The sequence below is a fragment of the Rhodobacter sp. TJ_12 genome, assembly GCF_020023995.1.
GTDB lineage: Bacteria > Pseudomonadota > Alphaproteobacteria > Rhodobacterales > Rhodobacteraceae > Rhodobacter.
The window spans coordinates 7,501-61,708 of sequence record NZ_NRRD01000022.1 but is presented as its reverse complement, the minus strand read 5'-3'; the positions used below and the strand labels follow the sequence as shown (position 1 = coordinate 61,708).

The 54,208-nt window shown below is 62.7% G+C and carries 54 protein-coding genes, 1 tRNA gene and 1 pseudogene (1 of these 56 cut by a window edge); 24 read left to right on the top strand and 32 right to left on the bottom strand.

What is annotated here, in order from left to right; translation table 11 throughout:
* The 3 genes and pseudogenes from CKO11_RS14455 to CKO11_RS14445 form a co-directional block, all read right to left on the bottom strand.
* Positions 1–530: pseudogene (locus CKO11_RS14455) on the bottom strand (OmpA family protein); the annotation flags it as partial.
* Positions 530–1,237, bottom strand: a complete 708-nt coding sequence (locus CKO11_RS14450) for a GNAT family N-acetyltransferase (RefSeq protein ID WP_223640237.1) — start codon at positions 1,235–1,237, stop codon at positions 530–532. The gene CKO11_RS14450 and the pseudogene CKO11_RS14455, both read right to left, overlap by 1 nt.
* Entirely contained in the window at positions 1,234–1,962 is a 729-nt protein-coding gene (locus tag CKO11_RS14445) for a competence/damage-inducible protein A (protein ID WP_223640234.1), read from the bottom strand. Before CKO11_RS14445 ends, CKO11_RS14450 begins: the two co-directional genes overlap by 4 nt.
* 115 nt (positions 1,963–2,077) lie before the next feature.
* On the opposite strand from CKO11_RS14445, the gene map reads away from it, so the two are divergent.
* Complete coding sequence (map, locus tag CKO11_RS14440; RefSeq protein WP_223640232.1) at positions 2,078–2,887, top strand: type I methionyl aminopeptidase; 810 nt, start codon at positions 2,078–2,080, stop codon at positions 2,885–2,887.
* Positions 2,888–2,953: 66 nt separating this feature from the next.
* On the opposite strand, the gene CKO11_RS14435 is transcribed toward map, so the two are convergent.
* The 8 genes from CKO11_RS14435 to CKO11_RS14400 form a co-directional block, all read right to left on the bottom strand.
* Positions 2,954–4,174, bottom strand: a complete 1,221-nt coding sequence (locus tag CKO11_RS14435) for a phenylacetate--CoA ligase family protein (RefSeq protein WP_223640231.1) — start codon at positions 4,172–4,174, stop codon at positions 2,954–2,956.
* A 92-nt stretch (positions 4,175–4,266) separates the two neighbouring features.
* The gene (locus CKO11_RS14430) at positions 4,267–5,094 is read right to left on the bottom strand and encodes an ABC transporter ATP-binding protein (protein WP_223640229.1); all 828 of its coding nucleotides are present in this window, start codon (positions 5,092–5,094) and stop codon (positions 4,267–4,269) included.
* Between the two features lie 60 nt (positions 5,095–5,154).
* Positions 5,155–6,441 (bottom strand): ABC transporter substrate-binding protein, encoded by a 1,287-nt coding sequence (locus tag CKO11_RS14425; protein ID WP_223640227.1) that lies wholly within the window; start codon positions 6,439–6,441, stop codon positions 5,155–5,157.
* A gap of 66 nt (positions 6,442–6,507) precedes the next feature.
* A complete protein-coding gene (locus CKO11_RS14420) occupies positions 6,508–7,584 on the bottom strand; it encodes a branched-chain amino acid ABC transporter permease (RefSeq protein WP_223640225.1) in 1,077 nt (358 codons plus the stop codon).
* A gap of 49 nt (positions 7,585–7,633) precedes the next feature.
* Entirely contained in the window at positions 7,634–7,819 is a 186-nt protein-coding gene (locus tag CKO11_RS14415) for a hypothetical protein (protein WP_223640223.1), read from the bottom strand.
* 165 nt (positions 7,820–7,984) lie between these two features.
* Positions 7,985–8,971: a branched-chain amino acid ABC transporter permease gene (locus CKO11_RS14410; RefSeq protein ID WP_223640221.1), complete on the bottom strand. Its 987-nt coding sequence runs from the start codon at positions 8,969–8,971 to the stop codon at positions 7,985–7,987.
* Positions 8,964–9,782: an ABC transporter ATP-binding protein gene (locus CKO11_RS14405; RefSeq protein ID WP_223640218.1), complete on the bottom strand. Its 819-nt coding sequence runs from the start codon at positions 9,780–9,782 to the stop codon at positions 8,964–8,966. The genes CKO11_RS14410 and CKO11_RS14405 overlap by 8 nt, the downstream gene beginning before the upstream one ends.
* On the bottom strand, positions 9,779–11,944 hold the full coding sequence (locus CKO11_RS14400; protein ID WP_223640216.1) for an AMP-binding protein: 2,166 nt from the start codon (positions 11,942–11,944) through the stop codon (positions 9,779–9,781). The genes CKO11_RS14405 and CKO11_RS14400 overlap by 4 nt, the downstream gene beginning before the upstream one ends.
* A gap of 192 nt (positions 11,945–12,136) precedes the next feature.
* On the opposite strand from CKO11_RS14400, the gene CKO11_RS14395 reads away from it, so the two are divergent.
* From CKO11_RS14395 to rnhA, 4 genes are all read left to right on the top strand, one after another.
* Positions 12,137–14,041: a PAS-domain containing protein gene (locus tag CKO11_RS14395; RefSeq protein ID WP_223640213.1), complete on the top strand. Its 1,905-nt coding sequence runs from the start codon at positions 12,137–12,139 to the stop codon at positions 14,039–14,041.
* Positions 14,038–14,766, top strand: coding sequence for a response regulator transcription factor (locus CKO11_RS14390; RefSeq protein ID WP_223640209.1), 729 nt, complete (start codon positions 14,038–14,040; stop codon positions 14,764–14,766). The genes CKO11_RS14395 and CKO11_RS14390 overlap by 4 nt, the downstream gene beginning before the upstream one ends.
* A 97-nt stretch (positions 14,767–14,863) precedes the next feature.
* Entirely contained in the window at positions 14,864–15,814 is a 951-nt protein-coding gene (gene ispH, locus CKO11_RS14385) for a 4-hydroxy-3-methylbut-2-enyl diphosphate reductase (RefSeq protein WP_223640248.1), read from the top strand.
* Positions 15,814–16,275: a ribonuclease HI gene (gene rnhA / locus CKO11_RS14380; RefSeq protein ID WP_223640206.1), complete on the top strand. Its 462-nt coding sequence runs from the start codon at positions 15,814–15,816 to the stop codon at positions 16,273–16,275. Before ispH ends, rnhA begins: the two co-directional genes overlap by 1 nt.
* On the opposite strand, the gene CKO11_RS14375 is transcribed toward rnhA, so the two are convergent.
* Both CKO11_RS14375 and CKO11_RS14370 read right to left on the bottom strand, forming a co-directional pair.
* Entirely contained in the window at positions 16,272–16,988 is a 717-nt protein-coding gene (locus tag CKO11_RS14375) for an LrgB family protein (RefSeq protein ID WP_223640204.1), read from the bottom strand. The genes rnhA and CKO11_RS14375 overlap by 4 nt on opposite strands.
* The gene (locus tag CKO11_RS14370) at positions 16,981–17,337 is read right to left on the bottom strand and encodes a CidA/LrgA family protein (protein ID WP_223640202.1); all 357 of its coding nucleotides are present in this window, start codon (positions 17,335–17,337) and stop codon (positions 16,981–16,983) included. The genes CKO11_RS14375 and CKO11_RS14370 overlap by 8 nt, the downstream gene beginning before the upstream one ends.
* A gap of 185 nt (positions 17,338–17,522) precedes the next feature.
* On the opposite strand from CKO11_RS14370, the gene smc reads away from it, so the two are divergent.
* The 5 genes from smc to CKO11_RS14345 are packed head-to-tail and all read left to right on the top strand — an operon-like array spanning position 17,523 to position 23,937.
* A complete protein-coding gene (smc, locus tag CKO11_RS14365; RefSeq protein WP_223640200.1) occupies positions 17,523–20,981 on the top strand; it encodes a chromosome segregation protein SMC in 3,459 nt (1,152 codons plus the stop codon).
* A 54-nt stretch (positions 20,982–21,035) separates the two neighbouring features.
* A complete protein-coding gene (locus CKO11_RS14360) occupies positions 21,036–21,500 on the top strand; it encodes a YbjN domain-containing protein (protein WP_223640198.1) in 465 nt (154 codons plus the stop codon).
* 12 nt (positions 21,501–21,512) lie between these two features.
* Entirely contained in the window at positions 21,513–21,974 is a 462-nt protein-coding gene (locus CKO11_RS14355) for a RidA family protein (RefSeq protein WP_223640196.1), read from the top strand.
* Positions 21,971–22,726 (top strand): glycerophosphodiester phosphodiesterase family protein, encoded by a 756-nt coding sequence (locus tag CKO11_RS14350; RefSeq protein ID WP_223640194.1) that lies wholly within the window; start codon positions 21,971–21,973, stop codon positions 22,724–22,726. The genes CKO11_RS14355 and CKO11_RS14350 overlap by 4 nt, the downstream gene beginning before the upstream one ends.
* 47 nt (positions 22,727–22,773) lie before the next feature.
* Positions 22,774–23,937 carry a GNAT family N-acetyltransferase gene (locus CKO11_RS14345; protein ID WP_223640192.1) on the top strand — a complete coding sequence of 388 codons (1,164 nt, stop codon included), beginning with the start codon at positions 22,774–22,776 and terminating at the stop codon, positions 23,935–23,937.
* A gap of 24 nt (positions 23,938–23,961) precedes the next feature.
* Here the strand turns inward: CKO11_RS14345 and CKO11_RS14340 are convergent, their stop codons facing one another.
* Positions 23,962–24,450, bottom strand: coding sequence for a peroxiredoxin (locus tag CKO11_RS14340; RefSeq protein ID WP_223640190.1), 489 nt, complete (start codon positions 24,448–24,450; stop codon positions 23,962–23,964).
* 76 nt (positions 24,451–24,526) lie between these two features.
* Here CKO11_RS14340 and CKO11_RS14335 point away from each other — a divergent pair, with 76 nt between their 5' ends.
* From CKO11_RS14335 to CKO11_RS14325, 3 genes are read left to right on the top strand one after another with little or no spacing between them, the layout of a single operon-like run.
* Positions 24,527–25,723 carry an NAD(P)/FAD-dependent oxidoreductase gene (locus CKO11_RS14335; RefSeq protein ID WP_223640187.1) on the top strand — a complete coding sequence of 399 codons (1,197 nt, stop codon included), beginning with the start codon at positions 24,527–24,529 and terminating at the stop codon, positions 25,721–25,723.
* A complete protein-coding gene (gene rsmD / locus CKO11_RS14330; protein WP_223640184.1) occupies positions 25,720–26,283 on the top strand; it encodes a 16S rRNA (guanine(966)-N(2))-methyltransferase RsmD in 564 nt (187 codons plus the stop codon). The genes CKO11_RS14335 and rsmD overlap by 4 nt, the downstream gene beginning before the upstream one ends.
* The gene (locus CKO11_RS14325) at positions 26,280–26,942 is read left to right on the top strand and encodes an HAD family hydrolase (protein ID WP_223640181.1); all 663 of its coding nucleotides are present in this window, start codon (positions 26,280–26,282) and stop codon (positions 26,940–26,942) included. Before rsmD ends, CKO11_RS14325 begins: the two co-directional genes overlap by 4 nt.
* Before the next feature lie 82 nt (positions 26,943–27,024).
* Here the strand turns inward: CKO11_RS14325 and ykgO are convergent, their stop codons facing one another.
* Complete coding sequence (gene ykgO / locus CKO11_RS14320; RefSeq protein WP_013069105.1) at positions 27,025–27,150, bottom strand: type B 50S ribosomal protein L36; 126 nt, start codon at positions 27,148–27,150, stop codon at positions 27,025–27,027.
* 64 nt (positions 27,151–27,214) lie between these two features.
* Positions 27,215–27,289, bottom strand: a tRNA-Val gene (locus CKO11_RS14315).
* A gap of 158 nt (positions 27,290–27,447) precedes the next feature.
* Here CKO11_RS14315 and CKO11_RS14310 point away from each other — a divergent pair.
* A complete protein-coding gene (locus tag CKO11_RS14310) occupies positions 27,448–28,317 on the top strand; it encodes an N-formylglutamate amidohydrolase (protein ID WP_223640178.1) in 870 nt (289 codons plus the stop codon).
* Between the two features lies 1 nt (position 28,318).
* Here the strand turns inward: CKO11_RS14310 and CKO11_RS14305 are convergent, their stop codons facing one another.
* Positions 28,319–29,596 (bottom strand): DNA polymerase IV, encoded by a 1,278-nt coding sequence (locus CKO11_RS14305; RefSeq protein ID WP_223640175.1) that lies wholly within the window; start codon positions 29,594–29,596, stop codon positions 28,319–28,321.
* A gap of 121 nt (positions 29,597–29,717) precedes the next feature.
* Positions 29,718–32,333: an ATP-dependent chaperone ClpB gene (gene clpB, locus CKO11_RS14300; RefSeq protein WP_223640173.1), complete on the bottom strand. Its 2,616-nt coding sequence runs from the start codon at positions 32,331–32,333 to the stop codon at positions 29,718–29,720.
* Between the two features lie 207 nt (positions 32,334–32,540).
* Between clpB and CKO11_RS14295 the strand changes: the two genes are divergently transcribed.
* Both CKO11_RS14295 and pyrF read left to right on the top strand, forming a co-directional pair.
* Positions 32,541–32,750, top strand: a complete 210-nt coding sequence (locus CKO11_RS14295; RefSeq protein WP_223640170.1) for a hypothetical protein — start codon at positions 32,541–32,543, stop codon at positions 32,748–32,750.
* 111 nt (positions 32,751–32,861) lie between these two features.
* Positions 32,862–33,566, top strand: coding sequence for an orotidine-5'-phosphate decarboxylase (pyrF, locus tag CKO11_RS14290; RefSeq protein ID WP_223640167.1), 705 nt, complete (start codon positions 32,862–32,864; stop codon positions 33,564–33,566).
* Positions 33,567–33,662: 96 nt separating this feature from the next.
* Here pyrF and CKO11_RS14285 read toward each other — a convergent pair whose 3' ends face one another.
* From CKO11_RS14285 to CKO11_RS14260, 6 genes are all read right to left on the bottom strand, one after another.
* Positions 33,663–33,818: a hypothetical protein gene (locus tag CKO11_RS14285; protein WP_223640164.1), complete on the bottom strand. Its 156-nt coding sequence runs from the start codon at positions 33,816–33,818 to the stop codon at positions 33,663–33,665.
* An 84-nt stretch (positions 33,819–33,902) separates the two neighbouring features.
* A complete protein-coding gene (locus tag CKO11_RS14280) occupies positions 33,903–34,175 on the bottom strand; it encodes an NfeD family protein (protein WP_223640161.1) in 273 nt (90 codons plus the stop codon).
* Positions 34,175–35,020, bottom strand: a complete 846-nt coding sequence (locus CKO11_RS14275) for an SPFH domain-containing protein (RefSeq protein ID WP_223640246.1) — start codon at positions 35,018–35,020, stop codon at positions 34,175–34,177. Before CKO11_RS14275 ends, CKO11_RS14280 begins: the two co-directional genes overlap by 1 nt.
* Positions 35,021–35,131: 111 nt before the next feature.
* The gene (locus CKO11_RS14270) at positions 35,132–35,386 is read right to left on the bottom strand and encodes a hypothetical protein (protein WP_223640158.1); all 255 of its coding nucleotides are present in this window, start codon (positions 35,384–35,386) and stop codon (positions 35,132–35,134) included.
* The gene (locus CKO11_RS14265; RefSeq protein ID WP_223640155.1) at positions 35,386–35,625 is read right to left on the bottom strand and encodes a GlsB/YeaQ/YmgE family stress response membrane protein; all 240 of its coding nucleotides are present in this window, start codon (positions 35,623–35,625) and stop codon (positions 35,386–35,388) included. The genes CKO11_RS14270 and CKO11_RS14265 overlap by 1 nt, the downstream gene beginning before the upstream one ends.
* Before the next feature lie 111 nt (positions 35,626–35,736).
* Positions 35,737–36,915, bottom strand: a complete 1,179-nt coding sequence (locus CKO11_RS14260; RefSeq protein WP_223640152.1) for a MalY/PatB family protein — start codon at positions 36,913–36,915, stop codon at positions 35,737–35,739.
* A gap of 202 nt (positions 36,916–37,117) precedes the next feature.
* On the opposite strand from CKO11_RS14260, the gene def (CKO11_RS14255) reads away from it, so the two are divergent.
* From def (CKO11_RS14255) to fmt, 3 genes are read left to right on the top strand one after another with little or no spacing between them, the layout of a single operon-like run.
* A complete protein-coding gene (def, locus tag CKO11_RS14255) occupies positions 37,118–37,657 on the top strand; it encodes a peptide deformylase (RefSeq protein WP_223640149.1) in 540 nt (179 codons plus the stop codon).
* Between the two features lies 1 nt (position 37,658).
* A complete protein-coding gene (gene def, locus CKO11_RS14250; RefSeq protein WP_223640145.1) occupies positions 37,659–38,168 on the top strand; it encodes a peptide deformylase in 510 nt (169 codons plus the stop codon).
* Complete coding sequence (fmt, locus tag CKO11_RS14245) at positions 38,168–39,061, top strand: methionyl-tRNA formyltransferase (RefSeq protein ID WP_223640142.1); 894 nt, start codon at positions 38,168–38,170, stop codon at positions 39,059–39,061. Before def (CKO11_RS14250) ends, fmt begins: the two co-directional genes overlap by 1 nt.
* Before the next feature lie 15 nt (positions 39,062–39,076).
* Here fmt and CKO11_RS14240 read toward each other — a convergent pair whose 3' ends face one another.
* Positions 39,077–39,445, bottom strand: a complete 369-nt coding sequence (locus CKO11_RS14240; protein ID WP_223640139.1) for a hypothetical protein — start codon at positions 39,443–39,445, stop codon at positions 39,077–39,079.
* Positions 39,446–39,632: 187 nt separating this feature from the next.
* Between CKO11_RS14240 and CKO11_RS14235 the strand changes: the two genes are divergently transcribed.
* Complete coding sequence (locus tag CKO11_RS14235) at positions 39,633–40,814, top strand: lytic murein transglycosylase (RefSeq protein WP_223640136.1); 1,182 nt, start codon at positions 39,633–39,635, stop codon at positions 40,812–40,814.
* Here CKO11_RS14235 and CKO11_RS14230 read toward each other — a convergent pair whose 3' ends face one another.
* Both CKO11_RS14230 and CKO11_RS14225 read right to left on the bottom strand, forming a co-directional pair.
* A complete protein-coding gene (locus CKO11_RS14230) occupies positions 40,815–42,137 on the bottom strand; it encodes an HlyD family type I secretion periplasmic adaptor subunit (RefSeq protein WP_223640243.1) in 1,323 nt (440 codons plus the stop codon). It lies immediately after the preceding gene.
* 113 nt (positions 42,138–42,250) lie between these two features.
* A complete protein-coding gene (locus CKO11_RS14225) occupies positions 42,251–43,987 on the bottom strand; it encodes a type I secretion system permease/ATPase (protein WP_223640133.1) in 1,737 nt (578 codons plus the stop codon).
* Positions 43,988–44,198: 211 nt separating this feature from the next.
* Here CKO11_RS14225 and CKO11_RS14220 point away from each other — a divergent pair, with 211 nt between their 5' ends.
* Both CKO11_RS14220 and CKO11_RS14215 read left to right on the top strand, forming a co-directional pair.
* Positions 44,199–44,945, top strand: a complete 747-nt coding sequence (locus CKO11_RS14220; protein ID WP_223640130.1) for a VacJ family lipoprotein — start codon at positions 44,199–44,201, stop codon at positions 44,943–44,945.
* Positions 44,935–45,540, top strand: coding sequence for a phospholipid-binding protein MlaC (locus CKO11_RS14215; RefSeq protein ID WP_223640126.1), 606 nt, complete (start codon positions 44,935–44,937; stop codon positions 45,538–45,540). Before CKO11_RS14220 ends, CKO11_RS14215 begins: the two co-directional genes overlap by 11 nt.
* Before the next feature lie 53 nt (positions 45,541–45,593).
* Here CKO11_RS14215 and CKO11_RS14210 read toward each other — a convergent pair whose 3' ends face one another.
* A complete protein-coding gene (locus tag CKO11_RS14210) occupies positions 45,594–47,840 on the bottom strand; it encodes a transglycosylase domain-containing protein (protein WP_223640122.1) in 2,247 nt (748 codons plus the stop codon).
* A 258-nt stretch (positions 47,841–48,098) separates the two neighbouring features.
* On the opposite strand from CKO11_RS14210, the gene CKO11_RS14205 reads away from it, so the two are divergent.
* Both CKO11_RS14205 and CKO11_RS14200 read left to right on the top strand, forming a co-directional pair.
* A complete protein-coding gene (locus tag CKO11_RS14205; protein WP_076484511.1) occupies positions 48,099–48,437 on the top strand; it encodes a P-II family nitrogen regulator in 339 nt (112 codons plus the stop codon).
* 24 nt (positions 48,438–48,461) lie between these two features.
* Positions 48,462–49,811 carry an ammonium transporter gene (locus CKO11_RS14200; RefSeq protein WP_223640119.1) on the top strand — a complete coding sequence of 450 codons (1,350 nt, stop codon included), beginning with the start codon at positions 48,462–48,464 and terminating at the stop codon, positions 49,809–49,811.
* A 76-nt stretch (positions 49,812–49,887) separates the two neighbouring features.
* Here CKO11_RS14200 and CKO11_RS14195 read toward each other — a convergent pair whose 3' ends face one another.
* From CKO11_RS14195 to CKO11_RS14180, 4 genes are all read right to left on the bottom strand, one after another.
* Positions 49,888–51,447 (bottom strand): DHA2 family efflux MFS transporter permease subunit, encoded by a 1,560-nt coding sequence (locus CKO11_RS14195; protein ID WP_223640117.1) that lies wholly within the window; start codon positions 51,445–51,447, stop codon positions 49,888–49,890.
* Between the two features lie 3 nt (positions 51,448–51,450).
* Positions 51,451–52,536, bottom strand: a complete 1,086-nt coding sequence (locus CKO11_RS14190; protein WP_223640115.1) for an HlyD family secretion protein — start codon at positions 52,534–52,536, stop codon at positions 51,451–51,453.
* The gene (locus tag CKO11_RS14185; RefSeq protein WP_223640113.1) at positions 52,526–52,984 is read right to left on the bottom strand and encodes a MarR family winged helix-turn-helix transcriptional regulator; all 459 of its coding nucleotides are present in this window, start codon (positions 52,982–52,984) and stop codon (positions 52,526–52,528) included. The genes CKO11_RS14190 and CKO11_RS14185 overlap by 11 nt, the downstream gene beginning before the upstream one ends.
* 123 nt (positions 52,985–53,107) lie before the next feature.
* Positions 53,108–54,208, bottom strand: the 3' portion of a protein-coding gene (locus tag CKO11_RS14180; protein WP_223640111.1) for an aromatic amino acid transaminase. Its footprint extends 81 nt past the window's final position; the window shows 1,101 of its 1,182 coding nt (coding positions 82–1,182); the start codon falls outside the window, past its right edge — the gene reads right to left on this strand; it ends in the stop codon at positions 53,108–53,110.

Genomic DNA, 54,208 nt, shown 5'->3' with positions numbered 1-54,208 from the left:
GGCGGAGGCGGGGCCAGAATATCTGCCGGGGCGGGGGCTGCGATTTCTTGTGCGGTGATCCGGGTCAGATGCACGAAGCCCGATTCGGACGACCGCGACACCGTCAGCGCCAGCCAGCCATCACCTTTGCGCGCAGCCAGATAGCGAAAATCCCCCAAATCGACGTGCATTTCGGGTTCGGGGATCAGATCAAGCGCATAGCGGAAATCAAACCCGCCACAGGCATCGGTTTCGCATTGATAAATCAGCGCATAGCCCGCGGCCTCGATCTGCGCGCGCAGCGGCGCGAAGATCTGCAAAGAGGTTTCTTGATTGCCGCGCAGCCGCCACGCCCGATCGGTGCGCAGCCCCTCCACCGTTTGGGTGGGCGGCGCCTGCGGGTTCCATGGCCCGATCCGCATATCATAAGAGGTGGCCGCCGCGGTGCGCTCGGCTGAAAGGGCAGCGCCCTGCGGCAGGCTGAGCGCAAACGGGGCCGCCAGCGCGGGCGCGGCCAGCCAGATCAATGGCAGGGCAAGCCAAACTTTCATCACGCCTCCTTGCGGCGGTAATGGTAGGTGCCGCTGTGCATCATTCCAAGCGCGCGATAAAGCGCATTGGCCGGTTCATTGGCGCGCGTCACGATAAGGGCCAGTGTCTCGGCCCCCTGTTGCGCCGCCCAACGGGTGGCTTCGGCCATCATCGCGCGGGCCAAGCCGTGGCGGCGGAACTCGGGCAGAACCGACAGCGCATGCACCATGGCGGTGCGGCCATGCATGGCAATGAACCCGGCCCCGGCAGCACGGTCTTGGGTGCGCCCCAGAACCACGGCTTTGGGCGCCGCCGCGCGCGCCATCACCGCTTGGCGTTCCGGGCCGATGCCGGTATCGGCCCAGATCTCACGCGCGATGGCAAGCGGCGGCCAATGCGCAAAGGCGGTCACGGGGGGCACCTCTTGCGGCAGTTGCGCCACCGGCGCGGTATAGATCACCACCGGGTCGAAAAGTTCGTATCCCCGTGAATCCAGCGCGGCATCCAAAGCCGCATCGCCGGGGCGCAGCATGAATTTTGGCTGTTGGCCAAGCGCGCGATGCGCGGCTTCGGCGGCGTCGAGATCGGCGGTTTCAAACGGCCCCTCAAGGCTGGCGCAACTGACCCGGGAGCCGCCGCCCAACCCTTCGCGGATCACGAAGCCCCCGGCCCGGCGCGTCGACGCCGCAGGCCATGTGGCCTCGATGACCGCGAAAAGATCGGTCATTGCCCCTCCGGAAACATCGCTTGCAAGGCGCGATAGGCCGCTTCTAGCGCCGGTTCATCGGTGGCGCGGGCGACCAGATTGGTGCCGTAGCGGCCATCGGTCACGAAAGGATAAGAACCAAAGGAGACCTGCGGATGATCGGTGGCCAATTGGCGCAATTCATCGGCAATTGCGGCTTCGGCCACCATCAATTGCCAATTGCGGCTGATGAGCGGCTGCCCGCCCGCAAGCCGGGGCACCAGCCCCGCCACCATCGCCTGAAAGATATTGGGCACGCCCGCCATGACGTGACAGTTTTCCACGCTGAAACCCGGCGCGCCGGACACGGGGTTGTCGATCAGGGTGGCCCCTTCGGGAATGCGCGCCATGCGCAGGCGGGCGTCGGTGAATTCGACCCCGCGCGCGGCGTAATGCGCGGCCAAGATCGCGCGGGCATCTTCGCGTACGCCGATTGTGCGGCCAAAGGCTTCGGCGACCGCATCGGCGGTGATATCGTCATGCGTGGGGCCGATCCCGCCCGAGGTGAACAGATGATCATGCGCCCCGGCCATCTCGCGCACAGCCGCGACAATGGTGGGGGCATCATCGGAGATCACCCGGATCTGGCGCAGGTCGATACCCTGTTGCACCAAGACACCGGCCAGATGGTGCGCGTTGCCCTCGCGGGTGCGTCCGGTCAGGATTTCATCGCCGATGATCAGGATGGCAGCGGTCGGATTTGGCATGTGGGGTCTCCTCGCGCATCGGTATAAGCGGCTGCGACGTTGCGGAAAAGCCCGGCTCTGGCCAAGCGGCACAATTGTGACTATCTAGGGGCGCAGCCAGCAGGAGACATGAGCAGTGACTGACGCCAAAGGACGCGTGACCAAAGACGGTATCCGGATTTACGAGGCGGCGGATTTCGAGGGAATGCAGGCGGCGGGGCATCTTGCGGCGCGCATTCTGGACGAGGTCGCGCCCTTGGTGGTGCCCGGGGTAACCACCGCCGTGCTGGACGATTTCGTGCGCAACCGGGTGGAAGAACTGGGGGCGACATCGGCCACGATCGGTTATCGCGGCTACAAGCATGCGTCGTGCATTTCGGTGAACCATGTCGTGTGTCACGGCATTCCCGGCCCCAAGATTCTCAAAGACGGTGACATCCTGAATATCGATGTGACTGTCATTTTGGATGGCTGGTTTGGCGATACCTCGCGGATGTATGTGGCGGGCAATCTGTCGCGTAAGGCAGAGCGGCTGATCCAAGTCACCCATGACGCGCTGATGATCGGGATCGAACAGGTCAAACCCGGCAATACCTTTGGCGATATTGGCTTTGCGATTCAGCATTATGTCGAGGGGCAGCGCATGAGCGTGGTGCGCGATTTCTGCGGCCATGGTCTGGGACGCGTGTTCCATGCCCCGCCGAATGTGCTGCATTACGGCCGCAAAGGCGCGGGTGCGGTGCTGGAAGAAGGCATGTTCTTCACCATCGAACCGATGGTGAACCTTGGTCGCGCTGACACCAAGGTTCTGTCGGATGATTGGACCGCCGTCACCCGGGACAAGTCGCTGTCGGCACAATTCGAGCATTCGGTGGGCGTGACTGCCGACGGCTGTGAAATCTTCACCTTGTCGCCGGGGGATCGGTTCCATCCCACTTGGGGGTGAGGGCGGTTCCATCCGCATCAAGCCGTATGGGCCGGGGCGATGGCGCCGGCTCAGGCGTATCGGGGCTCAATCGTATTTGCGCTGGTCGTCGATCACCTTGCCGTCATTGGGCAAGCTGCCCGGTGTGACCAGTTCGATCTTACCCTTGAGTTTCAGCGCTTCGACCACGCCGGCGGCGAAACGATCCTCTGCGTCGCTTTCGGTTTCGATCTGCACCGTCATTGCATCCATTTCCCCCTCGCGGCTTGCAATGACGCGGGCACGTTTGACCTCTGGATGGGCGGCGACGAAAGCCGCGACCTGTTCGGGGCGTACGAACATGCCCTTGATCTTGGTGGTTTGATCGGCACGGCCCATCCAGCCCTTAATGCGCATATTGGTGCGCCCGCACGGTGAGACGCCGGGCAAAACCGCGCTAAGATCGCCGGTGGCAAAACGAATAAGCGGATAGCCGGGGTTAAGCGAGGTCACGACCACTTCGCCCACCTCTCCGGGTGCCACAGGGTCACCGGTGCCGGGCCGGACGATTTCGACGATCACGCCCTCATCGACGATCATCCCCTCCATTGCCGGGCTTTCATAGGCGATATTGCCCAGATCGGCAGTGGCATAGCATTGCAGGCAGGCGATGCCGCGCTCGGTGTATTCGGCACGCAGGCTGGGGAAAAGCGCGCCGCCCCCCACCGCCGCGCGGGTGATGGCAAGGCGTTCGCCCATCTCTTCGGCCTTGTCTAAGATCACCTTGAGGTAATCGGGCGTGCCCGCATAGACCGTGGTGCCGACATCGACTGCCGCGCGCACCTGCAATTCGGTCTGCCCGGTGCCCGCGGGCAGCACGGTGGCCCCCACCGCCCGCGCGCCGGATTCAAAGATCATGCCCGCAGGCGTCAGGTGGTAGCCAAAGCAGTTTTGCACGATATCGCCTGTGCCCACGCCCGCCGCATGCAAGAAGCGCCCCATCCGCCACCAATCCGCCGTGGTATCGCCCGGCTCATAGATCGGGCCGGGGCTTTGAAAGATATGGGCAAAGGCATGCGCCGGTTTCGTGGTCATATTGCCAAAGGGACCGGCCGCCTTTTGCGCAGCGCCCAGATCGGATTTGCGCAGCACCGGCAATTGCGCCAGAGCCGCCATATCTGTGACCGCTGCGGCATCGACTGCACCCAGATGCGCGGCCAAACCCGGGGCGCTGAGCGCGCGCGCCACCGCCAGCGGCAAGGCCTGTGCCAGCGCGGCCATACGTGCATCGGCGGAGCGGGTTTCCAGATCGTCGTAATAGCGGCTCATGGGCTGGCCTTTCGCTGGGCAGAGTCGAAGCAGATGCGACGGGTGCCACGCGCCAAAATGCTGCGCAGCAATTTTTTATGTTCAAGGGGTTATCAGGCAAGCCACCGCTTGCGGCGACGGTAGCTGCGCACATCGCGAAAGCTTTTGCGGCCATCATCGGACATGCCCAGATAGAACTCTTTCACATCCGGGTTTTCGCGCAATTGCTTGGCGGGGCCGTCCATCACCACGCGGCCACTTTCCAAGATATAACCGTAATGCGCATAGCGCAGCGCGACGTTGGTGTTTTGCTCGGCCAGAAGGAAGGTCACGCCTTCGCCTTCGTTCACCGCTTTGACGATCTCAAAGATCTGTTCCACCAATTGCGGGGCAAGGCCCATCGAGGGCTCATCCAGCAAGATGGTTTCGGGGCGTGACATCAGCGCCCGGCCCATTGCCACCATCTGTTGCTCGCCGCCCGAGGTATAGCCCGCTTGGGATTTGCGGCGTTCTTTCAGGCGGGGGAAATAGCTATAGACCATTTCAAGGTCTTTCATCACCTCGGCGCGGCCATCCTTGCGGGTATAGGCCCCGGTCAGCAGGTTTTCTTCGACGGTCAGGTGTTCGAAACAATGCCGGCCTTCCATCACCTGAATGACGCCCTTGCGCACCAGATCGGCGGGGGACATGTCTTGCACCCGCTCGCCGCGATAGATGATCGCGCCTTTCGTCACCTCGCCCCGTTCAGAGCGCAACAGGTTCGAAATCGCCTTGAGCGTGGTCGTTTTGCCCGCGCCATTGCCGCCCAAAAGCGCGGTGATCCCCCCTTTGGGCACCGACAGGCTGACGCCTTTGAGAACCAAGATCACATGGTTATAGATTACCTCGATATTGTTCACTTCCAAAAGCGTATCGGCTTCGGTCTTGGCGGCGTCGAGCATGGCAGTCTCCCTGTGCGGTGCTCCCGGCCCGTAGGCCGGGGGCATTGGCGTGAGTGGGGCTTAGTTGCAGCGCGGTGTGATGCCCGATTCCGCCGCGAAGGCCGCCGAGTCTTCGGCAATCAGCGGGTCAAGAATCTCAGCATCGGATTCGATCCAATCCGAGACCGCGCTCCATTTCTTGGTGCTCGAATCCCATTGCAAGATCATCGCCGAACCGGGGCCGCCATGATCGGCGCAGCTTGCCTGAATTTCCTGCGCAAAGCCCGGCAGGCCAAGTTCGGTCAGCCGTTCTTGCGTGAGGTTGAGGTTTTCAAACCCGTCGCGCACCTCTGTGGGGGTGACCGACGCATGGCCCGCGATTTCCTGCGCGGTGCGGATCGCCTCAGAGATGATCATCGCCGCATACATGCCGCGCGAATACAGCACGTTGCCAAGGTTGTCGCCCGCGCCCGCCGCTTTGCCGGGGTCGAAGACATATTCCTTCAGGTCGGCATAGATCGGGAAGTCGTCGCCCACGCCGTGGAAGCTGATCGATTTGTAGCCCATCGCCTTGTCGCCCGCGGGGCCCACATCGTTTTCAGAGCCCGACCACCAGACGCCGATGAAGTTTTCCATCGGGAAGCGGATGTTGACGGCCTCTTGGATCGCAACTTGGTTCATCACGCCCCAGCCCCACATCAGCACGTAATCGGGCTTATCGCGGCGAATTTGCAGCCATTGCGATTTCTGTTCCTGCCCCGGCGGGTCGACGGGCAGCAATTTCAGCTCAAATCCGTGTTTCTTGGCCAATTCTTCCAGCGTGCGGATCGGCTCTTTGCCATAAGCCGAGTTGTGATAGACGAGCGCGATTTTTTTGCCCGCCAGATCGCCGCCGTTTTCATTCAGCAGGTATTTCACCGCGACCGAGGCCCCATCCCAATAGTTTGCCGGATAGTTGAAGACCCATTCAAAAACAGAGCCATTCGCCGCCGAGGTGCGCCCGTAGCCGGGGGTGTAGAGCACATGATTGTCGGCGGTGACTTTGGGGATAAGCTGATAGGTGATGCCGGTCGACAGCGGGTTATAGGCCAGCGCATCCATGCCCTTGGTGCTTTCATAGCACTCCACACCCTTTTCGGTGTTATAGGCGGTTTCGCATTCCGGCACGGCGACCATCTCACCACCGATGCCGCCATCCCGTTCGTTCAGAAGCGTGAAGTAATCGGCAAAGCCATCGGCATAGGGAATGCCATTGGCCGCATAAGATCCGGTGCGGTAGCTCAGGTTCGGCACCGTCAGATCGGCGAAGGCCGGGGCTGCGGTGGTCGCAAGGGCCGCAGCCGCAAGGGCAGCAAAGCTCTTTTTCATACGTTTGTCCTCCCAGTAACGCATTGTTTTTCTGTCAACCGGTTGCCCGGGTCGTCCACCGGCCCCTCAGTGCGGGAAGGGCCAGAGTCTCAGTTTTTCCTTGGCGATGCGCCACAGCTGGGCCAGCCCATGCGGCTCGACGATCAAGAAGATCACGATCAGGGCGCCAACGATCATCAGCTCCAGATGCGCGGCCACATCGGTGGGCCAGCCCAATGCGCCGACCAGCACGTTTTTCAAAAAGACGGGCAGCAGCACCAAAAACGCCGCCCCGGCGAACGAGCCAAAGATCGAGCCCAAGCCGCCGATGATCACCATGAAGAGCACAAGGAACGACTTGTTGATGCCGAAGGATTCGCCCACTTCCGCCGCGCCAAGATAGACCGAGAACAACAGCGCACCCGCGATGCCGATGAAGAAAGACGAGACAGCAAAGGCCGTCACTTTGGCTGAAAGCGGGTTCACGCCAATGATCTCGGCGGCGATATCCATGTCGCGAATGGCCATCCATTTACGCCCGACCGTGCCGCGCGTCAGGTTGCGCGCCATCAGCGCCACCAGTGTCAGGATCACAAGGCAGAACAGGTATTTCGCGACCGCCGAGGTTTGTGCACCGGTGATGTAGATGCCAAACATCGTGCGGTCGGGCGCGGTGATCTGGCCCGAGGCCGAATAGTTGTAAAACCACGGCACCTTGTTGAAGAGCCACACCAGAAAGAACTGTGCCGCAAGCGTGGCGACGGCCAGATAGAAGCCCTTGATCCGCAGGCTCGGCAGGCCAAAAAGCACGCCCACAAAGGCCGTCACCCCGCCGGCCAAAATGACATGGAAGAAGAACGGCACTTCGGGAAAGCCGGTCATCAGCTTGTAAACCGCATAGGCGCCGACCGCCATGAAGCCGCCGGTGCCAAGGCTGACCTGCCCGGCAAAGCCGACCAGAATGTTGAGCCCGATCGCGGCAATCGCATAGATCAGGAAGGGCACGAAGACAGCATTGGCCCAGTAGTCATCGATGAAAAAGGGCACCACGGCATAGGCGACGACCAGCGCCGCAATATAGCCCATCCGGTCCAAACGGATCGGAAAGGTCTGGCTGTCCGCCCGGTAGCTTGTCTTGAAATCACCTGCTTCGCGGTAAAACATCAGCCTCTCCCCCGTTTGGTTCCACGGGGAAGGGCCGATGCGCTCCCCGTCAGCAGCCGCGCTTGATCCGCATCCAGGACCAGATCCCGGCTCCGGCGCCCATGGCGGCAAACATGATGTTGATTGTTCTGAGCAGCGCCGGTTCCTCCGGCGGGGCGGCCAGAGCGATCCAGCCAAAGGTCAGCGCCGCCAGCCAGCCGATGGTGAAGGCGATGGAACAGGTTTTCAGCGTCATTGCGAAGAGGCCTCCCTACCTCTTGCGCAGCCACGGTAAGAGGCTGCGCGTGATGCAACCGTCCTTTCATGCGCGCCGCCTCTCCCTGACGGGGCGCAGGTTTGACAGGATGTCGCAGCCCAGCCCAGCAATCAACTAGTTTTTCAACTTGCGCGTGCAGCATTGTTACACCCTTTCGATGATCTTTTCGCCGAACAGGCCCTGTGGCCGGAACACGAGGAAGATCAGCGCCAGCACATAGGCGAACCAGTTCTCGGTCGCGCCACCGATCAGCGGGCCGACCCAGAATTCGAAAAGCTTTTCGCCCATGCCGATGATCAGCCCGCCGACAATGGCGCCGGGGATTGAGGTGAACCCCCCCAGCATCAGCACCGGCAGCGCCTTGAGCGCAATCAGGCTGAGCGAGAATTGCACCCCCGATTTCGTGCCCCACATGATCCCGGCGACAAGCGCGACGAACCCTGCAATCGACCAGACCAAGACCCAGATGAAGCGCAGCGAAATGCCCACCGACAGCGCCGCTTGGTGGTCATCGGCCACAGCCCGCAGCGCGCGGCCCTGTTTGGAATATTGGCTGAAGAGCGTCAGGGCCGCGACCAAAAGCACTGCGACAAGCGTGGCTACAAGATCAAGATTGTCGATAAAGAAGCCATAGCCGAACCAGTTGGCCGTTGTGGTTTCGATGGTTTCGTTGATGCCTTGCGGCAGGCCGACATCCAACGTCTTGATATCGGCGCCCCACATCACATCGCCAAAGCCCTCAAGGAAATAGGCCAGCCCGATGGTTGCCATGAACAAGATGATCGGGGCTTGGTTCACAAGGTGTTTGAGCACCAGTTTTTCGATGATGATCGCCATCAAGACCATCACCCCGGCGGTCAGCAAAATCGCCAAAAGCGCGGGCACTTGCCATGGGAAAGTTTCCAGATGGCCACCGGTGACGGCGTTGATCAGATGGGCGAAGGGCACCTGCCCCTTTTGAATGCCCACCAACGTCAGTGCCGCGAACAGCGCCAGCACCCCTTGGGCATAGTTGAACACGCCCGAGGATTTGTAGATCAGCACGAACCCCAGCGCGACGAGCGAATACATCACCCCCGTCATCAGGCCATTCAGCGCCGTTTCGGTGGCGTAAAGCAGCTGGTCACTCATGGGCCACCCCCAGATAGGCGTCAATCACGTCTTGGTTGTTGCGCACTTCGTCGGGGGGGCCGTCGCCGATCTTGCGGCCGTAATCCATCACCACCACGCGGTCGGACAGATCCATCACCACGCCCATATCGTGTTCGATCAAAACCGTGGTGGTGCCAAACTCATCATTCACATCCAGAATAAAGCGGCACATGTCCTCTTTCTCTTCGACATTCATGCCCGCCATCGGCTCATCAAGCAGCAAAATCTTTGGCTCCGCAGCCAGCGCGCGGGCCAGTTCGACACGCTTTTTCAAGCCATAGGGCAAACGGCCCACAGGGGTTTTGCGAATGTTCTGGATTTCAAGGAAGTCTATGATTTTTTCAACTTTTTCGCGATGCTCATCTTCTTCGGCAGCGGCTTTGCCCCACCACATCGCTTGGGTCAGCAGGCCCGATTTCATCAGCGTCAGCCGCCCGGTCATGATGTTGTCGAGCACCGACATGCCGTCGAAAAGCGCGATATTTTGGAACGTGCGGGCAATGCCAAGTCTCGCCACCTGATAGGGGCGCATCGCGGGGCGTTTTTGGCCGTGAAACCAAACCTCGCCCTCGGTCGGCACATAAAAGCCCGAGATCACGTTCAGCATCGAGCTTTTGCCCGCGCCGTTTGGCCCGATGATGGCGCGAATTTCGCCTTCGCGGATATCAAAAGAGATATCCTTGATCGCCACGACGCCGCCAAAGCGCAAGGTGATGTTTTTCAACTCCATCAGCACGCCGCCGATTTGGCGGCCATCGGGGGTTGTATAGCCTTCGACCATATCCTTCATGCGGCGGCCTCCCGGTTGGGCTGCGCTTCAGGCGCAACCGTGGCATCTTCAATGCGCAAAGTGGCCTTGATCGCCCCCTTGCGCCCGTCTTCGTAGGTGACCTCGGTCTCGGTGTAGATGCTGGTGGAGCCGTCATAGAGCGCACCAATCAGATCGGCGAATTTCTCGGCAATCACATTGCGGCGCACCTTGCGGGTGCGGGTCATTTCGCCGTCGTCGGCATCCAGTTCTTTGTGCAAAACCAAGAAGCGGTGAATCTGGCAGCCTGACAGCATCGGGTCTTGGGCGACGCTCGCGTTCACCTCGTCGATGTGTTCCCGGATCATCTCATAGACCCGCGGATGACCCGCCAATTCCTGATAGCTGGCATAGGCGATGTTGTTTCGCTCGGCCCAGTTGCCCACCGCCGTCAGGTCAATGTTGATAAAGGCGGTGCAGCGGTCGCGGTCCGCGCCAAAGACCACGGCCTCAAGGATGTTGGGGTAGAACTTGAGCTTGTTTTCTACGTATTTGGGCGCAAACAGCCGGCCATCAGCCATTTTGCCCACGTCTTTGGCGCGGTCGATGATGCGCAGATGCCCGGTGCCTTCTTCAAAGAAGCCCGCGTCACCCGTCGCCACCCAGCCTTCGGCATCTTTGGTCGAGGCCGTGCTTTCTGGGTTGTTGTAATATTCCACAAAGGTGCCGGGGCTGCGGTAGAATACCTCGCCATTGTCGGCAATTTTCACCTCGACCCCTGGGCTTGGCACGCCCACCGTATCGGCGCGCACCTGCCCATCGGGCTGTTGGGTGATAAAGACCGAGGCTTCGGTCTGCCCGTAAAGCTGTTTCAGGTTGATGCCGAGCGAGCGGTAAAACTCAAAAATCTCCGGCCCGATCGCCTCACCGGCGGTATAGGCCACGCGAATCCGGCTTAGCCCCAGCGTGTTTTTCAGCGGCGCGTAAATCGTCACATCGCCGGTGCGATAGTTGAAATAATCGCGCAGTGGTTGCGGGTAGATGTTGAGCAAAGGCCCTTTGGCCTTGAAAAATTTGCGATGTTCCATCGGATGGCGCAGCCGCACGAAGGCCAGCCGCACCGCGTTTTCGACCATCGTCTCGACCGCAAAGCCGATCCCCATCGAAAAGCGATAGGCCCAGCGCAGGCGACGGCGCAAGGTGGGTTTGGAGCGCTGCACCCGGTAGCGTGGCATCCCGTATTCTTCGCCCGTGCCCTTGGCGAATTCCATGAAATGCTTGAACAAGCCGTGCTTGAGATCGCCCGCATCTTCCATGCGGATCATCACATTGGTCAGCATGGTTTCAAAGATGCGCGGCGGCGCAAAGAAATAGGTCGGCCCGATCTCGCGCAGGTCGGTCATCATCGTTTCGGGGCTTTCGGGGCAATTCACGCAAAAGCCCGCCACCATCGCCTGACCGATGGAAAAGATGAAATCGCCCACCCACGCCATCGGCAGATAGGCCAGCACGTCTTCATCGGGGCCGAGGTGGTCGAAGGCGGCCGAGTTCTTGGCCGTTTCGATGATATTGCGGTTCGACAGCACCACGCCCTTGGGTTTGCCGGTGGTGCCCGAAGTGTAAAGCATCACGCAGGTGCTGTCGTAATTCAGCTCCGCCACGCGCTTTTCAATCTCGCCCTCATAGCGGAAATGACCCGCTTTGCCTTCTGCGATAATGTCTTCCAGCGCGTTCATCCGGGCGTGGTCGTATTTCCGCATGCCGCGCTTGTCAGTATACATCACATGTTGAATGTGGTGGATGCGGTCTTCGACCTCGACGACCTTGTCGACCTGTTCTTGATCGCCGCAGACCACGAACCGCGCGCCGCAATGGTCCAGCACATAGGCCATCTCTTCGGCAACCGCGTCTTGATAAAGCGGCACCGGCACTGCGCCGCACATTTGCGCCGCCACCATCGCCCAGTAATGCGCCGGCCGGTTGCGGCCGATGATGGCGATATGATCGCCCCGTTCCACGCCCAAGCTTAAAAAGCCCATCGCCATGGCCCGGATCTCATCGGCCGCCTCAGCCCAGGTCCAGCTTTGCCAGATGCCGAATTCCTTTTCGCGATAGGCGGGGCGGTTGCCAAGCCTTTCGACATTGTGCGCCAAAAGCGCAGGAATCGACTGCGCGGATCGCTCCGCGACACCATGATCTGCCATTTTTCCTCCCTCGCGCCGCTGAACCGGCGTCTGAAGCCCCGAACGATTCCTCCCAGAATTCGGGGCCATGGACGCAGATTTGGGGGCAAAGTTTTCCTGACTTTTACCCAATCCTTACGAATCCTTACTGCGCGCGCAGGGACTTTGCGGGGGCGGCGCAAGCTGCTAGCGATAGGCCGGGGAGGAGAGGGGATGAGCGAGGATGCACGCGCCCGGCTGACGCAGGCGGGGCTGAATCTGATCGGGCAAGCCCTGTCGATCTTTGACAGCGATTTGCGGCTTGCCGTGTCGAACCGGCAATATCAGGTGATGTTCGATTTACCCGAACATCTGACCCGCCCGGGCACGACCTTTGCCGATACGATCCGCTGGCTGGCGGAACGGGGCGAATATGGCGAGGTCGGCGAGATCGAGGCTTGGGTGGCCGCGCGGGTCGAACAGGCGCGGGTCTTTGCGCCGCATTACATGGAGCGCACGCGGGCGAACGGTCGCACCATCGCGGTGGAAGGCGCGCCGCTGGCCGAGGGCGGCTGGATCACGGTCTATACCGACATCACCGGGATCAAGCGCCAGGAATCGCTTTTGCGCGCCCGCTCGGCTGAACTGTCCGAACAGGTGTTGGAAAATGCCGAACAACTGGCGGCGGCGAACCGCGAATTGGCCGCCACCAACGCCGCGCTAGAAGAAGCGCAACGCGAATTAATGCAAACCGCAGCCCGCATCCGGCAGGTGACGGAAATGACCCCCGCGCATATCGCGCATATGGGGGCAGATTTCGTCTATACCTTTTCGAACCGCCGGCTCAGTGCCGTGATGCCCGGATCGCTGGATGCGCCCGAGGGGCGCCCGGCGGAAGAGGTGCTGGGCCCCGAAACCTTTCGCCGTATCCTGCCCGGCTTCACCAAAGCGCTGGCGGGCGAGGCCAATGTGCTGGAAATCACCCATGACCTGTCGGGGCGGCGCATCCGCATCGCGCTGACGCCCGACCGCGATGCCAAGGGGGCGGTCTGCGGGGTTTATATCCTGTCGACCGATGTGACCGAAGAAACACAGGCGCGCGCCGCGCTTGCCCAAACCGCCAAGCGCGAACTGGCGGCGCAAATCACCTCGGGCATGGCGCATGATTTCGCCAATCTTTTGACCATCATCATGGGGTTGCAGGGGCGCTTGATGCGCACCGATGGGATGCCGGGCGACGCATTGGGGGCGGTGCGGGCGACGCTGTCCGCAGCGCGGCGTGGGGGCACGCTTTTGGACCGGATCGCCGCGATTTCGGGCAAGCGCGCGCTGCGCCCACAGGCGGTGAACCTGCCCGCCTTGATTGCCGATCTGGTGACCATGGCGGCGCCGACGCTGGGCGCCCATGTCGCGGTGTCGATCGATATCGAAGGGCTGCAAACACCGATTTTGCTGGACCCCGGCCCGTTGCAAGACAGCCTGTTGAACCTGCTGTTGAACGCGCGCGATGCGATGGGGCCAAAGGGCGGGGCGATCCGCATTGCCGCGCATCCGGTGCAAGATACATGGATCGAGCTTTCTGTGACCGATACCGGACCCGGCTTCGGCTCCGAGGCGCTCAGCCGCGCGCTTGATCCGTTCTTTACCACCAAGGGGGGCGAAGGCTCCGGGCTCGGCCTATCGATGGTCTATGACCAGACCAAGCTTGCGGGCGGCACGGTGCGGGTGGAAAATTGCGAACCCGGCGCTTGCGTGACCTTGCGCCTGCCCTTGCGCCCGGTCGACACCGCGCTGGCGCCAATGCTGGTGCTTTTGGTGGAAGATGATGCTGATATCCGCGCCTCGGTCCGCGAAATGCTGCGCGATCTTGGGCATTCGGTGCTGGAGGCGGGCAGCGCCAGCGAGGCAGAGGCACTTTCAAGCCTGCCGGAACTGGGCATGGTGTTGTCTGACATCCAATTGCCGGGCGATTTGACTGGGGTTGATCTTGCGCATCGTCTGTCAGAACGCATCCCGATCGCCCTGATGACCTCTTTGCCGCCCGGGGACCGGCTGCGCGCCGAGGCCCCTTGCCCGGTGTTGCAAAAACCCTTCGTGGCGGCAGAGCTGGCCGCCTTGCTTGCCGGAGTGCGCCAATGACCGCCGCCAATCCCTTGAATGCCAATGCCCCGCATGTCGCGATCTTGGATGACGAGCCGGAAATCCGCCGGATGCTGGTCGATGCTTTGGACGAGGCGGGCTTTCGCACCACCGCCTATGGCCGCGCGACCGAGTTCGAGGCGGGTCTCAAGCGCGCCCAACCCGATGTTTGTCTGGTCGATCTGGGTCTGCCCGACCGGGACGGGTTGGCCGTGGTGCATCGGCTTGCGCTCGAATCGGGGGCTGCGATCATCATCATTTCGGGGCGCGCGCAGGTGCAAGACCGGGTGACAGGGCTGGAGTTGGGGGCCGATGATTACATCATCAAGCCCTTCGATCCGGCCGAGGTGGTGGCCCGCATTCGTGCGCGGCTGCGCAAAGCGCGGCCCGATGCCGCGCCCGCCGCGCAGGTGGCGCATTTCGCGGGCTGGAGGGCGGCTTTTGACCGTTATGTGTTGATCGATGCGACGGGGGCCGAGACGCCCTTTTCCCATGCCGAAGGGGAAGTTTTACGGTTGTTCTTGGACAGCCCGAACCGGCTGATCACCCGCGCGCAGATGCAAGAAACCTTGGGCGGCGCAGCGGGCGAAAGCTTTGATCGGGCGATGGATGTGCGCATTTCGCGATTGCGCACGAAACTTTGTGAAGACCCCAAGAACCCCCGTTTGATTAAAACGATCTATGGCGCGGGCTATATTTTCTTGGGCGATGTGCGGTGGGACTAGCCTGCGCGCCCGCCCCGCGCCCAATGGACGCCGCGACAGGGGCGCACTTTACGCCGGGGCCTTGGGCGATTAACTCTTGGGGGCAAAGACGGAGCGCATCATGAAACCTGCCCTTACCCTTTACCTTGCCGCCCCGCGCGGCTTTTGCGCGGGCGTGGACCGGGCCGTGAAGATCGTCGAGATGTCGCTCGAGAAATGGGGCGCGCCGGTCTATGTCCGCCACGAGATCGTGCACAACAAATACGTGGTCGATACGCTGCGCGACAAAGGCGCGGTTTTCGTCGAGGAACTCGATGAATGCCCGGTGGACCGCCCGGTGATCTTTTCCGCCCATGGTGTGCCGAAATCGGTGCCCGCCGAGGCCGAGCGGCGTAACATGATCTATGTCGATGCGACCTGCCCCTTGGTGAGCAAGGTCCATCTTGAAGCCGAGCGTCATGCAGAAGAGGGCTTGCAGATCGTGATGATCGGCCATGCGGGCCACCCCGAGGTGATCGGCACCATGGGGCAACTGCCGGAAGGTGAGGTGCTTTTGGTTGAAACCGTGGCGGATGTTGCCGCGCTGGACGTGCGCAACCCGGATAAACTCGCGTGGATCACGCAAACCACGTTGTCGGTGGATGACACCGCCGAGGTTGTGGCCGCGCTGAAAGCGCGCTTCCCCAACCTTGTGGGCCCCGGCAAAGATGACATCTGCTACGCCACCACCAACCGGCAAGCGGCGGTGAAAGCTGTCGCGCCGCAGGTCGAGGCGCTTTTGGTGATCGGCGCGCCGAATTCCTCGAACTCGAAACGCTTGGTCGAAGTGGGCCGCAACGCGGGCTGTGCGGTTTCGCACCTTGTCGAACGGGCAACGGACATTCCGTGGGAGTCGCTTTCGGGTCTCCAAAAGGTTGGGCTGACCGCCGGCGCCTCTGCACCCGATGCGCTGATCGAAGAGGTGTTGAACGCCTTCAAAGATCATTTCGATCTGACGGTCGAAACCGTTGAAACCGCGAAAGAGCGGATCGAATTCAAGACCCCGCGGATTTTCCGCCACGACGCCTAATGCCGGATCTTTTCGCTTGGACGGATGGCGCCTGCTCGGGCAACCCGGGGCCGGGGGGCTGGGGCGTGTTGATGCGCGCGATGGATGGCGCGACGGTGGTGAAAGAGCGCGAGCTTTCGGGCGGAGAGGCCGACACCACCAACAACCGCATGGAGTTGATGGCGGCGATTTCCGCGCTGGAGGCGCTGACACGCGACAGTGCGATCACCATCACGACGGACTCGGCCTATGTGAAAAACGGGGTCGAAAGCTGGATCCATGGCTGGAAGCGCAATGGTTGGCGCACGGCCGGCAAAAAGCCGGTGAAAAATGTCGATCTGTGGCAGCGGCTTGATGCGGCGCAGGCGCGCCACAGGGTGACGTGGAAATGGATCAAGGGCCATGCGGGCCATGCCGAAAACGAACGCGCCGATGAATTGGCGCGGATGGGCATGGCCCCTTACAAACCGCAATCCGCCTAAAGGAAGAGCCGCAGCACCAAGGGCGCCATGAAGGCGGTCAGCACTGCGTTCAGCCCCATGCCGATCGAAGCAAAGGCCCCCGCAGTATCGTGCACTTGAAAGGCGCGGGCGGTGCCGATCCCATGGGCGGCAACGCCGGTGGCAAAGCCGCGCGCGCGCCAGTCTTTCAGCCCCAGCGCATTGAGCATCGGCGTTACGAAAACCGCGCCGATCATGCCGGTCAGCAGCACCAAGGCGGCCGTCAGCGTTGGCAGGCCGCCCAAAGCCTCGGAAATGCCAATTGCCACCGGCGCGGTGGCCGATTTAGGCGCGAGCGTGGCCAGCAGCATGTCATCTGCACCCAGCAATTTGGCGATGGCCAGCGCCGAGGCAACAGCCGTGAACGACCCCGCCACCAGCGCCACCACAATGGGGACCAGCGCTTTGCGAATGGCCTTGAGGTTGGCTTGCAAGGGCACGGCGAGGCAGACCGTTGCCGGCCCCAGCATGAAGTGGACGAATTGCGCCCCCTCGAAATAGTCGCTGTAGGCGGTGCCGGTCGTGGTCAAAAGTACCGCGAGCAAGATCACCGCAATCATCACCGGATTGGCCAGCGGGTTGCGGCGGGACATCTGAAAAATGCGATCCCCCGCCCAGTAAGCGATCAGCGTTGCCGTTAGCCACAACAGCGGTTGCGAGGTCAGATAAGACCAGATCAGCCCGGCGTCAGTCATCAGAGACACTCCCCACAAGCTTGGCGACCCAGGTGAAGGTGACGGCGCCCACGACGATGGCCAGAAGTGTCGAGACGACAAGCGCCACCGCCAGCGCGGGCCCATGCGCGGCGATTGTGGGCATATGCGCCACCACGCCTACGCCGACGGGCACGAACAAAAGCGACAGATGCGCCAAAAGCCCCTGCGCCACCGGGCGGATCATCTCGCGCAGCCGCGCACTGACCGAAATCGCCACCACCATGCCAAGCATGCCCAAGACCGGCCCGGGCAGGGGCAGGTGCAACCCGCGCGAAATCACTTCGCCGAAAAGTTGAAAGAGCAGTATGATCGATAAGGCGGGAACCATGGCGCATCTCCGTCGTTTGGGCGCAAACAGCTATAGAGGGCCGTCCGGTAAGCACAAGGTAGCGCTATCTTGTGGATAAAAGGCGCGTCTTCCGGGTCACGCTCCTGTTCAACGGGAGGTGGCGTTGACAGGCCGTGCTTCAGCCCCGAAACTGCGCGCCCTGCGCCCCGGAATCGGACCTGATCTTGCGTTTCTCTCGCCTGCGCCTCAATGGCTTCAAAAGCTTCGTAGACCCGACCGATCTCGTCATCCATGACGGGCTGACCGGTGTTGTCGGGCCGAATGGCTGCGGCAAGTCGAACCTGCTGGAAGCCCTGCGTTGGGTGATGGGGGAAAACCGTCCCAGCGCGATGCGCGGCGGCGGGATGGAAGATGTGATCTTTGCCGGGGCGGCGACTCGCCCTGCGCGTCATTTCGCGGAAGTATCGCTCTCTATCGACAACAGCGAACGGTTGGCCCCCTCGGGCTTCAATGACAGCGACAGCCTAGAGATCGTGCGCCGGATCACCCGCGATGCGGGCTCGGCCTATAAGGTCAACACCAAGGATGTGCGCGCACGCGACGTGCAGATGCTGTTTGCCGATGCCTCCACCGGGGCGCACAGCCCGGCGCTGGTGCGGCAGGGGCAAATCTCGGAACTGATCAACGCCAAACCTAAGGCGCGGCGGCGGATCTTGGAAGAAGCGGCTGGGATTTCGGGTCTGTATCAGCGCCGTCACGAGGCGGAGTTGAAGCTCAACGGGGCGGAGCAGAACCTTGCCCGCGTCGATGATGTGCTGGAACAATTGGGCACCCAGCTTGCGGCTTTGGCCCGTCAGGCGCGGCAGGCCGCGCGCTACCGCGCGATTGGCGAGGACTTGCGCCGGGCCGAGGGATCGCTGCTTTATCGCCGTTGGCGCGAGGCCGATATGGCGCGGCTGGAAGCCGAGGATTTGGTGCGCACGGCGTTGATGGCTGCGGCGCAGGCCGAACTGGCGGCGCGGGCGGCGGCAAAGACCCGCGCTGAAAAAGACGCGGCGCTGCCGCCGCTGCGCGAAGAAGAGGCCGTGGCAGGCGCGATCTTGCAACGTTTGAGCCTGCAGCGCGATGCTTTGGGCGATGCCGAGGCGCAGGCGCAGGCGCGGATCGAGGGGCTGAAAAGCCGCATCGCGCAGCTTGACCGGGATATGGAGCGCGAGGCCGGGCTGAACCGTGATGCGGGGGAAACCATTGCCCGGCTGGAGTGGGAATTGGGGCAGCTTGCCAAGGCGGCAGAGGGGCATGACGACAAGCTGGAGGCGGCGGCGGAAGCCTCTGCCGAAGCCGCGGCGGTCTTGGCCGAGCGCGAAGCGCAATTGAGCGAGCGCACCGAGGATGTGGCGCGGCTTGCGGCGAAACATGGTTCGGCCAGCCGCCTTGTCAGCGATGGCCGTGCCACGGTCGCCAAGGCGGAGGCCGAGGCCGCGCGCGCCGAAGCTGCCGGGGCAGAGGCCGAAGCGGCCTTGGCCCGTGCCGAAGAGGTTTTTGCGGCGGCGCAAGAGGCTCAGGAAGAAGCGCAAGATCAGGCCGAAGCCGCAGAAGAGGCCTTGGCCGCAGCCGATGAGGCCCGCGCCGAGGTGCAGTCGCGCGAAAGCGCCGCCCGCGCCGCGTGGTCCGAGGCCGAGGGCGAGGCGGGCGCTTTGCGCGCCGAGGTGGCGGCGTTGGCGCGGCTTGTGGAACGCGAATCCGCCACCGGGCATCAACTGCTTGACCGGGTGACGGTGAAAAGCGGCTACGAGGCGGCCTTGGGCGCGGCCTTGGCCGATGATCTGCGCGCCCCCGAAATTGCGCCGGGGGCGGCGTCGGGCTGGGCGGTCCTGCCCGATTACGCGACCTTGCAATTGCTGCCTGCGGGGGTGGAGCCACTTTCGCGCCATGTCGAGGTGCCGGCCGTTTTGGCGCGCCGGATTGCGCAGATCGGTCTGGTGGCCGATGCTGCCGAAGGCGCGCGGCTGCAAGAAAAGCTGGCCCCCGGACAACGGCTGGTGTCGATGGAAGGGGATCTTTGGCGCTGGGATGGGTTTCGCGCCGGGGCCGAAGATGCGCCCACCGCTGCCGCCTTGCGCTTGCGCCAGTTGAACCGGCTTGTCGAACTCAAGCGCGACCTTGAAGATGCCGCCGCCCGGGCCGAGGGCGCGCGGCAGGCGCATGAGATGTTGGCCGCGCAACTGGCCGAAGCCTCTGCCCTTGATGCCCGCGCGCGCGAGGCCCGCCGCGCCGCCGATACCCGGCTGGCCGAGGCGGGCCGGGCATTGAGCCGGGCCGAGGCGGATCGCTCGATTTTGGGCGGCAAGCTGGAGGCAGCGCATCTGGCGGCCAAACGCTATGGGGATGAGGCGGGCACCGCGCGGCTGGCGCTGGCCGAGGCAGAGGCGCAACTGGCCGCCTTGCCCGATCTGGAGACCGCGCGCGGTGAGGTGGAGGCGATCAAGCTCACGGTCGAGGCCGCACGGGTCACAATGATGACGCGCCGCTCCGCGCATGACGAAATCCGCCGCGAAGGCGAGGCACGGCTGCGCCGCCGCCAAGAGGTGACGAAAGAAATCTCGGGCTGGAAGCACCGTCTGGAAACCGCCGAGAAACGCTCCGCCGAACTGGCTGCGCGGCGCGCGGAAGCGGTGGCCGATCTGGAAGAGGCAGCCGAAGTGCCCGAAGAACTGGCGGCCAAACGCGAAGAGTTGAACGCGGCGATCGAGGCCGCCGAAGACCGCCGGGCAACAGCGGCGGATCGGTTGACGGAAGCGGAAACCGCCGCGCGCGAGGCGCAGATGGCCGAACGCGACGCCGAGCGTGTGGCTGGCGAATCGCGCGAAGCCAAAGCGCGGGCTGAAGCGCGGCTGGACGGTGCGCGTGAAACGCTGGCCTTGGCGGCCGAACGGATCGAAGAAGCGACCGAGCTGACCCCGGCGGCGTTGCTTGAAACCCTTGATACGGACCCGGATCAAATGCCCGGTTCTGACCATCTGGAAACCGAGGTTGCGCGGCTGAAACGGGCGCGCGACGCGCTTGGCGCAGTCAACCTGCGCGCCGAGGAAGACGCGCGCGAGGTGCAGGAAGAACATGACACCTTGGCCAAGGAAAAGACCGATCTGGAAGAGGCGATCCGCAAGCTGCGCTCGGGCATTTCCGGGCTGAACAGAGAGGGGCGCGAACGGCTGCTGACGGCATATGAACAGGTCAATGAAAGCTTCCGCACCCTATTTACCCACCTGTTTGGTGGCGGGGCGGCCAGCCTGCAATTGGTGGAAAGCGATGATCCGCTGGAAGCGGGGCTGGAAATCATGTGCCAGCCGCCGGGCAAGAAGCTTTCGACGCTAAGCCTTTTGTCGGGGGGCGAACAGACGCTGACCGCGATGGCGCTGATCTTTGCGGTCTTCTTGGCCAACCCCGCGCCGATCTGTGTGTTGGATGAGGTCGACGCGCCTTTGGACGATGCGAATGTGACGCGGTTTTGCGACCTTTTGGATGAAATGACGCGCCGCACCGACACCCGGTTTTTGATCATCACCCACCATGCGGTGACGATGAGCCGGATGGACCGTCTTTTCGGAGTTACCATGCAAGAACAAGGGGTCAGCCAGCTTGTCTCGGTCGATCTGAAACGGGCCGAACAATTGGTCGCTTGATCTGGCCAAATGGAACCGGCCCCCCTAAGGTGCGCCAAAAGCATGGAGGTTCGCATGAAACGTTACACGTTCGTCGGGGCGGTTGCCCTTGCCGCGCTTGTCGGTGCCACCCCGGTTCAGTCGCAGGTCGTGGGCGACCCGGACGTGATCCGCAGCTTCATGGAATCTTACGGGCTTCAGGTGTCGCGCGACACCGACAATGCCGGTGATCCGCGCCTGTCCAGCCGGATTGAAGGCACGAATTTCAAAGTCTATTTCTACGGCTGCAACAAAGGGCGCTGCGACTCGATCCAGTTTTCGGCTGGGTTTGATCTGCGCGATCCGATGAGCGCGTGGAAGATCAATGAGTGGAACCGCAAAAAACGGTTCGGGAAAGCCTATCTTGATGATGAAGGCGATCCCTATGTTGAATATGACGTGAACTTGGATTTCGACGGATGCGGCGGGCGCAATTTCGATGACACCATCGATCTGTGGCGCGTGGTGCTGGGCGAATTCCGCGACTTTATCGACTGGTAAACTGAGGACAGCATGACATCGGCAATCGAGGCGCGTCTGAGCGCGCTCAACATCACCCTGCCCGACGCTCCGGCGCCGGCGGCCAATTACGTGCCCTTCGTGCGCACGGGCAACCAGCTTTTCGTCTCGGGGCAAATTTCGGCCGGGCCCGATGGGCTGATCACCGGCAAGCTTGGTGCCGATCTGGGCATTGAAGAGGGCGCTGCGGCGGCGCGGCGCTGCGGGCTGGCGCTGATGGCGCAGGCGCGTGCGGCGCTGGGCGATCTGGATAAGATCAAGCGCGTGGTGAAACTGGTCGGCTTTGTCAATTCGACCGCCGATTTCACCGACCAACCCAAGGTCGTGAACGGCTGTTCCGATCTGATGGTTGAAGTCTTCGGCGATGCCGGGCGGCATGCGCGCTCCGCCGTGTCCGCGGCGTCGCTGCCGATGGGCGTTGCGGTGGAAATCGAAGCGATCTTCGAGGTCGAATGATGGGTCTGCCCGGGGCGTTTTTCGCACGTCCGATTGCGCATCGGGCTTACCATGACCTTGCGGCGGGGCGGCCTGAAAACAGCCGTGCCGCCGTGCGCGCCGCCGTAGCGGCGGGCTATGGGATCGAGATTGACCTGCAACCCTCGGCCGATGGCGTGCCGATGGTGTTTCACGATTACGACCTGCGGCGGCTCACCGGCATTTCGGGCCGGGTGCGGGGGCTCAGTGCGCAAAACCTTGGCGACACCCCGCTTTTGGGCGGCGACGAGGGGATGCCGACGCTGGCCGAGGTGCTTGAGATCGTGGCCGGACAGGTGCCGTTGCTGATCGAGATCAAGGATCAAGACGGGGCGATGGGGCCGGCTGTCGGGGCGCTGGAGGCCGCCACGGCCGCTGTTTTGGCCGGCTATGCGGGGCCCGTGGCGGTGATGTCTTTTAACCCGCATGCGGTCGCGGCCTTTCATGCGGCGGCACCTGCGGTGCCGGTGGGGCTGACCACTTCAGGTTATCGTGCCGAGGGCTGGCCTTTGCTGCCTGCCGCAATCCGCGATCATCTGCGTGATATTCCAGATTATGACCGGGTGGGGGCCTGTTTCATTTCGCATGAGGCGGCGGATTTGGGCGCGGCGCGGGTGGCCGATCTGAAGGCGCGTGGGGCTGCGGTCTTTTGCTGGACCATCCGCAGCCCCGAGGCCGAGGCTGCGGCGCGCAAGGTCGCGCAAAATATCACCTTCGAGGGTTACGCGGCTTGACCGCACGCCCCGGCGCGCCATCCTTTGCGCATCGAGGGTGAGGCACGATGCGGGAAGAATTTGAAATAAGTATCCATGCGCAGGTTTCGCAGATCGCGCAAGCGGATTGGGATGCCTGTGCCTGCCCGGAAACCGCCGATGGCGGGCGGGCCTTGGACCCGTTCACCACGCACAGGTTTTTAGCCGCGCTGGAAGCCTCTGGCTCGGTGGGCGAGGGCACAGGCTGGCGCGCGCAGCATCTGGCGGCTTCGGTCGGCGGCAGGTTGGTGGCGGTTGCGCCGCTTTATCTTAAGACCCATTCGCAGGGCGAATATGTCTTCGATCATGCGTGGGCCGATGCCTATGAACGCGCGGGCGGGGCCTATTACCCCAAGCTGCAAGGGGCAGTGCCCTTCACCCCGGTGCCGGGGCGGCGGCTGTTGTGTCGCCCGGGGCTAGAAGAGGTCGGGCGCGCTGCACTGTTGCAGGGGCTGGGGCAGTTGACCGTGCAAAACGGTCTGTCGTCGGCGCATCTGACCTTTTGCAGTGCCGAAGAGGCCGAGGCGGCCGCAGCGCAGGGCTGGCTGCACCGCACGGGCCTGCAATTCCATTGGGAAAACCGCGGTTACGCCAGTTTCGACGATTTCCTGACCACGCTGGCCTCGCGCAAGCGCAAGGCGCTGCGCAAGGAACGGCAAAAGGCGCAGGCCTTTGGTGGCACGATCCGCGCGCTGACCGGGGCCGAGATTTCTGACCTGCATTGGGACGCGATGTGGGCCTTTTATCAAGATACGGGCGCGCGCAAATGGGGGCGCCCCTATCTGACCCGTGCCTTCTTTGATGCGCTGCATGACATGCGCGACGATATCTTGCTGATCGTGGCGGAGCGCGAGGGCCGCCCGGTGGCGGGCGCGCTTAATTTCATTGGCCGCGATGCGCTGTTTGGGCGCTATTGGGGCTGCGTCGAAGACCATGCCTTTTTGCATTTTGAACTGTGCTACCACCAAGCGACCGATTGGGCGATTGCCCAAGGGTTGGCGCGGGTCGAGGCGGGGGCGCAGGGCGAACACAAGCTGGCGCGGGGCTATTTGCCGGTCACCACCCATTCGGTGCATTTCATCGCACATCCCGGCTTGCGCCGCGCGGTGGCCGATTATCTCGAACAAGAACGCGCGGCGGTCGCCGAGGAAGTCTCGGATCTCGCCGAGATGGGGCCGTTCAAGGCGGGGTGACGCCCAAGCGCCCCCACCCAAGGGTTAGATTGCGGCCAAAAGCGCCTCGCCCGCCGAAGCTTCGCACACACCCGGATTTTCTTCGCGGTGCAGCACTTTCACGATGCCGTCTTCGACCAGCATCGCATAGCGCGCCGAGCGTTGGATCAGCCCGGCAGGTGGGGCGGTGAAATCCATCCCGATCGCGGTGGTGAAGGCGCTTTCGGCATCGGCCAGCATGGTGATGCCCGCCTCGGTCGCGCCGGTGCTTTCGCCCCAAGCGGCCATCACGAACGGGTCATTGACCGAGATGCAGATCACCTCATCCACGCCCTTGGCATCGAAAGCGGCCTTGGTGCGGATGAAGCTGGGCACATGGGCCGTGGTGCACACGCCGGTATAGGCGCCCGGCACCGCAAAGATCGCCACCTTGCGCCCGGCCAGTTTCGCGCCCAAGGCCACCGGTTCGGGGCCATCGGGCCCCATCTGCAGCAGCGTGGCGCCGGGAAGCGCGCTCCCAACCGTAATACTCATGTCGATCTCCCTTCGCATTGCTAAGCTTCGGGGGAACGATATAGGAGGGGCAAAGAAGCTGACCAGAGGAAGACCCATGAGCGGTATCGTGATCATCGGCGGGGGGCAGGCGGCGGCGGCGCTGGCGGCCAAGCTGCGGGGCGTGGGATATGCAGGTGCGGTGACGATTCTGGGGGCCGAACCGGTGGCGCCCTATCAGCGCCCGCCGCTGTCGAAAGGCTATCTTCTGGGGGATATGCCGCTGGAGCGGCTGACGCTGCGCGCGCCCGATTGGTATGATGCGAATGACGTGACCCTGCGCACCGGCGTGACGGTGACGGGGATCGATCGCGCCGCAAAAGCGGTGCTGATCGGGCAGGAGCGGGTGCCCTATGACCAGCTCGCGCTGTGCACGGGCGCGCCGCCGCGCCGCCTGCCAGCGGCGATGGGGGGCGACTTGGCGGGTGTTTATACCGTGCGCACCTTGGCCGATGTCGATGCCATGGCGGGGGAGTTTACGGCGGGCCGCAAGCTTGTGGTTGTGGGCGGCGGCTATATCGGGCTTGAGGCAGCGGCGGTGGCGTCCAAGCTGGGGCTGGCTGTCACTTTGGTCGAAGCCGCGCCGCGCATTCTGGGCCGGGTCGCCTGTGCGGAAACAGCCGATGCGATCCGCGATCTGCATCGGTCGCATGGCGTTGAAATTCTTGAGGGTATCGGGATCACGCAATTGACGGGCGCGGATCGTGTGGGCGGCGTGGAATTGGCCGATGGCAGGGTGCTGGAGGCTGATTTCGTCATCACCGGGATTGGTGTGACCCCTGCAACCGACCTGGCCGCAGCGGCGGGCCTTACGGTTGCAAACGGGGTCGCTGTCGATGCGGAGGGGCGAACCTCTGACCCGGCGATTTGGGCGGCCGGCGATTGCGCGGCCTTTCCGGGGACAAATGGCCCGATGCGGCTCGAATCGGTCGGCAATGCGATTGATATGGGGGAGTTGGTCGCGGAAAACATGCTGGGCGCGGGCAAAGCCTATGTGCCCAAGCCGTGGTTCTGGTCGGACCAATTCGACGCCAAACTGCAAATCGCCGGTCTGGGCACGGGCTACGACCAGATCGTGACCAATACGGCTGAGGGGCAGTCCTTTTGGTATTTCCGCGACGGGCGGCTGATTGCGGTGGATGCGCTGAATGCGCCGCGTGCTTACATGGTTGGCAAGAGGGTGATCGAAGCGGGCAAGCCCGTCACGCCCGAACAGGTCGCGGCGGCCACCGATCTAAAGGTCTTGATGAAATGAGAATCATTGGCGGCGAGCGACGTGGCCTGAAACTGACCGATGTGGGCGCGGGCGATGCGAGTGCGCATTTACGCCCCACCACCGACCGGGTGCGCGAAAGCATCTTCAATCTGCTGATCAACGGCACGCACGGCAACCCGATCCCGGGCGCGCGGGTATTGGACCTGTTCGCGGGCACCGGGGCGCTGGGGCTCGAAGCGTTGTCGCGTGGGGCGGCGCGTGTCGCCTTTGTGGATGAGGGCACTGCCGCGCGGGTGTTGCTGCGCAAGAATGTGGAGCTGATGCGCGCGATGGGCGTGACCGATATCTGGCGGCGCGATGCCACCAATATGGGGCCGTGCCGGGGCGCGGGCTATGACCTCATTTTTCTTGATCCGCCCTATGGGATGGGGCTCGGGGAAAAGGCGCTTGCCTCGTGCCTTGCCAACGGTTGGATCGGGGCGGGGGCAACCGTCGTGTGGGAAGAAAACACCGCGCCGATTGTGCCCGAACCGCTCGAACAGATCGACCAGCGCCGCTATGGCGATACTCTTGTCACCCTTGCCCGGATGCCCGCATGACCATCAAAGCCGTTCTGTTCGATTGTGATGGGGTGCTTGTTGACAGCGAACCCGCCACCTTTGCCGCGCTTCAGGTGGAACTGGCCGCACATGGGTTGGATTTGACCATGGAAGAGATGGAGCAGCGCTTCATCGGTGGCACGATGGAAAAGCTGCGCCAGACCGCCAATGAGATGGGGGCAGGCCTGCCGCCCGAATGGGTCGGCGCGTTTTATGAAAAACTTTATGCCCAATTGCGCGCGGGCACCCCCAAGATGCCGGGTATCGAGGCCTTGCTTGACCGGTTGGATGCGGCGGGGATTTCCTATGCCGTAGGGTCGAACGGGCATAGCCGCAAGATGGAAGCGAGCTTGGGCCAGCACCCCCGGCTTTGGGCCCGGCTTGAGGGGCGGCTTTTCTCGGGTCAGGAACTGGGCTGCCCGAAACCCGATCCGGGGCTTTATCTGCATGCGGCGGCGTTCTTGAACGTTTCGCCCACCGACTGCGTCGTCGTGGAAGACAGCGCCACCGGGGCACGCTCTGCGATTGGCGCGGGCATGCGCTGCTTTGGCTTGGTGCCGCCGCATGGTTCAGACCATGCGCGCGAAACGCTGCGCGCCGTGGGCGCAGAGTTGATTGCGGATCTGGGGGAGATTCCGGCGCTGATTGGGCTTGGCTGATCGGCGTCTTTGGCTGCCGAACAAATTAAAAGGCCGCTGGGTTGCCCCTGCGGCCTTTTGAATTCCTGCTCGAAGCGACGCCTCAGCCTTGACGGGCTTTGAAGCGCTTCTGCGTCTTGTTGATCACGTAGACGCGGCCTTTACGGCGCACGATCTGGCAATCGCGATGACGCTGCTTGAGCGAGCGGAGCGAGTTGCGGACCTTCATCGGCCTTCTCCTGTTCGCGGCGACGTGCGCCTTGAAAAGCAAATGCCCCCGAAGGGGCGGTGAATGGTGGGCGGTACTGGGATCGAACCAGTGACCCCTACGATGTCAACGTAGTGCTCTACCGCTGAGCTAACCGCCCGAAAACCTGCTGCTGCCCGCCTGACCCTTCCCCGGAAAGAAAAGGACGCGGGCGGAACCGCGTCGGTCTGCGGGTCTATAGAAGGGTTCGCGGCGGCTTTCAAGAGCCTTTTGGCGTGAAAAGAAATTGGTGTAAGCTTATGGCCGCAAGGAGAGTTCATGCCCGAAGCCGCGCCATCGATTCTGCCCTATCGGCTTCACCTGCCCGAGGTTGTGACCTCGGGGGTGGTCTTTGCCTCGCCGCATTCAGGGCGATTCTACCCGCAGGATTTCGTGCGCGACTCGCAGTTGGACCTGTTGCGGCTACGATCTTCTGAAGATGCCTTTGTCGACAAGCTTCTGAGCGCTGTTCCGGGCCATGGGGGCACGCTGCTGGAGGCCCTATATCCACGTGCTTATGTGGATCTGAACCGGAGCGAAGACGAGCTGGACCCCGCGCTGATCGAGGGGGTGGCGCGCGGCTCGGGCGGTTCGCGCGCGGCGATGGGGCTGGGGGTGATCCCGCGCGTTGTCGCGGGCGGGCGCGAAATTGGCCGGGGCAAGATGCCCCGCACTGCGGCACAATCTCGCATCCGCGCTGTTTGGCGCCCCTATCACGCCCGCTTGCAGGCCCTTCTTGAAGAACGGCGCGATCGATTCGGCCGCACGATTCTGTTTGATGTCCATTCCATGCCCAGCGAAGCGAGCACGCCGCGCCAGCGCTGCGCGGAAATTGTGCTGGGCGACCGGTTCGGCACCTCGGCCAGTGCCGAGACGATGGCGCGCGTCGAATCGGTGTTTCGCCGCGCCGGGTTGACCCTGGCGCGCAACTCCCCTTTTGCCGGGGCTTATATTGTGAGCCGCTACGGGCGCCCTGCCTCGGGAGTCGAGGTGGTGCAGATCGAGATTTCCCGAGCCCTTTATATGGATGAAGAGCAGATCGAACCCCTGCCACAGTTCGAATTGTTTGCAACGTTGATCGGCGCGATCACGGGCGAGTTGTCCGATCTGGTCCGGGCGGAGGACTCGGGCCAACTCGCCGCCGAATGATTTAGTCTTCTGGCGTGTGCTCCTGTGCGAGCCCGCGCCCCAGCCGGATCGCATCTGTGCCAAACCGCGCCCGAATCGCATCGGCGGCCCGTTCCGCCCCGGCGCGCCGTCCCGCCTGCGGGTCCAGCAGATCGCCCAGCGGGTCCTGTCCGAGTGCAGGGTGCAAATCGCTGTAGCCCGCCCCGATCAGCCGAAACGGCCCCGGTTCGGGCAGGGCGGCCAAAAGCGCACGGGTGGCGCGAAACAGCGTGTCGGCCAGTTGCGAAGGTTCATCGAGCCGGGTTTGCCGCGACAGCGCCGAAAAATCCGCCCGGCGCAGCTTCAAAACCGCAGTGCGTCCGGCCAGACCATGCGCCTTCATCCGGTCGGCGGATTTTTCGCACATGCTCCACAAGATATCCTCCAGCCGCTCGCGGTCGGCGATGTCGCGCGCGAAGGTGGTCTCATGCGAAATCGATTTGAGCCCGGCATCGGGGGTGATGGCGCGGTGATCAATGCCATGCGCCAGATCGTAAAGCCGCGCGCCGGTGGCCCCGAACCGCGATTCCAGTGCGCCTTTGCCCGCGCGGCGAATATCGGCCAGTGTGCGCAGCCCCGCGCGGGCCAGTGCCGCGCGTGTGGCCTCGCCAACACCCCATAGAACCGAGGCGGGCTTGTCGTGCAAAAACGCTTCCGTATCCGCGCGCCCAATCACCGAAAAGCCGCGCGGCTTATCTAAGTCCGAGGCGATCTTGGCCAGAAACTTGTTATGCGCGAGCCCCACCGAGGCGGTAACGCCGATCTCTTGCTCGATGTCGCGTACCAGCCGCGCGAGGCTCACCGCTGGCGGCGCATGGTGCAGCCGCCCCGTGCCGGTCAGGTCCAAAAACGCCTCATCCAGCGACAACGGCTCAACCAAGGGCGTCAGCGCGGTGAACTTTGCCCGAATCTGCGCCGAAACCTCGGCATAACGCTCCTTGCGCGGGGCGATCACCACCGCCTCGGGGCACAGCTTGCGGGCCTGAAACATTGGCATGGCCGAGCGCACCCCAGCAATCCGGGCAATGTAGCAGCAGGTGGTGACCACGCCCCGCGTGCCGCCGCCAACGATGATTGGCTTGCCCGCAAGGCTTGGATCATCGCGCTTTTCGACCGAGGCATAGAAACTGTCGCAATCGATATGCGCGATCGACAGCGTGAACAGTTCAGGATGCGACAGGATCCGCGGCCGCCCACAGCGGGGGCAGCGGGGCGGTCGCGTGTCAAAAGTGGCAAGGCAGTCGCGGCACAGGGCGGGCATGATGGCAGCACTTTAGCGGAACCCGTCGGCGCGCGGGAGAGGGCGCAGCCAAATCTGCGCCCTTCAATTTCGGCTAAAATATCCCGGGCGGAAGCGGGGGGCGGTGCCCCCCGCCAAAGGGTCAGTTTAGCACGCGATCTTCCGGCTGGATGCGCTGCGAGGCAGAGACGCGACCGCCCACCACCAGCCCATCGGGCCCGGCGGTAACTTTGACTTCGGCCCCGTCCTTGACCTCGCCAGCCAACAGCAGTTCGGCCAGCGGATCTTGCAGTGCGCGCTGGATTACCCGTTTGAGCGGGCGCGCGCCAAAGACCGGGTCATAGCCTTCATCGGCGAGCCATTTGAGCGCGGGTTCGTCCAACGCGAGTGCGATCTTGCGCCCGACCAGACGTTTTTCGAGCCGTTCAAGCTGGATCGTCACGATGCCGTCCATGTTCTCGCGGCTCAGCCGGTCAAAGATCACCATCTCATCAAGCCGGTTGAGGAATTCGGGGCGGAAATGGGCCCGCACCGCTTCCATCACTTCGGTCTTGGCCTGCGCGGCATCGCCGCCCTCGGGCAAGCGGCTTAGCGCTTGGCTGCCAAGGTTCGAGGTCAACACGATCAGCGTTTGCTTAAAGTCGACCGTGCGGCCCTGGCCATCGGTCAGAACCCCGTCATCCAGCACCTGCAACAGCACGTTGAAGACATCGGGATGGGCCTTTTCCACCTCGTCAAAGAGCACCACCTGATAGGGGCGCCGCCGCACGGCCTCAGTCAGAACCCCGCCTTCGTCATAGCCAACATAGCCCGGAGGCGCGCCGATGAGCCGCGCGACCGAGTGTTTCTCCATGAATTCCGACATGTCGATGCGCACCATCGCGCTGTCATCATCAAAGAGATAATTGGCCACGGCTTTGGTCAGTTCGGTTTTCCCCACGCCCGTCGGGCCAAGGAAGAGGAACGACCCAAGCGGGCGGTTTTCATCGTTTAGACCCGCACGCGCGCGGCGCACGGCATTGGCCACGGCGGTGATGGCGGCATCTTGCCCGATCACCCGCTTGTGGAGTTCTTCCTCCATCTTCAGCAGCTTCTCGCGCTCGCCCTCCAGCATTTTCGAGGTCGGGATGCCGGTCCAGCGTTCCACCACCTCTGCGATCTGCTCGGGGCGCACGGCTTCTTCCACCATCTTGGTTTCGGCTACCGTTTCCGCCTCGGCCAGAAGCTTTTCAAGCTCGGGGATGCGCCCATATTGCAGCTCACCCGCCTTGGCGAAATTGCCTTCGCGTTTGGCATGTTCAAGCTGCACCCGCGCTTGGTCGAGTTGCTCTTTGACCGAGCGCGAGGCTTCCAGCATGTCGCGTTCAGATTGCCACTTGGCCGTCATCGCGGCAGAGCGTTCCTGCACCTCGGCCAAGTCTTTTTCGAGCTTTTCAAGCCGGTCTTTCGAGGCCGCATCTTCTTCGCGCTTGAGCGCCTCGGCCTCGATCTGCATTTGCAAGATCTGCCGATCAAGCGCGTCAAGCTCTTCGGGTTTGCTATCCACTTCCATGCGCAACCGCGAAGAGGCTTCATCGACCAAGTCGATGGCCTTGTCGGGCAAGAACCGGTCGGTGATGTAGCGGTGCGAAAGCGTGGCCGCCGCAACCAAAGCCGAGTCGGAAATCCGCACCCCGTGGTGAAGCTCGTATTTTTCCTTGATGCCGCGCAGGATCGAGATCGTATCCTCGACCGTCGGTTCATTGACCGTCACCGGTTGGAACCGCCGCGCCAAGGCTGCGTCTTTCTCGACATATTTGCGGTATTCATCCAGCGTGGTGGCGCCCACGCAATGCAATTCGCCCCGCGCCAGCGCCGGTTTGATCAGGTTCGCGGCATCCATTGCCCCGTCCGATTTGCCCGCGCCCACAAGCACGTGCATTTCGTCGATGAACAGGATGATCTCGCCCGCCGCGGCCTCGATTTCCTTCAAGATCGCTTTGAGCCGCTCTTCGAACTCGCCACGGTATTTCGCGCCGGCAATCAGCGCTCCCATATCAAGCGCCAGCAGCCGTTTGTTGCGCAGGCTTTCGGGCACGTCGCCATCGATGATGCGCAGCGCCAAACCCTCGGCAATCGCGGTTTTCCCGACGCCGGGTTCGCCGATCAGCACCGGGTTGTTTTTGGTGCGGCGGCTCAGCACCTGCATGGTGCGGCGAATTTCATCATCGCGACCAATGATCGGGTCGATCTTGCCGTCTTCGGCAGCCTGCGTCAGGTCGCGGGCATATTTCTTCAACGCCTCATAGCCATCTTCGGCCGAGGCACTGTCGGCTGTGCGGCCCTTGCGAATATCGTTGATCGCGGTGTTGAGCTTTTGCGCCGTTACCGCGCCCGCATCGAGCGCGTCTTTCGCCTTGGTGTTGACCATGGCCAGCGCCATCAAAATGCGTTCCACCGGAACGAAGCTGTCGCCCGCTTTCTTGGCAAGTTTTTCGGCCTCGTCCAGCACGCGCACGAGGCTTTGCTCGACATAAACCTGCCCATCTCCGCCCGAAACCTTGGGCAGTTTCGAGACATAAACATCCACCGCCTCTTGCACGCGCTTGGGCTCTCCGCCCGCACGGCTGATCAGGTTGGCCGACAGCCCCTGATCGTCATCCATGAGCGCTTTCAGCAAATGCTCGGGCAGCACACGTTGGTGGCCTTCGCGCATCGCAATCGTTTGCGCGGCTTGCAGGAACCCGCGCGACCGTTCCGTGAACTTCTCCATGTTCATCGGTTCTCTCCTCTTTGAAGCCCCCGGCTCTTGCGGCGCCCGTCATGGCACGCCCCGGTTCCGGGTCTTGATCAAAAAGTGGTTGCGGCGCCCCCCCCGTTCAAGAGGCACGATCGGCAGGCAATCTTTTTTTCACCTTTGGCGCGCGTGGAAACCTTTTGCCAACCTTGTGCGTTGATGCTGGAGGCCGGAAATGGAGGTCCGACCATGAGCCACGCCACCGCCGTGCGCATTGCACAATTGATTTACAATGCCGCGCTTCGCCAGTTTGAGGCGGTCGTCGAGTTCTTTGCGCCCGGTATGCCGCAGCCCTTGCGGGTGCCAGTGCGTGTGCGGGCCCGCCCAGACATGGGGCATTCCCGTTTGGTGCATGTTCTCACGCGCGAGGCGCAGCGGCGCGGGATCGACCGGTTCTGATCTGACTGGGTTGGGATTCGCCGCCCTGACTTCGTTGACCGGAGATTTCCTTGACCGGATCGGGGATCGGGGGCAGAACCGCGCCGACTATCCTTTTCCCCGGAGATCGTGATGACCCTGCCCGCCGATGACCGCCTGATCGTAGCGATGGATGTGCCCAATGCGATTGCCGGGCTAGAGCTTGCGGCGACGCTGGGCGATTCCGTCAGTTTCTACAAGATCGGGCTTGGCATGTTGACGGGCGGCGGTTTGGCGCTGGCCAATGAGCTCAAATCCGAGCAGGGCAAGAAGATCTTCCTCGACATGAAATTGTTCGACATCGGTGCCACGGTTGAGGCGGCGGTGCGGGGCCTTGCGCAGTTCGATCTGGATTTTCTCACCGTGCATGGCGATCCCTATGTGGTCAAAGCCGCCAAGGAAGGTGCGGCGGGTAAACCGCTCAAGATCCTTGCTGTCACGATCCTGACCTCGCTCGACCGCGCCGATCTGGATGGCGCGTTGATCCGTGACGGCGATCTGGCCGATCTGGTGGTGGAACGTGCAGGCAATGCCTTTGCCGCCGGGGCCGATGGGGTGATTGCCAGCCCGCGCGAGGCGGCTCTGATCCGTGCTTTGCCCGAGGCCGTAGGCAAGCTGATTGTCACGCCCGGTGTTCGCCCCGCAGGCGCGGCGCTGGGCGATCAAAAGCGGGTGGAAACGCCGGCGGCGGCGCTAAGCGCTGGGGCCGACCATTTGGTGGTTGGTCGTCCGATTTGGCAGGCCGAAGATCCGCGCGCGGCGGCGCAGGCGATCTTGCAAGAAATCGCGGCGATCTGAGCCGAAACCAAGGGCCAGAAATAAAACAAGGGCTAGAAATACGCGCGGCGGCCCTTGGGCCGCCGTAATCCGCTATGCCGTCATTTGCGGCGGTGGTCAGTACCCGGTCGATGCCTCGGCGGCGCCGGCGCCGTGGCCCAGCCCCATCGGTTGCGCGACCGACAGCCAGACCACCAGCCCCACGAGACAAACGATCGTACTCGTGAGGAAGAACTTGAGGCCCTCGGCCTCGCGCGGGAAGTCGTCATACATGGCTGCGCTCCTCTCTATAGTGCGTCTCTACGCCGCATGCGGCGTTGCGTCCAGTCTCACATGCAGAAACTTGCAGTTTTCGGGTCAGTTTTCGTTGATATCGCGATCCCAGATGCGGGTTTGGCCTGGTCGAACCCCCGCAACCTTGCGCATCGCGAACCAAACGCCGAGCGCCGCTAGCGCCAACACCAAAATGGCCAGCGGAAGTGAGTCGCCCAAGAGCCCGATCCACAAAAGCCCGCCCACCAAAATTGCCCCGGCGGCGAAGCCCAGCAAGATGAAACCGGGCAGGACCATTTCCAGCGCGCCCAAAAACAAGCCCACCACAACCCAGATCCACGGATCTTTCCAAGACATCACGACCGCCCTTTCAAAAGCTTGAACGCCTCGCCAAAGGCCTCGACGGCAGAGGCAGGCAGGATCACGGTTTGCTTGCCCTCGCCCCCGGCGACCTGCGCCAGCGCCTCCACTTGTTTCAAGGCCACCTGATATTGCGCCGCCTCGATGCCGTTTTTGGCGATCGCTTCGGCGATAACCGTGGTGGCAAAGGCTTCGGCTTCGGCGGTGATGCGCTTGGCTTTGGCTTGCTGCTGGGCGGCGTAAAGGTCAGCATCGGCGGCCAGTTCAACGGCCCGTTTTTGGCCTTCGGCCTCGGTCACCTGTGCACGGCGGGCGCGTTCGGCATTGAGCTGTTGCAGCATCGCAGCGCGGGTCGCCTCGTCCAAATTCACATCCAGAATTTCGGCGCGGGTGACCTCGATCCCCCAGTCATCCACGACATTCGCCACGTTGTCGCGGATATGCGCGATCAAACCGGCACGGTTCGATTGCACCGTATCCAGTTCCATTTGTCCGATCTGCGACCGCACGATGCCCGCCACCGTGGTCGCAATCGCGGCATCGATATCGCGGATGCGGTAAACTGTGCGCTCTGGCTCGATCACCCGGTAAAAGACCGAGGTATCGACCTGCACCAGCACGTTGTCGGCTGTGATCGCATCTTGGCGGGAGGTGGGCAGTTGCCGCTCCAGCACCGAGACTTTATGCGCGACCTTGTCGAGGAAGGGGACAATGAAATTGATCCCCGGCCCCAGCACCGCGCGCAAGCGGCCAAAGCGTTCGACGACATGCTTTTCCGATTGCGGCACGATCCGCACGCCCAGAAAGATCGACAAAATCACAAAGGCGGCAAGCGCAAGCATTATCGCATTGCCCCCAATCAGGGACGGGTCGGGCAGCAAATTATCTGGGTTCAAAGCGTCATCTCCTTATGCCGCAAACCGGACAGGCGGATCATAGCAGGAAAAATGGCCTTACTGTGTCGGTTGTGTTGCCGGTTCTGCAGGCGCTGTTTCGGTCGGGGTGGCCAAGGCCGCTTCAGAGGGCAGGGCCAGTGGCAGATCCGCAGGGGCGCCATCATCGGGCAGTAGTTTGACCCCCACCAAAATCGCCACCACCACCACGGCCCAGCCACCGGGGCGCGACATCAGCCAAATACCGATCCCCAGAAGCGCCAGCCCCATCCGCAGCGACGCCATGCCCGCATAGCCGATCAACGGTCCCCACATCAGCGTTTCCCCCCATAGGTTTGCCACGCCCAGATCAACGCCATCGCGCCCAGAACCGCGCCGACCAGCCCGGCCATCAGCCCCATGACGGCAATCAACAGCCGCAGCACCAGCCCGCCGATCAGCGCCCCAAAAACGCCGATCGCGATGGTGGTGGGAATATCGGCATCGATCTTCATCAGCCGCGTGGCCAAAAAGCCCGCGGCAATCCCAATCAAAATAAAGCCGATGATGGGCATGGGCGGCTCCTTTGCTCGCCAGACCAAGACCCTTTCAATATGGGAAGGGGCGCAGGTAAAGAAAAGCCCCGGCGCGGGGGCCGGGGCAGGTTGCCGCTTCTGTGGCGGCGGTTATTGCAGATCGGCGAAGGCGGCGGCAAGGCGCTGTGCGGCCTCTTCCACCCGCGCGCGCGGCGAGGCGAGGTTGAAGCGCAGAAAGCTTTCGCCCCCCAGCCCGAAGGTCTTGCCGTGGTTCGCGGCAATTTTCGCGCCCTTTTCCACGCGGGCGATGAATTCCTCTGCTGCCATGCCGGTGCCGGAAAAATCCACCCATGCCAGATAGGTGGATTGCAGATCCATCGATTTCAGCCCCGGGATCGCGTTCACCGTCGCGTCAAACACCTTTCGGTTGCCGTCAAGATAGGCCACCAGCGCATCGACCCAAGCCGCGCCTTCGGGCGAATAGGCGGCGGTCGACATGGCCAGACCGAAGCTGTTGGCCGAAATCCCCATCGCGGCCATTGATGCCGCGAATTTTGCGCGCAGATCGGGGTCTGCGATGATCACATTGCCCGAATGCCCGCCCGCGATGTTGAAGGTCTTCGAGGTCGCCGTCATCATCACCACCGGCTGATCGGGTGCGGCCACGGTCATCGGAATGTGCTTGTGACCGGGCATCACAAGGTCATGGTGGATTTCATCCGATACCAGCACAAGGTTGTGACGCTTGGCAAAGGCGGCGGTGGCTTCCAATTCTGCCTTGGTCCAGACGCGGCCACCGGGGTTATGCGGCGAGCAAAGGATCAGCATCTTGGCAGAGCCATCCATCTGCGCATCCCACGCGTCAAAATCCATCTCATAGCGGCCCTCGACCTGCTTGAGCGGGCATTCCACGACCTTGCGCCCCGAGGCACGGATCACTCGGGCAAAGGCGTGATAGACTGGCGTCATCAGCACCACGCCATCGCCCGGCTGGGTGAAGGCGTTCAGACAAAGCGCGGTGCCGTTCACCAGGCCATGGGTGGTGAATATCCATTCGGGCTGCACCTGCCAGCCATGCCGGTTCTCCATCCACCACTGAATCGCGGCGTGATAGGCGCGGTTGTCGCCCCAATAGCCAAAGACGCCCTGAGATAGCATGGCTCGCAGCGCGTCGGACACCACTTGCGGCGGGCGGAAGTCCATATCCGCCACCCACATCGAGATCCCCTCTTGCGGCGCGACGCCATAGATTTCTTCCATGCAGTCCCATTTCACAGAATGGGTGCCGATGCGGTCGATGACTTCGTCGAAGTCGGGAAGGGTCGTCATGCCGGGCTCCTGAGGGTTGTCTTTTGGGGCGCTGTTCCAGATATGCCTGATAAACTGGTCTAGCGTTCTGGTGAAGATCGGAAAACTGGAACGTTATCCCATATTGGGGCGGATTTAGAGAACGGGGCTGCGCGCATAGGTCGCCGCCGCGCGCCGGGGCGTGCGTATTGCGCGCGCGCGGGCCATGGCTTAGATCAGTTCCATGACGCTGAAAACCATCCTTTTGCACCCCGACCCGCGGCTCAAGAAGCATTGCGATCCCGTCGCCACGATTGACGACGAGATCCGGCAATTGGCCGATGACATGCTTGAAACCATGTATGACGCCCCCGGCGTGGGCCTTGCGGGGCCGCAAGTGGGCGTTCTCAAGCGCATCTTCGTGATGGATTGCGCCAAGGATAAGCTGGGCATTCCCGAACCGATGGTGATGGTGAACCCGGAAATCACTTGGGTCTCCGAAGACAAGAACGTGCATGAAGAGGGCTGTCTGTCGCTGCCCGAGCAATATGCCGAGGTCACCCGCCCGAAAGAGGTGCGGATGAAATGGCTTGGCCTTGATGGCCAAATGCACGAAGAGCAGTTTGACAGCCTGTGGGCGACCTGCGCCCAGCATGAGCTGGATCACCTTGATGGCAAACTGTTCATTGACCATCTGGGCCCGCTGAAGCGGCAGATGATCACCCGCAAGCTGGAAAAGTGGAAGCGCGAGAAAGCCCGCGAAGCCAAGAGCAGCTGGAGCTGACATGGCGGTTCGCCCGTTTATCCGCTACGACGACAAGCGCCTGCACACGCCCGCCGAGCCCGTTGAGGCGATCACCGAAACGGTGCGGATGATCTGGGACGACATGATCGACACGATGGAAGCCATGCCCGGGCAGGGTGTGGGTTTGGCCGCGCCGCAAATCGGCATCATGTTGCGGCTGGCCGTCGTTGATGCGTCTGAGGCGCGCGGCCAAGTGGTGCGGATGGCAAACCCCGAGGTGCTGCATGCCTCGGTGCAATTGCGCAAGCATGAAGAGGGCAGCCCGAACCTGCCGGGCGTCTGGGCGCCGGTGGAGCGCCCGCGCGCGGTGACGGTGCGCTTCCTCAATGATCAAGGCGAGATGGAAGACCGCGATTTCGTCGGTCTTTGGGCCACCTCGGTGCAGCACCAAATCGACCACCTGAACGGCAAGACCTATGTCGACCACCTCAGCGCGCTTAAGCGCAAGATGCTGGTGGCGAAATCGGCCAAATACGCAAAGAAAGCCTGATGCGCGTCATTTTCATGGGAACGCCCGATTTTTCGGTCCCGGTGCTTGAGGCGCTGGCCAAGACCCATGAGGTTGTGGCCGTTTACACCCAGCCGCCGCGGCCCGCGGGGCGGGGCAAGGCGCTGCGCCCCTCGCCGGTGCAGGCAAAGGCAGAGGCTCTGGGGCTAGAGGTGCGCCACCCGGTCAATTTCAAAGCGGCCGAGGATCGCGCGGCCGTGGCCGCGCTGGGTGCGGATATCGCCGTGGTGGTGGCCTATGGGCTTTTGCTGCCGCAAGCGGTTCTGGATGGCCCGAAGCAAGGCTGTTTGAACATTCACGCGTCACTTTTGCCGCGCTGGCGCGGGGCGGCGCCGATCCACCGTGCGGTGATGGCGGGCGATGCCGAGACGGGCGTTTGCATCATGCAGATGGAAGCGGGGCTCGATACCGGGCCGGTGCTGCTGCGCGAATCGCTTGAAATCGGCGCGACCGAGACGACGGGCGAAGTGCATGACCGGCTGAGCGCCATGGGGGCGCGGTTGATTTTGGACGCCTTGGAGCGTTTGCCGGAGCTTACGCCCGAGGTGCAGCCCGAAGAGGGTGTCACCTATGCGTCCAAGATCGACAAAGCCGAGGCGCAGGTAGATTGGGCCCGGCCCGCGGCCGAGGTTGTGCGTCATATCAACGGCCTGTCGCCCTTTCCGGGCGCATGGTGCCTTGTGGGGGAAGAGCGGGTGAAGCTTTTGCGCGCCGAACTCGGCGCGGGCACCGCCGCTGCGGGAACGGTTTTGGACGGGTTTGAGATTGCCTGTGCATCAGGATCGGTGCGCGTGCTGCAAGCGCAGCGCGCGGGCAAAAAGCCGATGACGGCGGTCGAGGTGCTTAAGGGCTTGCGCTTGCCCGACCGCCTGTAATCTGGGGCAGGGCTGTCAGATCGGCGGCAGATAGCCCAAAGCCGCACCGTTTGCCCCGCCATCGCGCACGAAATCAAGCGCGGGGCCAAAGCGCACCGGCGTTTCGCGCTTGGTGGTGCAGATCAGCTCCGGCCCTTCGACCTCGGCTGCCATGATCAGCGCGGTGGCGACATGCTTGTCGCCTTCATAGAAATCGACATGGCCGCGCAGATGCGCCACATCTGATGCATCCAGCGAAAAACCGCCCGCCCAGCGGCGCAGCACGGGCCAGACCTTCCCAGCGGCATGCACGGAAAGGCGCGCAGGGCGACGGCTTTCCCTATGGCTCAGTTGATGGCTCACTTGGCGCAGGCCAGCGGCGACATCGTTCGGTAAGAACTCCATCTCTTTCTCCCAATAAGGGCGACCCCTCCCAAGGTGCTCCTACGCTAAGATTGTGACATCTTGTCTAACAATCAAGTTAATCGTTGGGTAAAGCGGCCCGCATTTTTGGGCCGGCGTCGCCCCCGTGCAACGGCGGTTGCCCGGACCGGCGCCTGCGGCTAGCTTGCTGAAAACGCCGGAGGATACGATGCGTTCTTTTCGACCTGTCCCTTTTCTTTATGCCCTTTGCCTGTCCGTGACGCTGCCGCTTGCCGCTCAGGCGCAATGCGGGGGGAGTTTTTCTGCCTTTGTCGCCGGGCTAAAAACCGAGGTGCAGCGTCACGGATTGTCGGCCGCACAGGCCGATGGCTTTTTTCGCGGGGTGCAGCAAAACGCGCGTGTGCTAAGGGCAGACCGGGCGCAGGGCGTGTTCCGGATGGACTTTCTGGATTTTCAGGCGCGGGTGATTTCGCAAAATCGCTTGACCACCGGCGCGCAGCGGGCGCGGAAATATGATGCGATCCTTGACCGGGTTGAACGCGATTACGGTGTGTCGCGCGGGGTGCTTTTGGCCTTTTGGGGGTTAGAGACCGATTTCGGCCAAGTGCAGGGCGATTTCAACACGCGCGACGCGCTGGTGACCTTGGCGCATGATTGCCGCCGCCCAGATCTGTTTCGCCCGCAGGTGATCGCGGCGGCGGAACTTTATAAGCGCGGGGATTTCGATCCGGCGCGCACCGTCGGGGCTTGGGCGGGTGAGGTCGGGCAGGTGCAGATGCTGCCCGATGACATCTTGCGCAACGGGGTCGATGGCGACGGCGACGGCCATGTGGACCTAAAGGGGTCGAGTGCCGATGCGCTGATGTCGGGGGCGAAGATGATCGCGGGCATGGGCTGGCGGCGCGGTGAGCCCTGGCTGCAAGAAGTCACCGTGCCCGCCGAGATGGATTGGTCGAAGACCGGCTTGAACCGCTCGCTTTCCACGGCGCAATGGGCGCGGATGGGGGTCACGCCGCGCTCGGGGGCCTTTGCCGGGGCGCAAGGCTCGGTGCTTTTGCCAATGGGCCGCAAGGGACCGGCCTTCATCGCCTATCCGAATTTCAAAGTGCTGTTCGAGTGGAACAAGAGCTTTGTCTATGTGACCACCGCGGCCTATTTCGCCACCCGGCTGGAGGGGGCGCCGCGGCTCAACCCGCAAGCGCCCGAACCGGGGCTGAGCGTGGCGCAGATGAAGACGCTGCAACAAAAACTGCGCGCGCAGGGCATGGATGTGGGGCCGATCGACGGGATCTTGGGGGCCAAGACCCGCGAAGCGGTGCAGACCGTGCAAAAGCGCCTTGGCCTGCCCGCAGATGCTTGGCCGACTGTGGCGCTTTTAAACCGGCTTTGATCACTCTTCGCGGAAGGCGCGGGTGAAGTAATCGGTGAACGGCTTGGTCAGATAGGCCAGCGGGCTGCGTTCGGCGGTGCGGATGAATGCATCTGCGGGCATGCCGGGCAGCAATTCGAGCGCGCCCAGCTTCGCCTGTTCTTCTGGGTCGATACGCACCTCCACCCGGAAATAGGTGGCCCGTGTCGCCTCATCCATTAGCGCATCGGCAGAGATTCGGCTGACCTGGCCGCGCAATTCGGGCGTGGTGCGGCTGGCAAAGGCCGGAAAGCGTAAGGTCACTGGCTGGCCTACGGTGATTTCATCGATATGGATCGGAGAGGCTTTGACCGCCACCACCAAGGGCCGGTCTTGCGGGATGATATAAAGCACCGGATCGGCGGCACGGATCACCGCGCGCGGCGTTGTCACGGCCAGCGCATAGACCCGCCCCGTGACAGGGGCGCGCAATTCAAGCCGGTCAATCTGTTCGGTCAGCGCGCGGCGCCGCTCTGCCAGTTCCAACTCCCGATAGCCAATGTTGCGCAATTCGGTTTCGGCATCCTCGCGGCGCTGCGAGGCAAGACGCAGCGCTTCTAGCTCCAATTCGGTGATCCGGCCTTCGGCCTGCGCCTTTTCGGCAATCAGCGCGCCGACCCGCCCGGCCAAGTTGGCCGCTTCGCGTTCAAGCGCCAGAACCCGGCTGGCTTGCGCCAGCCCCTTTTCCAAAAGGCCGCGCTGATCGGCCAATTCGCGTTCGATCAGGTCTTGCTGAGATTGCAGCGCGTCGCGTTGTGCTTCGATCCCCGCGATTTGCGCCTCGGTCTGTTCGCTGCGCTTGGCCACCTGCTCAAGCGACTTTTGCAGCGTTTCCAGCCGCGCGGTGAACAACCGGCTTTGGCCTTCGACCAGTTCGGCCACATCGGGGTTGCGCGCCGCTTCTTCCATCAATTCGGGGTCAAAGGAAATCTCCTGCGCGTCCACGCGCTCGGCCTCAAGCCGGCCGCGTCGGGCCAGAAGTTCGAAGAATTGCCCTTCGACGATGGCGCGTTCCGATTGGGCCAAATCGCCGTCGAGGCGGATCAGCAATTGCCCGGCGGTGACGGTATCGCCCTCTTGGACATCGATTTCCGCGACCACCCCTCCTTCGGGATGCTGCACCACCTGCCGGTTCTGATCGACCTCGACCTGCCCGCTGGCCACCACCGCGCCCGAGATCGACGAGAACACCGACCAAGCGCCGAAACCGCCCACCAAGACCGCAAGGGTCAGGAAACCAAGTATCAAGGCATTTCGCGGCGACAAGCCTGCAACGGCGGCAGGCGTTGCCGTATCGGGCGCCATTTGGGGGGGCGTGGCGGCTTTGGGCGGGGCCTTGTCGGGGCGGACGGGGATCGCCTTGCGCACCAGTTCCGCCGGTGTGGTTTGCGGGCCGTTGTCTTTGTTTTTCGGATCGGTCATGCCACACCTCCGGGGCCAGCTTGGCGGGTGATGTCGGCGGCATTTTGCACCATCGCCTTAAGCACCTCTTCGCGGGGGCCAAAGGCGCGCCGCACCCCATTATTGAGCACCAAAAGCGTTTCGCATTCTGCAATCGCTGCCGGACGGTGCGCCATGATCAGGACCGCGCCGCCCGCCGCTTTCATGCCGCGCACCGCGATATTGAGCGCTTGGCTCCCTTCATTGTCCAGATTGGCATTGGGTTCATCGAGCACCAAAAGCACCGGGTTGCCATAAAGCGCGCGCGCCAGTCCGACGCGCTGGATTTGCCCGCCGGACAAGCGGCCGCCCGCTTGGCTCACCTTGGTGTCATAGCCGTCGGGCAACTCAAGGATCAGCTTGTGCGCAGCGGCGCGTTTTGCGGCTTCGACCACCATTTCCGGGTCGGGAACCTCTGACAGTCGGGCGATGTTTTCCGCGATTGTGCCATCAAACAGCGTCACCCGTTGCGGCAGATAGCCAACCAATTGGCCCAACGCATCGGGGTCGTATTGATCCAGCGTCGCCCCATCCAGCCGCAGGCTTCCATTGGCGGGCCGCCACACGCCGCAGATCGCGCGGGCAAGGGTGGATTTTCCCGCGCCCGAAGGGCCGATCACACCAAGCGCTTGGCCGGGGGTGATTTGAAAGGAGACCGCGCGCAGCGATGGGCTTTGCGTGCCCGGCGGCACCACGGTAAGCGATTGGGCCTCCAAATGGGCGCGGGGGCGGGGCAGGGCAGTGCGCGCGGCTTCGCGCGGCATCGAGCTGAGCAACGCCGCCAGCCGCCCCCAGCCTTGGCGTGCGCGCACCACGATCGGCCAGCCGTTCACCGCCAGTTCGACCGGGGCGAGCGCGCGGCCCATCAGGATCGAGCCTGCGATCATCGCGCCGGGGGTCAGTTCGCCCTGCAAGACGATATAGGCGCCAAGCGCAAGGATGGCCGACTGCAAGAAAATCCGGAACGTCTTGGTGAAGGTGGCGAAGCCGCCGCCCAGATCGGTGGCGCCGAGCATCGCCTCGGCGGCCCGTGCGCGCGTGCCGCGCCAGCGCCGGAATGCGGCGGATCGCATGCCGAGCGCTTGGATCAATTCCGCTTCATCGCGCAATTGGTCCGACATGCGTTCCGACAGGATCTGTGCCCCGGTGGCGGTTTGCAGCGGGCGCGCGGTGACATACTGGTTAAGCACGGTCACCGCGATCAAAAAGGCCCCGCCGCACAGGGCCAATATGCCCAAAAGTGGATGGAAGATGAAAATCGCCGACAGGAAGATCGGCACCCACGGCAGGTCGAAAAGTGCCAAGAATACCGGGGCGGACAACAGCTTGTTGACCGAATCCAGATCGCGTAGCGCGGCAGTGGCCAGCGTATCATCTGGGGCCAGCGCATTGCGGCGCAGCGCGGCTTCGAACACGCGCGCTTCCAGTGTGGCTTGCACCCGCGCGCCAATCCGTGCCGTGACCCGCGCCCGGGCATGGTCCAAAAGCCCCATCGCGGTAAACAGGAATAAGACCAACAAGAAAAGCGCGGTCAGCGTTTCCACCGACCGCGCGCCCAGCACCCGATCATAGACCTGTAGCATAAACAACGGCCCGGTCAGCATCAGCAGGTTCACAAATACCGAAAACAGCCCAACCGCCCAGAAAAGCTGCCGATTGGCGACGCGTGCGGCACGCAATTCGGCTTTGCCGGCCGCCAGTTCATCTCGTTTCATTCCGTCGTCTCCGCCGGCTCGCCATACATTTGGGCGATTCACCGCCCGCGATCACTCAAACGTAAAAAGGTTAAGGCCTCACGGCCAGAAAATCGCCGGCAGCGCCTTGTTTCCGCGGCGCCGCCTCCTTATTCCTTGTGGAGGGTTTTGCCCAAAAATGGAAGCTTATCACCTGCCTTGCGTGTTGATGCAAATGGCAGCGGGGGGTTGAATGCGCAAAATTTCCGGTATCGGCCTTGTTGCGGCGCTTGTTTTGGCGGGATGTGGCGGTGGTCCGCAGGTGCAAGACCGCGACGCGATCAATGACCCCTATGAGGCGCAAAACCGCCAAGTTCATGCCTTCAACAAAGGTTTCGACCGGATGTTCTTCAAGGCGCGCGAGGGGCAGCCGCGCAGCCGCGACACCGTTCTGACGCGCACGGTCGGCAATGCCGGGTCTAACCTTGGCCTGCCGGGCAAGGTGGTAAACTCGCTTTTGCAGGGCCGCCCGGAACCGGCGATCAAGAACAGCTTCCGCTTTGTGATCAACACCACTTTGGGGATCGGCGGCATCTTCGATCCGGCGGGGTCCTCTTTCTCGTTGCCGGAAACGGATACCGATTTTGGCGAAACGCTGGCGGTCTGGGGCGCGAAAGAAGGGCCGTTTATGGAACTGCCGTTTTTTGGCCCCTCGACAGAGCGCGATGCCTTTGGCCGGGTGGTCGACATGGCGATGAACCCGGTAGGCAAGGTCTTGTCGGGGAACGATGCGACGGCGGCCACCGTGCTGCAATTCGGCGGCAAGATCGCCAAGCGCAAGCGGTTCGGCGAGACCGTCGAATCGGTCTATTATGACAGTGCCGACAGCTATGCGCAGGAGCGCTTGCTGTATTTGCAAATGCGCCGTCACCAATTGGCGGACGAGGAGACCAATGATGAAGAAGCCTGGGACCCTTATGAAGACCCCTATGCGCAGTGATCGTCGCCAATTGATCCTTGGTGCCGGGGCAACGGTTCTGACCGTTGGGGTTTTGGGCCCGCAACCGGCGCTGGCGCTGAATGATGCGCAGGCGCGCGCGTTGATTTCGCGCGCGGTGAATGACGTCAACGCCGCGATCGATTCAGGCCGCACTGGCCCCGCGCTTTACGCCCAGTTCGAGGCGATCTTCACCAAATATGCCGATGTGCCGACGATCGCGCGCTCGGCGCTGGGTGTGGCTTCGCGCCGGGCCTCGTCCGCGCAGATGGCGGCCTTCACCACGGCGTTCCGGGGCTATATCTCGCGCAAATATGGGCAGCGGTTCCGTGAATTCATTGGCGCGCGGTTCGAGGTCGAGGGCGCGCGCAAGGTGAAAACCTTTTACGAGGTGAAAACCGTGGCGCATCTGCGCGGACAGGCCCCGTTCGAGGCGCTGTGGCATGTGTCGGATCGGTCCGGCAAGAACCTGTTCTTCAACATCATCATCGAGGGTGTGAACATGCTGGCGGCCGAGCGCACCGAGCTTGGCGCGATGCTGGATGCAAGACGCGGCAATCTTGATGCGCTGATCGCGGATTTGAAACGGGCCAGTTGAGCGGCTGCGCTTGTGTTGAAACCGAAAACGCGGCCCTAGGGCCGCGTTTTGTATTAGTAAAGTCCGCGCAACAAGGAGTTGATCGCCTCGCCTAGGCTTTGCGGTTGCGGCTCTGGCTGCGGCGCCCGTGGCCCGCCCGGGCGTATCAGCTCGCCATTGACCACCGGCACGCCGCCCTCGGGGATCGGATCGCCGGAGGACCAGACCTGACCGGGATAGCTGTTGCCATTGGCGCCCGGATAGGGGCCGCGCCATTCCTCGGGCTGGGCCATCGGCAGCGGATGGGCCGGTTGGGTCGCCGAAATCCGCGCCATAACCTCATGCCAGATTTCCGCTGGCAGCCCGCCGCCGGTCACGCCGGTTAGCGGTTTGTTGTTGTCGTAGCCCATCCAGACGCCTGCCACATAATCGGCGGTGAAGCCGATGAACCAAGCATCGCGGGCCGCTTGCGTGGTGCCGGTCTTGCCCGCGGCTTCCACCCCATCGATCTTGGCGCGCTGGCCGGTGCCCTGTTCGACCCCTTGGTGCATCATCCAAATCAATTCGCGCGCGGCCTTTTCGGAAATAACCCGCTCGCCCATGCCGCCACCGGCGCCGAAAAGCGGCTCCTGATCGCCGCGCAGCCGCAGGTCGGTCAGCCCATAGGGCCGCACCGAAGACCCGCCATTGAGAATCCCGGCAAAGGCCCCGGTCATTTCCAGAAGTGTCGATTCCGACACGCCCAGCACCACTGCTGGCCCCTCGGCCAGTTTTGAGGCAAAGCCGAAATCTGTTGCGGCGCGGCGCACCGCGTCAAAGCCCACGGCCTGCCCCACCCGCACGGTGGCGGTGTTGATCGATTTCGCCAGCGCCATCCATAGCGGAATCGGACCAAGATAACCGCCGCCATAGTTCTTGGGGGACCACGGGCCCGAGCCCGGCACATTGATGGTCAGCGGCGCATCTTCCACGATCGTGTCGGGCGTCCAGCCAAGATCCAGCGCCACGGCATAGACAAAGGGTTTGAAGGTCGAGCCGGTCTGGCGGCGGGCCTGCGTGGCGCGGTTGAATGCGCCCGAGACCTTGGAGGCACGCCCGCCCACCATCGCGCGCACCGCCCCATCGGACGACATCACCACAATCGCCGCCTCGGCTTCAGACCCCTCTTTGACCTTGGTTTCGAAAATCTCGCTCAGGGCCTCTTCCGCCGCCTTTTGGAACCGCTGGTCAAGCGTCGTGCGGATGATCACATCCTCGGTCGTGTCGCGCGACAGGAAATCGGGAATGCTGTCCATCACCCAATCTGCGAAATAGCCGCCTGCGCGCGCCTGCGCCGCTTGCGACAGCGTGGCCGGATTATCGCGGGCGGTCTGCCATTCGGCATCGCTCAGATAGCCTTGGTCATGCATCAGCGCGAGCACCATGCCCGCGCGCTCTTGCGAGCGTTTCAGATTGGTCGTGGGCGCATAGGTCGAGGGCGCCTTCAAAAGCCCTGCCAACATCGCTGCCTGCTGGGCGTTCACATTTGCGGCCGAAATCCCGAAATAGCGCTGTGCGGCGGCTTCGAACCCGCGTGCGCCCGCCCCCAGATAGGCGCGGTTGAGGTAGATCGTCAGGATTTCATCCTTGGTGTATTTGAACTCCATCGCAAGGGCATAGGGAATTTCCTTGATCTTGCGGGTGATCCCGCCAGAGCGACAGTCGCGTTCATAATCCGCCTCGGTCTTCCAGCGGTTGGAATCGTAAGGCACGCCAAGGCACAAAAGTTTCGCCACCTGCTGCGTGATGGTGGAGCCGCCATTGCCCGACAACGGGCCGCGCCCTTCGGACAGGTTGATCTTGATCGCAGAGGCAATCCCGCGCGGCGACACGCCGAAATGGCGATAGAAGCGTCGGTCCTCGGTGGCGATCACGGCGTTTTTCAAGAACGGCGACACGCTTCCGGCGGTGGTTTGCCCACCAAAGGTTTCGCCGCGCCAGGCAAACACCTTGCCCTCGCGGTCAAGCATCGTCACCGAGCCGCGGTTGCGGCCATCCAGAAGTGCCGTGTAATCGGGCAGTTGCGCGTAAAAATAGAAGGTCGCGAGGCCAAGGATCAGCATCACCACCGCGCCAGAGCGCCAAGTGAACCCCCAGATGATGCGCCACACAAAGCCGAAAAGCGCAACGATCAGCCCTGAAATGGCACCGCGCCCTTGCGGTTTGCGCGGCGGTTTCGCCTTGCGGGCCGGGGCGGATTTCGCCTTCGGCTTTGGGGCTGTTTTCGAGGAATATCGCTTGTCTGCCACCAACGGCCTGCGCCGCCCGCCTGTTCCCGCCATTGTCGATCCGTGCTCGTTGTTTGGCGCAACTTACACCGCCCGCTCGGCCATTTCGAGCCACAAGGCTTCACGATTCGGTTTTTCAAAAGCTCAAAAATTACGCACTGCGCACAAATTGTGCGTTTTGGGCCTTGAATCGGATTTGCCGCGCCTAGGGAAGCGGCAGCCATCCTTGTGCCTGCGCGCCCTTCCAAGCCTTCTACGGCAGTGCGGTGCCTCCGGGCATCGGTGAGTGCTGACAATAGGAAGGGACATCCAGTGAAACTCATCATTGCAGCAATCAAGCCGTTCAAGCTCGAGGAGGTGCGCGAAGCGCTCACCGCCATCGGCGTGCGCGGCATGATGGTGACGGAAATTAAGGGCTTCGGCGCACAGTCGGGCCACACGGAAATTTATCGCGGTGCCGAATATGCCGTGAACTTTGTGCCGAAGGTGAAACTCGAAATCGTCGTGGCCGATGGGCTTGCCGATGAAGTGGTCGAGACGATCCTGAAAGCCGCCAAGACCGACAAAATCGGCGACGGCAAAATCTTCGTGCTCGACGTCAATCAGGCCGTGCGGGTTCGTACCGCCGAAGCCGGCGACGACGCGCTCTAAGCAAGCTCAGGGGGACCAGAGACAATGAAAAACCTTGCAAAAATTTCGGGCCTCTCGGCGGCGCTTTCCGCGCTGGCGCTGCCCGCCTTCGCTCAGGAAGCGACTGAAGTCGTTGCCGAAGTCGTTGAAGCTGCCGGCCCGATCGTCGACAAGGGCGACGTGGCGTGGATGATGACCGCGACGCTGCTCGTGCTGTTCATGATCATCCCGGGCCTGGCGCTGTTCTACGGCGGCCTCGTGCGCACCAAGAACATGCTTTCGGTGCTGATGCAGACCACGATGATCACCTCGGTGGTGATGATAGTCTGGGTTCTGTGGGGCTACTCGTTCGCGTTCGGCGGCGGCACCTCGCCGTTCTGGGGCGGCCTTGGCAAACTCTTCCTGTCGGGCGTGACGCCGGATTCGACCGCGGCCACCTTCACCGACGGCATCGAGATCCCGGAATATCTGTTCATCGCCTTCCAGATGACCTTCGCGGCGATCACCCCGGCCCTTTACGTGGGTGCCTTTGCTGAGCGCGTGAAATTCTCGGCTGTGCTGCTGTTCACCGTGCTTTGGGTGACCGTTGTCTACTTCCCGATCGCCCACATGGTGTGGGATGGCGCTGGCCTGATCTTCAACTGGGGCGCTGTTGACTTCGCTGGCGGCACCGTTGTGCACATCAACGCTGGTATCACCGCTCTGGTCTTCGCTCTCGTGATCGGCCCCCGTCTGGGCTACGGCAAAGAGAACATGGCCCCCCACTCGATGACGCTGACCATGGTCGGTGCCGCGATGCTGTGGGTTGGTTGGTTCGGCTTCAACGCTGGTTCGAACCTCGAAGCCACTTCGGGCGCCACCCTCGCGATGATCAACACCTTCGTTTGCACCGCCGCCGCTGTGGTGAGCTGGGCCGCCGTTGAAGCGATCTTCCGTGGCAAAGCCTCGGGTCTGGGCGCTGCTTCGGGTATGGTCGCTGGTCTTGTTGCCATCACCCCGGCTTGCGGCACCTCGGGTCCGGTTGGCTCGATCGTGCTTGGCTTGCTCGTCTCGCCGATCTGCTACTTCTTCGTCACGAAAGTGAAGTCGATGATGAAATACGACGACAGCCTTGACGTCTTCGGCGTGCACGGCATCGGCGGTATCGTCGGCGCGATCATGACCGGCGTGCTGATGGCCCCGGCCTTCGGTGGCGTGGGCGACGCGGACTTCTCGATCGCTTCGCAAGTCTTCATCCAGCTCAAGTCGGTCATCCTGACCATCGTCTGGGCGGGTGTGGGTTCGCTGATCCTGCTCTACATCGTCAAGGCCATCACCGGCCTGCGTGTGGCTGCGGATGACGAGCGTCAAGGTCTTGACCTCACGACCCACGGCGAAAGCGCCTACCACTCGTAAGAGTGATGGTCCGAACACTGAAAGGCCCGGGGAAACCCGGGCCTTTTGCTTTGCGCCATTGCCTATGGTGAATTGCTCAATCCGCTGCTGGTGGCCCGCTTGGCGGGGCGGCGGTCGGCTTGCGCAAAAGCACGGCCAAGGGAATGGCGGCCAGCGTGACCCACATCAGCGCCTTGAAATCATCGACATAGGAAATCATTGAGGCTTGCGCGGTGACGGATTGGTTCATCACTGTCCAGAATGCACCCTCGCCATAGGTCATCTGCATCGAGCGCATCAGCGCGCCAAGTTGCCCGCTCATCCGCGCGGCGAATTCTGGGTCAAGTAGTGAGATATTGGGCACAAGCTCGGTGTGGTTGATCTGGATATTGCGGGTCAGCAAAAGCGTCACGATTGAAATCCCGATCGACGAGCCGATGTTGCGCACAAGGCTGAAAAGCGCCGTGGCATCGCCGCGATAGCGCGGCGCAATGGTGGCAAAAGCTACGGTCGATAGCGGCACGAACACCAGGCCGAGCCCAAGCCCCTGAACAAAGCCCGAAACGATGATCGGTGTGGCGTTCATCTGTGGGCCAAAGCCGGTCATGATGTGCAGCGACCAAGCGGTGAGCAAAAGCCCCGTGACCACAAGTTTGCGCGCATCGACGACGCGCAGCAATTTGCCCGCCGCAATCATCGTGATCATCGTGCCCATGCCGCGCGGCGCCATCACCACGCCGGTGGTAACGATCGGGTAGCCGAACAAGCCCGACAACATCGGCGGCAACAGCGCGAGCGAGGCGAGCAAGATGATCCCGACCAAGAAGATGAACACCAGCCCGGTGGCAAAGTTGCGGTCGGCAAACATCGCCGGTTCAAGGAACGGGTGTTCGGTCCCCAGGATCCAGATGATGAAGACCCAAAAGCCGCAAAGCGACACCGCCAGCTCGATCCAGATTTCGGCGGCGTTGAACCAGTCCACCTCGCCGCCGCGATCCAGCATCAATTGCAGCGCGCCGACGCCCACGGCCAAGGCGGCAAAGCCGATAAAGTCGAACTGGCGAATACGCCGCGCCATATGCGGCAGGTAGGCCGCACAGCCGAGCAGCGCAATCGCGCCCAAGGGCACGTTGATATAAAAGACCCAGCGCCAGTTGATCGTGTCGGTCAGATAGCCGCCAAGTGTGGGGCCGATGATTGGTCCGACCATGATCCCCGCGCCCCAAATCGCCATGGCCTGGCCATGCTTTTCGCGCGGGTTGATATCCAGCAAGAAGGTTTGGCTGAGCGGGACGATGGCGGCGCCAAAGACCCCTTGGGCGAGCCGAAACAGCACCATGGTTTCAAGGCTCCACGCGATGCCGCATAGCATTGAGGCGGCGACAAAGCCAACGATCGAGCCGATGAAAACTTCCTTGCGGCCAAAGCGTTCGGAAAACCAGCCGGTCAGCGGCGTGGCGATGGCGGCGGCGACAATATAGGAGGTCAGCACCCAGTTGATTGTATCGCGCGAGGCGCCCAGATCGGCGCGCATCGCGGGCAGGGCCACATTGGCGATCGTGGTGTCGAGCACTTGCATGATCGTGGCCAACATCAAAGAGGCGGTGATCAGCCCCTTATGCGGCACATCGTGGTGTCCCTCGGCAGGCGCGGTCATGGCTTATTCCCCGGTTGCGGCCTGCGCTTGATTGGCCTCCAGCCCCATCACGAGGGCATCGAGATGCGTCCGCGCCTTGGTGTCGACCGTGACCGAGGCCGAAAGCCCGGTGCGCAGCCCGTCCAGATCGCTGCCCGGCACAAGGCGCAGCGTCACCGGCACGCGCTGGGTGACCTTGACCCAGTTGCCGGTGGCGTTTTGCGCGGGCAGGATCGAAAATTCGGCCCCGGTTCCTGCGCCCACAGCAACCAGCACGGCGTCATAGTCGCGGCCCGGGAAAGTGTCGAACTCGACCGTCGCCTTTTGACCGGGGGCCATATTGCCGATCTGGGTTTCTTTGAAATTCGCCTCGATCCAAGTGTCGCCGGTTTCCACCAGCGAGAACAAAGACGCCCCGGCGGTCACGAACTGCCCCGCCTTAAAGCTTCCGGCCTTGTAGACCACACCAGCTGCGGGCGCGGTCACGGTGGTTTGGCTCAAGTCATAGGCGGCTTTGTCGCGGGCCACGAGCGCGGCTTGCACGGTTGGATGTTCGTCTGTTTTCACTTCCGGGTTGCCGCCCAAAGCGGCCAGCGCAGCGGCGACGTTTTGTTTGGCTGCCGCCAGCGTTTCAAGCGCGGAACTGGCATCGTGCCGCGCCGCATCCAGCGCCGATTGCGTGCCCGCCCCGCGCGTGGTGATTTTCTGTTGGCGCTCCAGCTCGGCTTGCAGATAGTCGGCGTTGTCTTGCGCCACCTTTTCTTGCGCAACCGCCGCCGCCCATGCCGCGCGCAACTGTTCAACCCCAAGCCGGGCTTGGGCCAAGGCCGCCTCTGCCTGTGCAAGCGCGAGTTCGTAGGGTTGCGGGTCGACGCGGAACAGCGGCGCGCCCGCTTTCACCACCGCATTGTCGGTGATGAACACCTCTGTCACGCGGCCCGAAAGTTGCGAGGCGACAGAGATCCGCGCCTGTTGCACGGCGGCGTTTTCGGTCGTTTCATAGCGGCCCGAATCGAGCCAAACCCAAAGCCCTACGCCGACCAGCACAAGCGGCAACGCGGCCATCAGAAGTTTGTTGGGTTTCTTTTTCGTCGGCGTTTCACTGGTCATGGTCGGTCTCGGTAGGGCTGGAGAGGTTGGCAATAATTTGGCGCAAAGCGCCCATGAGCGTGTCTGTGGTGGCAGGGCTGAGCCCGGTCAGCGCATCGGCATAGATCGTTTCCGCGATCTGCTTGACCTCGCTGATGACGGCACGGGTTTTGTCTGTGGCATGAACGATGCGAATGCGCCGGTCGTTCGGGTCGGGGTGGCGTTCGACCCAGCCCGCCTCTTGCATCCGGTCGACAAGACGGCTGAGCGAGATCGGCTCGATCTCTAAAAATTCCGCCAGCCGTGCCTGTGGCAGGGGACCGCGCCGCATCAGATTGACGAGCAGCCGCCATTGCGCCGAGGTCAGGCCCAATTCGGCGGCGCGCAATTCAAACCGGCGCCGCAGCAGCCGCGTCGCATCATGCATCAGAAAGCCGAGGCTTTCGGGGGGAATTTCGCAATCGGTCATCTCTACCCTCAATAAGGTAAGCGGGTATATGATAAGCGTGCTTATGAAATCAAGGTTCCCGTCGCGTCAAAAGAAAAGGGCGGCCCCGAAGGGCCGCCCCTGTCACGATGTTGTGTGCGGCGCTTAGACGCCCGCGTCGATGATCGCACGCGCCAGAAGCGGCACAGTCTTGGTGTTTAGCCCCGCGATATTGAGCCGCGAGTCGCCCACCATATAGATCGCATTATTCTCGCGCATCTTCGCCACCGCTTCGGGGCTGGCCCCCAGCCGTGAGAACATGCCGCGATGATGGGCGATGAAGTCGAACCGGTCCGAGTTGGACAATTGGCGCAACTCCGACGCAAGTTGTTCGCGCAGCCCCAGCATGCCGGTGCGCACCTCTTCCAATTCGGCCATCCAATCGGCTTTCAGCGTCGGATCGGTCAGCACCATGGTCACCAGCCGCGCGCCGTGATCAGGGGCAAAGGAATAGGTCTGGCGGTTCAGATAGGCCAGGGTGCCCTGCGTCACCTCTTTGCTGGCGGCATCGCTCAGCACCATCAGGCAGCCGGTGCGTTCGCGGTAGATGCCGAAGTTCTTCGAGCAAGACGCCGCGATCATCACTTCGGGCAGACGCGACGCGATCAAGCGGGCGCCCGCAGCGTCGTCTTCCAGCCCATCGCCAAAGCCTTGATAGGCCAAATCGATCATCGGCACCGCGCCTTTGGACACCAGCAGGTCCGCCACCGCGCCCCATTGCTCCAGCGTCAGGTTCGCGCCGGTCGGGTTGTGGCAGCAGCCGTGCAACAACACCAGATCGCCCGCCTTCACCGCTTGCAGGTCTTCCATCATCGCGTCAAAGGCCACCGCGCGGGCGTCATTGTCGAAATAACGGTAGAGTTTGTAATCTTGCTTCATGAACGCAAGGATCGACAGGTGGTTGGGCCAGGTCGGGTCCGAAACCCAGACCGTCATATCCGGGTGGGCCATCCGCGCCAGTTCAAACGCCTGACGGCACGCGCCGGTGCCGCCGACGGTCGCCAGACAAGACAGGCGATCCGCCGGATAGCCCGCGCCCAGTACCATTTCTGCCATCGCCGCGTGAAAGGCCGGTTCGCCCGCCAGCGCGGTATAGCTTTTCGAGGTCTCGGCCTCCCAAAGCTGTTTTTCGGCAGCCTTGATCGCGCGCATAACCGGGGTCTGACCTTCGGCGTTTTTGTACACACCCACGCCAAGGTCGATCTT

Excerpts from the sequence above, each read along its gene's own strand:
- CKO11_RS14425 (WP_223640227.1), bottom strand. The coding sequence starts at position 6,441 with ATGAAAAAGAGCTTTGCTGCCCTTGCGGCTGCGGCCCTTGCGACCACC.
- CKO11_RS14225 (WP_223640133.1), bottom strand. The coding sequence starts at position 43,987 with ATGAAACGAGATGAACTGGCGGCCGGCAAAGCCGAATTGCGTGCCGCA.
- CKO11_RS14285 (WP_223640164.1), bottom strand. The coding sequence starts at position 33,818 with ATGTATGACGACTTCCCGCGCGAGGCCGAGGGCCTCAAGTTCTTCCTC.
- CKO11_RS14210 (WP_223640122.1), bottom strand. The coding sequence starts at position 47,840 with ATGGCGGGAACAGGCGGGCGGCGCAGGCCGTTGGTGGCAGACAAGCGA.
- def (WP_223640145.1), top strand. The coding sequence starts at position 37,659 with ATGGCGGTTCGCCCGTTTATCCGCTACGACGACAAGCGCCTGCACACG.
- CKO11_RS14370 (WP_223640202.1), bottom strand. The coding sequence starts at position 17,337 with ATGGTTCCCGCCTTATCGATCATACTGCTCTTTCAACTTTTCGGCGAA.
- CKO11_RS14345 (WP_223640192.1), top strand. The coding sequence starts at position 22,774 with ATGCGGGAAGAATTTGAAATAAGTATCCATGCGCAGGTTTCGCAGATC.
- def (WP_223640149.1), top strand. The coding sequence starts at position 37,118 with ATGACGCTGAAAACCATCCTTTTGCACCCCGACCCGCGGCTCAAGAAG.
- CKO11_RS14230 (WP_223640243.1), bottom strand. The coding sequence starts at position 42,137 with ATGGCGCCCGATACGGCAACGCCTGCCGCCGTTGCAGGCTTGTCGCCG.
- CKO11_RS14405 (WP_223640218.1), bottom strand. The coding sequence starts at position 9,782 with ATGAAGGATATGGTCGAAGGCTATACAACCCCCGATGGCCGCCAAATC.
- CKO11_RS14445 (WP_223640234.1), bottom strand. The coding sequence starts at position 1,962 with ATGCCAAATCCGACCGCTGCCATCCTGATCATCGGCGATGAAATCCTG.
- CKO11_RS14435 (WP_223640231.1), bottom strand. The coding sequence starts at position 4,174 with ATGAGCCGCTATTACGACGATCTGGAAACCCGCTCCGCCGATGCACGT.
- CKO11_RS14215 (WP_223640126.1), top strand. The coding sequence starts at position 44,935 with ATGCGCAGTGATCGTCGCCAATTGATCCTTGGTGCCGGGGCAACGGTT.
- CKO11_RS14310 (WP_223640178.1), top strand. The coding sequence starts at position 27,448 with ATGCCCGAAGCCGCGCCATCGATTCTGCCCTATCGGCTTCACCTGCCC.
- CKO11_RS14270 (WP_223640158.1), bottom strand. The coding sequence starts at position 35,386 with ATGTGGGGACCGTTGATCGGCTATGCGGGCATGGCGTCGCTGCGGATG.
- CKO11_RS14240 (WP_223640139.1), bottom strand. The coding sequence starts at position 39,445 with ATGGAGTTCTTACCGAACGATGTCGCCGCTGGCCTGCGCCAAGTGAGC.
- CKO11_RS14350 (WP_223640194.1), top strand. The coding sequence starts at position 21,971 with ATGATGGGTCTGCCCGGGGCGTTTTTCGCACGTCCGATTGCGCATCGG.
- rnhA (WP_223640206.1), top strand. The coding sequence starts at position 15,814 with ATGCCGGATCTTTTCGCTTGGACGGATGGCGCCTGCTCGGGCAACCCG.
- CKO11_RS14235 (WP_223640136.1), top strand. The coding sequence starts at position 39,633 with ATGCGTTCTTTTCGACCTGTCCCTTTTCTTTATGCCCTTTGCCTGTCC.
- CKO11_RS14420 (WP_223640225.1), bottom strand. The coding sequence starts at position 7,584 with ATGTTTTACCGCGAAGCAGGTGATTTCAAGACAAGCTACCGGGCGGAC.
- CKO11_RS14275 (WP_223640246.1), bottom strand. The coding sequence starts at position 35,020 with ATGCTTGCGCTTGCCGCCTTTGTGATTTTGTCGATCTTTCTGGGCGTG.
- ykgO (WP_013069105.1), bottom strand. The coding sequence starts at position 27,150 with ATGAAGGTCCGCAACTCGCTCCGCTCGCTCAAGCAGCGTCATCGCGAT.
- CKO11_RS14360 (WP_223640198.1), top strand. The coding sequence starts at position 21,036 with ATGAAACGTTACACGTTCGTCGGGGCGGTTGCCCTTGCCGCGCTTGTC.
- pyrF (WP_223640167.1), top strand. The coding sequence starts at position 32,862 with ATGACCCTGCCCGCCGATGACCGCCTGATCGTAGCGATGGATGTGCCC.
- CKO11_RS14400 (WP_223640216.1), bottom strand. The coding sequence starts at position 11,944 with ATGGCAGATCATGGTGTCGCGGAGCGATCCGCGCAGTCGATTCCTGCG.
- CKO11_RS14395 (WP_223640213.1), top strand. The coding sequence starts at position 12,137 with ATGAGCGAGGATGCACGCGCCCGGCTGACGCAGGCGGGGCTGAATCTG.
- CKO11_RS14410 (WP_223640221.1), bottom strand. The coding sequence starts at position 8,971 with ATGAGTGACCAGCTGCTTTACGCCACCGAAACGGCGCTGAATGGCCTG.
- CKO11_RS14190 (WP_223640115.1), bottom strand. The coding sequence starts at position 52,536 with ATGACCAGTGAAACGCCGACGAAAAAGAAACCCAACAAACTTCTGATG.
- CKO11_RS14265 (WP_223640155.1), bottom strand. The coding sequence starts at position 35,625 with ATGCCCATCATCGGCTTTATTTTGATTGGGATTGCCGCGGGCTTTTTG.
- CKO11_RS14335 (WP_223640187.1), top strand. The coding sequence starts at position 24,527 with ATGAGCGGTATCGTGATCATCGGCGGGGGGCAGGCGGCGGCGGCGCTG.
- CKO11_RS14200 (WP_223640119.1), top strand. The coding sequence starts at position 48,462 with ATGAAAAACCTTGCAAAAATTTCGGGCCTCTCGGCGGCGCTTTCCGCG.
- CKO11_RS14430 (WP_223640229.1), bottom strand. The coding sequence starts at position 5,094 with ATGCTCGACGCCGCCAAGACCGAAGCCGATACGCTTTTGGAAGTGAAC.
- fmt (WP_223640142.1), top strand. The coding sequence starts at position 38,168 with ATGCGCGTCATTTTCATGGGAACGCCCGATTTTTCGGTCCCGGTGCTT.
- CKO11_RS14280 (WP_223640161.1), bottom strand. The coding sequence starts at position 34,175 with ATGTCTTGGAAAGATCCGTGGATCTGGGTTGTGGTGGGCTTGTTTTTG.
- CKO11_RS14305 (WP_223640175.1), bottom strand. The coding sequence starts at position 29,596 with ATGCCCGCCCTGTGCCGCGACTGCCTTGCCACTTTTGACACGCGACCG.
- CKO11_RS14295 (WP_223640170.1), top strand. The coding sequence starts at position 32,541 with ATGAGCCACGCCACCGCCGTGCGCATTGCACAATTGATTTACAATGCC.
- CKO11_RS14415 (WP_223640223.1), bottom strand. The coding sequence starts at position 7,819 with ATGACGCTGAAAACCTGTTCCATCGCCTTCACCATCGGCTGGCTGGCG.
- CKO11_RS14450 (WP_223640237.1), bottom strand. The coding sequence starts at position 1,237 with ATGACCGATCTTTTCGCGGTCATCGAGGCCACATGGCCTGCGGCGTCG.
- clpB (WP_223640173.1), bottom strand. The coding sequence starts at position 32,333 with ATGAACATGGAGAAGTTCACGGAACGGTCGCGCGGGTTCCTGCAAGCC.
- CKO11_RS14220 (WP_223640130.1), top strand. The coding sequence starts at position 44,199 with ATGCGCAAAATTTCCGGTATCGGCCTTGTTGCGGCGCTTGTTTTGGCG.
- CKO11_RS14195 (WP_223640117.1), bottom strand. The coding sequence starts at position 51,447 with ATGACCGCGCCTGCCGAGGGACACCACGATGTGCCGCATAAGGGGCTG.
- CKO11_RS14325 (WP_223640181.1), top strand. The coding sequence starts at position 26,280 with ATGACCATCAAAGCCGTTCTGTTCGATTGTGATGGGGTGCTTGTTGAC.
- CKO11_RS14260 (WP_223640152.1), bottom strand. The coding sequence starts at position 36,915 with ATGACGACCCTTCCCGACTTCGACGAAGTCATCGACCGCATCGGCACC.
- CKO11_RS14340 (WP_223640190.1), bottom strand. The coding sequence starts at position 24,450 with ATGAGTATTACGGTTGGGAGCGCGCTTCCCGGCGCCACGCTGCTGCAG.
- CKO11_RS14375 (WP_223640204.1), bottom strand. The coding sequence starts at position 16,988 with ATGACTGACGCCGGGCTGATCTGGTCTTATCTGACCTCGCAACCGCTG.
- CKO11_RS14355 (WP_223640196.1), top strand. The coding sequence starts at position 21,513 with ATGACATCGGCAATCGAGGCGCGTCTGAGCGCGCTCAACATCACCCTG.
- rsmD (WP_223640184.1), top strand. The coding sequence starts at position 25,720 with ATGAGAATCATTGGCGGCGAGCGACGTGGCCTGAAACTGACCGATGTG.
- CKO11_RS14390 (WP_223640209.1), top strand. The coding sequence starts at position 14,038 with ATGACCGCCGCCAATCCCTTGAATGCCAATGCCCCGCATGTCGCGATC.
- CKO11_RS14185 (WP_223640113.1), bottom strand. The coding sequence starts at position 52,984 with ATGACCGATTGCGAAATTCCCCCCGAAAGCCTCGGCTTTCTGATGCAT.